The 42,787-nt window shown below is 66.5% G+C and carries 38 protein-coding genes, 1 tRNA gene and 1 pseudogene (1 of these 40 running past the window's edge); 18 read left to right on the plus strand and 22 right to left on the minus strand.

Annotation, left to right across the window (positions count from 1 at the left end; translation table 11 throughout):
- Nucleotides 1-43: the beginning of an AAC(3)-I family aminoglycoside N-acetyltransferase gene (locus AB7P10_RS12660; RefSeq protein WP_428294212.1), read on the minus strand. 461 nt of this gene lie to the left of the window's left edge; 43 of the gene's 504 nt are visible here — the first part of the coding sequence; its start codon is at nucleotides 41-43; its stop codon lies beyond the left edge, outside the window.
- Nucleotides 44-139: 96 nt separating this feature from the next.
- Between AB7P10_RS12660 and AB7P10_RS12665 the strand changes: the two genes are divergently transcribed.
- Nucleotides 140-502 (plus strand): DUF2200 domain-containing protein, encoded by a 363-nt coding sequence (locus AB7P10_RS12665; protein WP_428294213.1) that lies wholly within the window; start codon nucleotides 140-142, stop codon nucleotides 500-502.
- Nucleotides 503-512: 10 nt separating this feature from the next.
- On the opposite strand, the gene AB7P10_RS12670 is transcribed toward AB7P10_RS12665, so the two are convergent.
- The 11 genes from AB7P10_RS12670 to AB7P10_RS12720 all read right to left on the minus strand — a co-directional run bounded on the left by AB7P10_RS12670 (nucleotide 513) and on the right by AB7P10_RS12720 (nucleotide 12,277).
- Complete coding sequence (locus AB7P10_RS12670) at nucleotides 513-1,379, minus strand: alpha/beta fold hydrolase (RefSeq protein ID WP_428294214.1); 867 nt, start codon at nucleotides 1,377-1,379, stop codon at nucleotides 513-515.
- Nucleotides 1,376-2,476: a branched-chain amino acid ABC transporter permease gene (locus AB7P10_RS12675; protein WP_428294215.1), complete on the minus strand. Its 1,101-nt coding sequence runs from the start codon at nucleotides 2,474-2,476 to the stop codon at nucleotides 1,376-1,378. The genes AB7P10_RS12670 and AB7P10_RS12675 overlap by 4 nt, the downstream gene beginning before the upstream one ends.
- 13 nt (nucleotides 2,477-2,489) lie before the next feature.
- The gene (locus AB7P10_RS12680) at nucleotides 2,490-3,476 is read right to left on the minus strand and encodes a branched-chain amino acid ABC transporter permease (RefSeq protein WP_428294216.1); all 987 of its coding nucleotides are present in this window, start codon (nucleotides 3,474-3,476) and stop codon (nucleotides 2,490-2,492) included.
- Nucleotides 3,473-4,207: an ABC transporter ATP-binding protein gene (locus tag AB7P10_RS12685; RefSeq protein ID WP_428294217.1), complete on the minus strand. Its 735-nt coding sequence runs from the start codon at nucleotides 4,205-4,207 to the stop codon at nucleotides 3,473-3,475. Before AB7P10_RS12685 ends, AB7P10_RS12680 begins: the two co-directional genes overlap by 4 nt.
- Nucleotides 4,204-4,965: an ABC transporter ATP-binding protein gene (locus AB7P10_RS12690; RefSeq protein WP_428294218.1), complete on the minus strand. Its 762-nt coding sequence runs from the start codon at nucleotides 4,963-4,965 to the stop codon at nucleotides 4,204-4,206. Before AB7P10_RS12690 ends, AB7P10_RS12685 begins: the two co-directional genes overlap by 4 nt.
- Before the next feature lie 149 nt (nucleotides 4,966-5,114).
- Nucleotides 5,115-6,305 carry a substrate-binding domain-containing protein gene (locus AB7P10_RS12695; RefSeq protein WP_428294219.1) on the minus strand — a complete coding sequence of 397 codons (1,191 nt, stop codon included), beginning with the start codon at nucleotides 6,303-6,305 and terminating at the stop codon, nucleotides 5,115-5,117.
- Nucleotides 6,306-6,469: 164 nt separating this feature from the next.
- Nucleotides 6,470-7,957, minus strand: a complete 1,488-nt coding sequence (locus AB7P10_RS12700; RefSeq protein ID WP_428294220.1) for a sigma-54 interaction domain-containing protein — start codon at nucleotides 7,955-7,957, stop codon at nucleotides 6,470-6,472.
- 28 nt (nucleotides 7,958-7,985) lie between these two features.
- The gene (locus AB7P10_RS12705; RefSeq protein ID WP_428294221.1) at nucleotides 7,986-9,479 is read right to left on the minus strand and encodes a tripartite tricarboxylate transporter permease; all 1,494 of its coding nucleotides are present in this window, start codon (nucleotides 9,477-9,479) and stop codon (nucleotides 7,986-7,988) included.
- Nucleotide 9,480: 1 nt separating this feature from the next.
- Entirely contained in the window at nucleotides 9,481-10,005 is a 525-nt protein-coding gene (locus AB7P10_RS12710; RefSeq protein ID WP_428294222.1) for a tripartite tricarboxylate transporter TctB family protein, read from the minus strand.
- 179 nt (nucleotides 10,006-10,184) lie between these two features.
- The gene (locus AB7P10_RS12715; RefSeq protein ID WP_428294223.1) at nucleotides 10,185-11,144 is read right to left on the minus strand and encodes a Bug family tripartite tricarboxylate transporter substrate binding protein; all 960 of its coding nucleotides are present in this window, start codon (nucleotides 11,142-11,144) and stop codon (nucleotides 10,185-10,187) included.
- A 110-nt stretch (nucleotides 11,145-11,254) separates the two neighbouring features.
- The gene (locus tag AB7P10_RS12720) at nucleotides 11,255-12,277 is read right to left on the minus strand and encodes a porin (RefSeq protein ID WP_428294224.1); all 1,023 of its coding nucleotides are present in this window, start codon (nucleotides 12,275-12,277) and stop codon (nucleotides 11,255-11,257) included.
- Nucleotides 12,278-12,413: 136 nt separating this feature from the next.
- On the opposite strand from AB7P10_RS12720, the gene AB7P10_RS12725 reads away from it, so the two are divergent.
- The 3 genes from AB7P10_RS12725 to AB7P10_RS12735 are packed head-to-tail and all read left to right on the plus strand — an operon-like array spanning nucleotide 12,414 to nucleotide 14,967.
- Nucleotides 12,414-13,088, plus strand: coding sequence for a response regulator transcription factor (locus tag AB7P10_RS12725; RefSeq protein ID WP_428294225.1), 675 nt, complete (start codon nucleotides 12,414-12,416; stop codon nucleotides 13,086-13,088).
- A complete protein-coding gene (locus AB7P10_RS12730) occupies nucleotides 13,085-14,512 on the plus strand; it encodes a sensor histidine kinase (RefSeq protein WP_428294226.1) in 1,428 nt (475 codons plus the stop codon). Before AB7P10_RS12725 ends, AB7P10_RS12730 begins: the two co-directional genes overlap by 4 nt.
- Complete coding sequence (locus AB7P10_RS12735; protein ID WP_428294227.1) at nucleotides 14,509-14,967, plus strand: RNA-binding S4 domain-containing protein; 459 nt, start codon at nucleotides 14,509-14,511, stop codon at nucleotides 14,965-14,967. Before AB7P10_RS12730 ends, AB7P10_RS12735 begins: the two co-directional genes overlap by 4 nt.
- 32 nt (nucleotides 14,968-14,999) lie before the next feature.
- On the opposite strand, the gene AB7P10_RS12740 is transcribed toward AB7P10_RS12735, so the two are convergent.
- From AB7P10_RS12740 to cysS, 8 genes are all read right to left on the minus strand, one after another.
- Nucleotides 15,000-15,908, minus strand: a complete 909-nt coding sequence (locus AB7P10_RS12740; RefSeq protein WP_428294228.1) for a DMT family transporter — start codon at nucleotides 15,906-15,908, stop codon at nucleotides 15,000-15,002.
- Nucleotides 15,909-15,911: 3 nt separating this feature from the next.
- Nucleotides 15,912-17,666 (minus strand): tetratricopeptide repeat protein, encoded by a 1,755-nt coding sequence (locus tag AB7P10_RS12745; RefSeq protein WP_428294229.1) that lies wholly within the window; start codon nucleotides 17,664-17,666, stop codon nucleotides 15,912-15,914.
- A gap of 131 nt (nucleotides 17,667-17,797) precedes the next feature.
- Nucleotides 17,798-17,890: transfer RNA gene (locus AB7P10_RS12750), tRNA-Ser, on the minus strand.
- Between the two features lie 54 nt (nucleotides 17,891-17,944).
- Nucleotides 17,945-19,225: an aspartate kinase gene (locus AB7P10_RS12755; protein ID WP_428294230.1), complete on the minus strand. Its 1,281-nt coding sequence runs from the start codon at nucleotides 19,223-19,225 to the stop codon at nucleotides 17,945-17,947.
- A gap of 89 nt (nucleotides 19,226-19,314) precedes the next feature.
- On the minus strand, nucleotides 19,315-20,292 hold the full coding sequence (gene tilS, locus AB7P10_RS12760) for a tRNA lysidine(34) synthetase TilS (RefSeq protein ID WP_428294231.1): 978 nt from the start codon (nucleotides 20,290-20,292) through the stop codon (nucleotides 19,315-19,317).
- A 1-nt stretch (nucleotide 20,293) separates the two neighbouring features.
- A complete protein-coding gene (locus AB7P10_RS12765; protein WP_428294232.1) occupies nucleotides 20,294-21,280 on the minus strand; it encodes an acetyl-CoA carboxylase carboxyltransferase subunit alpha in 987 nt (328 codons plus the stop codon).
- A 53-nt stretch (nucleotides 21,281-21,333) separates the two neighbouring features.
- The gene (locus tag AB7P10_RS12770) at nucleotides 21,334-21,990 is read right to left on the minus strand and encodes a DNA-3-methyladenine glycosylase family protein (RefSeq protein ID WP_428294233.1); all 657 of its coding nucleotides are present in this window, start codon (nucleotides 21,988-21,990) and stop codon (nucleotides 21,334-21,336) included.
- The gene (gene cysS, locus AB7P10_RS12775) at nucleotides 21,990-23,366 is read right to left on the minus strand and encodes a cysteine--tRNA ligase (protein ID WP_428294234.1); all 1,377 of its coding nucleotides are present in this window, start codon (nucleotides 23,364-23,366) and stop codon (nucleotides 21,990-21,992) included. The genes AB7P10_RS12770 and cysS overlap by 1 nt, the downstream gene beginning before the upstream one ends.
- A gap of 322 nt (nucleotides 23,367-23,688) precedes the next feature.
- On the opposite strand from cysS, the gene AB7P10_RS12780 reads away from it, so the two are divergent.
- The 6 genes from AB7P10_RS12780 to AB7P10_RS12805 all read left to right on the plus strand — a co-directional run bounded on the left by AB7P10_RS12780 (nucleotide 23,689) and on the right by AB7P10_RS12805 (nucleotide 29,081).
- Nucleotides 23,689-24,654 carry a L,D-transpeptidase Cds6 family protein gene (locus AB7P10_RS12780; protein WP_428294254.1) on the plus strand — a complete coding sequence of 322 codons (966 nt, stop codon included), beginning with the start codon at nucleotides 23,689-23,691 and terminating at the stop codon, nucleotides 24,652-24,654.
- A 113-nt stretch (nucleotides 24,655-24,767) separates the two neighbouring features.
- Nucleotides 24,768-26,135 carry a L,D-transpeptidase family protein gene (locus tag AB7P10_RS12785; protein ID WP_428294235.1) on the plus strand — a complete coding sequence of 456 codons (1,368 nt, stop codon included), beginning with the start codon at nucleotides 24,768-24,770 and terminating at the stop codon, nucleotides 26,133-26,135.
- Nucleotides 26,135-26,839: a peptidylprolyl isomerase gene (locus AB7P10_RS12790; protein ID WP_428294236.1), complete on the plus strand. Its 705-nt coding sequence runs from the start codon at nucleotides 26,135-26,137 to the stop codon at nucleotides 26,837-26,839. The genes AB7P10_RS12785 and AB7P10_RS12790 overlap by 1 nt, the downstream gene beginning before the upstream one ends.
- 2 nt (nucleotides 26,840-26,841) lie before the next feature.
- Nucleotides 26,842-27,348, plus strand: a complete 507-nt coding sequence (locus tag AB7P10_RS12795) for a peptidylprolyl isomerase (RefSeq protein WP_428294237.1) — start codon at nucleotides 26,842-26,844, stop codon at nucleotides 27,346-27,348.
- Between the two features lie 25 nt (nucleotides 27,349-27,373).
- Nucleotides 27,374-28,195, plus strand: a complete 822-nt coding sequence (locus AB7P10_RS12800) for a UDP-2,3-diacylglucosamine diphosphatase (protein ID WP_428294238.1) — start codon at nucleotides 27,374-27,376, stop codon at nucleotides 28,193-28,195.
- 28 nt (nucleotides 28,196-28,223) lie between these two features.
- Entirely contained in the window at nucleotides 28,224-29,081 is an 858-nt protein-coding gene (locus tag AB7P10_RS12805) for a zinc-dependent peptidase (RefSeq protein ID WP_428294239.1), read from the plus strand.
- 15 nt (nucleotides 29,082-29,096) lie between these two features.
- Here AB7P10_RS12805 and AB7P10_RS12810 read toward each other — a convergent pair whose 3' ends face one another.
- Nucleotides 29,097-31,784, minus strand: coding sequence for a DUF349 domain-containing protein (locus AB7P10_RS12810; protein WP_428294240.1), 2,688 nt, complete (start codon nucleotides 31,782-31,784; stop codon nucleotides 29,097-29,099).
- Nucleotides 31,785-31,896: 112 nt separating this feature from the next.
- A complete protein-coding gene (locus AB7P10_RS12815) occupies nucleotides 31,897-35,580 on the minus strand; it encodes a DUF748 domain-containing protein (RefSeq protein WP_428294241.1) in 3,684 nt (1,227 codons plus the stop codon).
- Between the two features lie 736 nt (nucleotides 35,581-36,316).
- Between AB7P10_RS12815 and AB7P10_RS12820 the strand changes: the two genes are divergently transcribed.
- The 8 genes and pseudogenes from AB7P10_RS12820 to AB7P10_RS12855 form a co-directional block, all read left to right on the plus strand.
- Nucleotides 36,317-37,207: a transglycosylase SLT domain-containing protein gene (locus tag AB7P10_RS12820; RefSeq protein ID WP_428294242.1), complete on the plus strand. Its 891-nt coding sequence runs from the start codon at nucleotides 36,317-36,319 to the stop codon at nucleotides 37,205-37,207.
- A gap of 226 nt (nucleotides 37,208-37,433) precedes the next feature.
- A complete protein-coding gene (gene glyA, locus AB7P10_RS12825; protein WP_428294243.1) occupies nucleotides 37,434-38,678 on the plus strand; it encodes a serine hydroxymethyltransferase in 1,245 nt (414 codons plus the stop codon).
- Nucleotides 38,679-38,700: 22 nt separating this feature from the next.
- A complete protein-coding gene (nrdR, locus tag AB7P10_RS12830; RefSeq protein WP_428294244.1) occupies nucleotides 38,701-39,150 on the plus strand; it encodes a transcriptional regulator NrdR in 450 nt (149 codons plus the stop codon).
- Nucleotides 39,151-39,259: 109 nt separating this feature from the next.
- Nucleotides 39,260-39,820, plus strand: a complete 561-nt coding sequence (locus AB7P10_RS12835) for a GspH/FimT family pseudopilin (RefSeq protein WP_428294245.1) — start codon at nucleotides 39,260-39,262, stop codon at nucleotides 39,818-39,820.
- A gap of 8 nt (nucleotides 39,821-39,828) precedes the next feature.
- Nucleotides 39,829-40,425, plus strand: coding sequence for a type IV pilus modification protein PilV (gene pilV, locus AB7P10_RS12840; RefSeq protein ID WP_428294246.1), 597 nt, complete (start codon nucleotides 39,829-39,831; stop codon nucleotides 40,423-40,425).
- Entirely contained in the window at nucleotides 40,410-41,483 is a 1,074-nt protein-coding gene (locus tag AB7P10_RS12845) for a PilW family protein (RefSeq protein ID WP_428294247.1), read from the plus strand. The genes pilV and AB7P10_RS12845 overlap by 16 nt, the downstream gene beginning before the upstream one ends.
- Before the next feature lie 7 nt (nucleotides 41,484-41,490).
- Nucleotides 41,491-42,201 carry a pilus assembly PilX family protein gene (locus tag AB7P10_RS12850; protein WP_428294248.1) on the plus strand — a complete coding sequence of 237 codons (711 nt, stop codon included), beginning with the start codon at nucleotides 41,491-41,493 and terminating at the stop codon, nucleotides 42,199-42,201.
- 24 nt (nucleotides 42,202-42,225) lie between these two features.
- A pseudogene (locus AB7P10_RS12855) lies at nucleotides 42,226-42,787 on the plus strand (hypothetical protein); the annotation flags it as partial.

The raw sequence follows: 42,787 nt of genomic DNA on the forward strand, positions 1-42,787 counted from the left end.
CGACGTCGTGCTGCGTCAGCACTGCAACATGGTGCTTCTTCATGGGGTACTCCGCCTATCAGAATGGGCCATTGTGCCGATGCGCAAGGATCACGCATGATGTGGTCGCGGGCACCGCCTGCAGGAGTGATACCCCACCATGAACACCACCACGACCACCCACCGCGTCTTCAGGATGGCCTTCGCCAAGGTCTATCCCCTGTATGTCCAGAAGGCGCAGCGCAAGGGCCGGACGAAAGAAGAAGTCGATGAAATCATCCGCTGGCTCACCGGCTATGACCAGGCCGGTCTGGAGCGGCAGATCGAACAAGGCCACGACCTTGAAACCTTCTTCGCCCAGGCCCCGGCCATGAACCCGAACACTGCGCTGATCACGGGCGTGGTCTGCAGCGTGCGCGTGGAAGCGGTGGAGGACCCGCTGATGCGCAAGATCCGCTACCTGGACAAGCTGGTGGATGAGCTGGCGAAGGGCAGGAAGATGGAAAAAATCTTGCGGGTGTAGGGACGCCCGCTCAATGCCCCGCCAGAAACCGCTGCACGAGCTCCAGTTGATCCGGCACGTTCAGCGCCGGCGCGTGTCCGCAACCGGCGATGGTCACCACCAGCGCGCGCGGTCCGCGGTCGCGCATGGCTTCTGCGGTGTCGGCCAGCAGCAGGTCGGAGTCCGCGCCGCGCAGGCAGAGCACCGGGATGTCGATGCGGTCGTAGGCCGGCCAGAGGTCGTAGTCTGCCGGGTGGTGGATGAACTGCTGCACCATGGCCGGGTCGTAGTGCGGCGTCACGCGGCCGTCGGGCAGGCGGCGGGTGGAGCTTTCGGTGAACAGGCGCCACTGCGCGTCGCTCAGATAGCCGTAGGGCTTGTAGACGGTGCGGAAGTACTGCTCCAGCTCGCCCACGGTGGCGAAGGCCGGCGGGCTGCCGGCGTAGCTGCGGATGCGTTGCACGGCTGCGTCGGCCAGCTTGGGTCCGATGTCGTTGAGCACCAGGCGCTCGATGCGCCCGTGCAACGGGCCGGCGGCGCACGCCATGCCGATCGCGCCGCCCATGGAAGTGCCGACCCAGTGGAAGCGCTTGAGCGCGAGCTGGTCCACGAGCGATGCGGCGATGCGGCTGTAGAAGTCCAGGCAGTACTCCGCCTCGGGCGCCGGGCTCCACTGGCTCAGGCCGCGGCCGATGGTGTCGGGACAGATCACGCGCCAGCCCAGGGCGCACAGGTGCGCGGCCAGCGGGTCCATGTCGCGGCCGGTGCGCGCCAGGCCGTGCCAGGCCACCACCACGGGCCCGGCAGGCGTCTCGGGCTCCCAGTCCATGAAGTGGATTTCCCGGCCCTCGCAGGCGAGGTAGCGCGAACGGGGTTCGGGCCGCGTGGTCGGATTCATGGGCGACCCCTCAGGCGGGCAAGCACCGCGCGTTCCCGCAGCTTGCCCACGATGCCGGTGGGAAAGTAGTAGACCGAGAGCACGAACAGCAGGCCCAGCCAGAGCAGCCAGCGGTCGGGCGTGAGCAGCGCGGGCAGCAGCGGAATGCCTTCGGCCGCACCGCCCGCCAGGCGCAGCAGGTCCTGCAGGTAGCTCTGCGCGAGCACGAAGATCACGCTGCCGATGAGCGCGCCGTACAGCGTGCCCATGCCGCCGATGACGACGATCAACAGGATGTCGAGCATGATCTCGAACGACAGCGAGGTGTCGGGTCCCTGGTAGCGCAGCCAGAGCGCGAGCAGGCAGCCCGCGAGCGTGGCGAACGCGGCCGAGAGCACGTTGGAGAGCGTGCGGTACACCACCGTGCGGTAGCCCAGGGCCTCGGCGCGGAAGTCGTTCTCGCGGATCGCCTGCAGCACCCGGCCGAAAGGCGAGTTCACGATGCGCAGGATGGTCAGGAAGATCGCCGTGACCGCGACGAAGAGCAGGTAGTAGGTGATGAAGCGGCCGTCCAGGTCCACGTCGCCCAGCGGTGTGACCAGCGGCTCATCGCGCAGGCTGAAGGCGGGTGAGAGCAGTTCGGGCACGGAGAAGCTCAGGCCGTCCTCGCCGCCAGTGAAGTCCGACAGCTGCGACGCCAGCGTGAGGAAGGCCGAGGCCACGGCCAGCGTGATCATGGCGAAGAAGATGGCTTTGACGCGCAGCGAGAACAGACCGATCAGCAGCGAGAGCACGAGCGAGATGGCCAGCGCACAGACCACGCCCAGCGCGATCGCCGACCAGGACGGTTCGTCCACCGCATTGAGCGCGATCGCCACGCCATAGGCGCCGATGCCGAAGAACATGGTGTGCGCGAAGCTCACGATGCCGGTGTAGCCCAGCAGCAGGTCGAAGCTGGCCACCAGTGCCACGAAGATCAGCACCTTGGCCGCGACGTTGAGTGCCTTCACCCCGGGGAACAGGAAGGGCGCGAACGCCAGGCCGAGGAACAGCACGATCAGCACGGCGGCGAGCCAGCGGCTGCGCGGCAGGTCGTTGGAGAGAATGCGGGACATCATGCGGCGCTCCTGTTCAACGGTTGGTCACGGGATAGACGCCCTGGGGCCGCCACAGCAGGATGGCGACCATGAGCGCGATGTTGGAGAACAGCGCGACCTTGGGCACCAGGAAGCCGGTGTAGTTCGCCATCAGCCCCACCAGCAGCGCGCCGATGAGCGCGCCCGTGGTGGAACCCAGGCCGCCGATGATGATGACGATGAAGATCAGCACGTTGACCTGCGCACCCATTTGCGGAATGACCGACTGCTGGTACAGCGCCCACATCACGCCGCCCAGGCCGGCCAGCGCGCTGCCGACCACGAACACCCCGATGAAGAGCTGGCGGATGCGGTAGCCGAGCGACTCGACCATCTCACGGTCCTGTACGCCCGCGCGCACGAGCAGGCCGACCTTGGTGCGGTTGAGCGTCCAGACCATGGCCGCGAACACCGCCGTGCCAACCAGCACCGCCAGCAGGCGGTACTTCTCCACCGCCGCGTCGCCGAAGATGAAGGAGCCGCGCAGCGCCTCGGGCAACGGCAGCGGAATCTGCTCCGGCCCCCACACCACCTTGATCAGCTCCTCGCCGATGATCATGCCGCCCATGGTGATGAGGATCTGCTTGAGATGCATGCCGTACACAGGGCGGATGATCAGGCGCTCGAACACCCAGCCCAGCGCGCCGGCCACCGCCATGGCCACCAGCATGGCCGGCAGCAGTGTCACCAGGTTGAGCCACAGGCTGTCGGCCGTGGTGTAGCTGTTCATGCTGCCCAGCACGGTCGTGGCCACGAAGGCACCGAGCGCGATGAACACGCCGTGGCCGAAGTTGAGCACGTCCATGAGCCCGAACACCAGCGTGAGGCCCGAGGCGATGATGAAGATGATCATGCCCATGGCCAGACCCGCCACGGTGAGCGTGAGCCAGGTGGATGCGCTGCCGGTGAGCGGCAGCGCGATCAGCGCGAGCACGGGCACCAGAGCGAGCGGCTTCCAGTCGAAGTCCTTGAGGGCAATCATTGGTGCGCTCCGAGAGAGAGTCCGAGCAGCTTCGACTGCAGGGTTTCGTTGCTCGCCAGTTCGGCCATCGAACCGCTGTGCACCACGCGCCCGTCGTCCATCACGGCCACGGTGTCGCCGAGCTGGCGCGCGAAGTTGAAGTTCTGCTCGACCAGCAGGATGGTGGTCTTCGCGGCCTTGAGTTCCTTGAAGGCCGCGATCATGTTCTGGATGATCGCGGGCGCCAGGCCCTTGCTGGGCTCGTCGATCAGCAGCAGCTTGCGCGGCTCCACGATCGCGCGCGAGACCGCGAGCATCTGCTTCTGCCCGCCGCTGAGCTTGCCGGCCGGGTGCAGCCAGAACTTCTTCATGGCCGGGAACAGGCCGAAGATCCATTCGAGCCGCGTGGTGTCGATGTCGTCGAGCGTGCGTGCGCCGCGCGCGGCCAGCAGCAGGTTCTCGCGCACCGACAGGTCCGAGAAGATGCCCATGCTCTCGGGCACGTAGGCCACGCCGCTGTGCGCGATGTCGGGCGTGGGGCGCTGCGTGATGTCCGTGCCATCGAGCGTCACCGTGCCCTGGCTGGCGTGCCACAGTCCCATGATGGTGCGCAGCGTGGTCGTCTTGCCCGCGCCGTTGCGGCCCAGCAGCATGGTGAGCTGGCCCTCGGGCACCTGCAGGTCCACGCCATGGAGGATGTGGTACGCGCCGATGTGCGTGTGCACGCCGCTCAAGGTCAGGAGGTCGCTCATGCGCTCACCTCTTCTTCCGGGTTGATGCCCAGGTAGGCCTGCTGCACCACGGGCGAAGCGATCACGGTGGCGGGCTCGCCGTCGGCCACCAGCTCGCCGTTGTGCAGCACGATGATGCGGTCCGAGAGTTCGCGCACCACGTCCATCTTGTGTTCGACCAGCAGGATGGTCTTGCTCTTGTCGTTCTTCAGTTGCCGGATCAGGTTCAGGATCACCGGCACCTCGTCCACGCTCATGCCGGCCGTGGGCTCGTCGAACATGAACACCTGAGGCTCCAGCGCCATCAGGATGGCCACCTCCAGCTTGCGCTGGTCACCGTGCGGCAGGCTCGACGTCAGCGCGTCGCGCTTGTCCGCCAGCGCCACCGTCTCCAGCACGGCGTCGGCGCGCTCCAGCAGGTCGCGCCGGTCGCTCCAGATGCGCCAGAGGTTCAGCCCCGCGCCGGCCCTCGCCTGCACCGCCAGGCGCACGTTCTCCTGCACCGTGAGATTGGGGAACAGGTTGGTGAGCTGAAAGGCCCGGCCCAGCCCGGCCTGTGCACGTGCCGGGGCACCCAGGCCCGAGAGGTCCTGCCCGTTGAGCCGCACGCGCCCTGCGCTGGCCTTGATCTGTCCCGAGATCAGGTTGAAGTAAGTTGTCTTGCCCGCACCGTTGGGGCCGACGATGGCGGTGAGCGTGCCCGGCGCGAACGCGCACGAGACGGCACTCACCGCCACGTGCCCGCCAAAGCGGACCGTGAGATCCTGGGTTTCAAGCATTGAAGAACTCCCCGCCAGAAGCAGCGGTGCATCCGTGAGCCGCAAGTGCGGCGAACTTCCAGAAACGCCGCGGAACCGGCTCCGCCGGGCCGCAGGCGTTGTCCCCCTTTCAGGGGGAAGCCGCATCAGCGGCGCAGGGGGTCAAGCGCTCAGCGCTTGTTGCGAACAGGAACGTCCATCTCTTCCGGCTTGATCTCACGCACCAGCTCCGGCACGCCCCAGGCGAAGGCCGGGTCCACCTTGATCTTGAAGTGGTACATGCTCTGCATGGCCTGGTGGTCTTCCTTGCGGAAGGTCATGGTGCCCTTGGGCGTCTCGAAGCTCATGCCTTCCATGGTCTGGATGAGCTTGTTGGTGTTGGTGTCGCCACCGGTTTTCTTCAGCGCCGTCACCACCGCCATGGCGGCCGAGAAACCGCCGGCGGTGAAGAAGTCCGGCGGCGTCTTGAACTGCGAGTAGTGCTGCGCCACCAGGGCGTCGTTCACCTTGTTCTTCGGGATGCCGAAGTAGTAGTAGGTGGCGCCTTCCATGCCGGGGAAGTTCTTGTAGGCGGCCATGGCGGGCAGGATGTTGCCACCGGTGGCGATCTCGATGCCATAGCGCTTGAGGTCGAGGTCGGCGATCTTGAACGGGTTGCCCGCGCCGGCCCAGATGATCCAGATCACCTTGCGGCCCGGCAGGTCCTTGAGCTTGTCGATCAGGCGCTGCGCACCGGCGGTGAAATCGGTCGTGCTGGTCGGCAGGTACTCCTCGTGCACGATCTTCGCGGTCTTGATCGATTCCTTGAACGCCTTCACACCGTCGCGGCCGAATGCGTAGTCCTGCGCCAGCGTGGCGATGTTCACGCCGGCCTTGTCCAGTGCCACGGCATTGGAGATCGCGTCCTGCGAGCTGTTGCGGCCGGTGCGGAAGATGTACCTGTTCCACTTGTCGCCGGTGATGGAGTCGGCCACGGCGGGCTCGACGAGCAGGATCTTCTTGTACTCGGCCGCCACCGGCAGCATGGCCAGCGCCACGCCCGAGCCCGTCGGGCCGATGGCGATGTCGGCCTTGTCGTCGGCGTAGGCGGCGGCCAGCTGCGCGCGTCCCACGTCGGGCTTGAACTGGCTGTCCTTCTCGATCACCACCAGCTTCTTGCCATTGACCATCATGGTGCCGCCGGTGGCGTAGTCCAGGCCCATCATCAGGCCGGTGTGGGTCTGCTTGGCATAGGCCTCCAGCGGGCCGGTCTTGTCGTACACGTGGGCAATGCGAATTTCGCCCTTGTTCGACTGGGCCATGGCCAGCGGAGCGGCGCAGGCGAGCGCGAGGACCGCGAAGCGGCGGGTGAAGTGGGTCATGTCTTGTCTCCTGGTTGGAACGGTCACAGCGCCATGCGCCGTGGCCTTGCTTTGCAGGCTTCATGCCAGCACTGGAGACCTTTGATATTCAACAGATTTTTCGGCTTCCCGCCATCGAACCGTCCGGATTTCAGACAGTCCGGGCCCAGTCATATGTCCAAAAATCAGACAATCGTCTGAATGTCAGACACATCGCCCCACTGCGCGAGCCGGTCGTACAGGCTGGCGCGCGAGATGCCGAGCAGCCGGGCCGCGGCGGTGCGATTGCCGCCGGTGTGCGCCAGCGCCTCGCGAATGGCCCGCTGCTCCAGCTCGGCAATCTGTTCGGGCAGTGGGCGCAGCCCGTGCGCGCCATCCGGGGTGGGCGAGCGCGGCTGCGCCAGCGGCGCCACGGGCGCCAACGCGCCCAGGCCAGCGGCCTGCAGCACCGCCATCACCTGCGCGGCGGTGATGTGGTGGGAGTCGCTGCGCAGGGCCAGCTGCTCCAGCACGTTGCGCAGTTCGCGGATGTTGCCCCGCCAGCTCTGCGCGGCCAGCAGCGCCTGTGCTTCGGCCGTCAGTTCCAGCTGCGCTCCGCCACCGCGCGCGGCGATGTCCTCGCACAGGGCCTCGATCAGCAGCGCGATGTCGTCGCGCCGCTCGCGCAGGGGCGGCACGCGGATCGGCAACACGTTGAGCCGGTAGTACAGGTCTTCGCGAAAGCTGCCGTCGGCCACCATCTGTTGCAGGTCGCGCGAGGTGGCGGCGACCACGCGCACGTCGAAACGCAGCAGCCGGTTCGAGCCCAGCGGTTCGATTTCGCCTTCCTGCAGGGCGCGCAACAGCTTGACCTGCATCGGCATCGGCATGTCGCCCAGCTCGTCGAGGAACAGCGTGCCGCCATCCGCCAGTTTGAACTTGCCGTCGCGGCCCTTTTTGTCGGCGCCTGTGTAGGCGCCGGGCGCGACGCCGAAGAACTCGGCCTCCAGCAAGGTGTCGGGCACGGCCGCCATGTTCACGCTCACGAAGGCGCGGCCGGCGCGCGGCGAGGCGGCGTGGATGGCGTGCGCCAGCAGCTCCTTGCCGGTCCCGGTTTCGCCCAGCAGCAGCACCGGGCTGGCCGACTGCGCGGCGCGGCGCGCCTGGCGCTTGACCTCCAGCGCCGCGGCGCTGCTGCCGACAAAGCTGGCGAAGGTGTACTTGGTGCGGCGCTGGCTGGCCAGTTCGCGCCGCGCCTCGTTCAAGTCCTGCTCCAGCCGCGCAAACTTGCTGATGAGGGGTTGCAGCGTGGTCTCGGGGTGGTCGAACAGCACGATCCCCAGGACGCCAATGACCTCGCCCGCGCCGTCGCGCAGCGGAATGCGGCTGACCACGAAAGTGCCGGCGCGGTTGGTGAGCAGGTCGATCAGGATCGGCTTGCCCGTGGCCAGCACCTGGTGCATCTGCGTGTTCTGCACCACCCGCGAGACCGGGTGACCGACGAAGTCTTCCTCGCGCTCGAAGCCGAGCGCCGGCAGAAAACGGCGGTACTGGTCGTTGATCCAGACCACGCGCGCGTCGCGGTCGACCAGCATCATGCCTTCGCTGGCGTTGGCGAACAGCTCGAACATCGAGCGCGCGGCCAGTTCGAGGATGCTTTGCGCGTCGCGCGGCAGGCGGCTGTCCCGGGTCATGCCGGGATGGTACCCCCTGCCGGTATCCTCAATCCAGGCGAGTCCGCCTCGCCAGCAGCCTCGGCAGCACCAGCACCGCCAGTACCACGACCAGCAACGCAGCCGACATCGGGCGCTGCAGGAAGACCATGAAGCTGCCCTCGCCGATGGACAGCGCGTTGCGCATCTGCGCCTCGGCCATGGGCCCGAGGATCAGGCCGACGATCACCGGCGCGGTGGGGAAGTCGTAGCGGCGCATCACCACGCCGAGCAGACCCAGACCGTACATCAGGAACAGGTCGAACGCGCTCTGGCGCATGCCGTACACGCCCACGGTGGCGAAGATCAGGATGCCGGCGTAGAGCTGCGGGCGCGGGATCTTCAGCAGCTTGACCCACAGGCCCACCATGGGCAGGTTGAGCACCAGCAGCATCACATTGCCGATGTAGAGCGAGGCGATCAGCGCCCACACCAGGGCGGACGAAGTCTGGAACAGCTGCGGCCCGGCATTGATGCCGTAGTTCTGCAGCGCGCTCAGCAGGATGGCCGCCGTCACCGAGGTGGGAATGCCCAGCGTGAGCAGCGGCACCAGCGTGCCGGTGACCGCCGCGTTGTTGGCCGCCTCGGGACCGGCCACGCCTTCGATGGCGCCGGTGGTACCGAACTCTTTCTTCTCTTCGGGCCCTGCGAGCTTGCGCTCGGTGGCGTAGCTCAGGAAGGTCGGGATCTCGCTGCCACCGGCCGGAATGGTGCCGAAGGGAAAACCAATGGCGGTGCCGCGCAACCAGGCGGGCCAGGAACGGCGCCATTCGCGGCCGGTCATGTGCACCTTGTTCATCCTGTTCATGCTGGTTTCGCTGCGCCCTTCGTACAGCGCGTTGTAGAGCGCCTCGGCCACGGCAAACAGGCCCACGGCGACCAGCACCACCTCGATGCCGTCCATGAACTCCAGCACGCCGGCGGTGTAGCGCACCTGCGCCGTGATCTGGTCGATGCCGATCAGGCCCAGCGCCAGGCCGAAGAACAGCGCGGTGAGGCCGCGCAGCGTGCTCTGGCCGAGCACGGCGCTCACAGTGGTGAAGGCCAGCAGCATCAGGCAGAAGTACTCGGGCGGGCCGAGCTGCACCGCGAATTCCGCGAGGATGGGCGCGAAGAGCGTGACCAGGATGGTGGCGATGCTGCCGGCCACGAAAGAGCCGATGGCCGATGTGGCCAGCGCCGCACCCGCGCGCCCGCTCTTGGCCATCTTGAAGCCCTCGAGCGCGGTCACCATGGTGCCGGTTTCGCCCGGCGTGTTGAGCAGGATGGAGGTGGTCGATCCGCCGTACATCGCACCGTAGTAGATGCCCGCGAAAAAGATCATCGAGGCCGTGGGTTCGACCTGTCCGGTGATGGGCAGCAGCATGGCCACGGTGACGGCCGGGCCCAGGCCGGGCAGCACGCCGATGGCGGTGCCCAGCGCGCAGCCGGCGAAGGCCCAGAGCAGGTTGATCGGAGTGCCGGCGGTGGCGAAGCCGGCGAGCAGCTGGTTGAGGACGTCCATGTCAGATCCAGCCCGTGGCGGTGATGCCGGGCAGGTTCACGGCCAGCAACTGGGTGAAGAGCCAGTACACGGGCGCGGCGATGACGATACCGGTGACCGCGTCCTTCACCGTCTGCCGCAGATCGCCGATGGGCTTGCCTTCGCTGGCGCGCAGGCCCCGCACGGCGAGCACGAAGCACAACGAACAACTCAGGATGAAGCCGATGGTGGTGATCAGCGCGGCATTGAGCAGCACGCCGGCCGAGACCCAGGCCAGCGCGCGCCAGTCGCCGCGCGCCGCGCCCGACGGCTCTTCCATCTGCCGGTAGCCGCCCGTGATCACCTCACGGATCAGCATCACGCCACAGGCGGCCAGCGCCGCGCTCACCACCCAGGGCAGGAAGTTGGGGCCGACACCGGCATAGCCCGCGTCCGAAGGGATGTCCAACGCGCCGACCGCGAGCACGGCGGCCACGATCAACGCGCCGACGCCCATGGCCAGCTGGCCGGGACGGTGATTGGGTGAGGAGGGGGTGTCGTTGTTCATGTCGATGGTCCAGAGCCCAAAGCCAATTCGTCGGTGAGCGCCAGGCAGCGCCAGAGGCAGCGCAAATCAGGGGGCATCAAGGGTCCGGCTCCGCCGGCCCGAGATGCCGTCCCCCTCCCAGCGCCGCAGGCGCGCCAGAGAGGGGGAAGCCGCACAGCGGCGCAGGGGGTGATTCGAGCTCACACCATGCCCGCGCGCACCATGGTCGCGCGCAGCGAGGAGAAGTCCTTGTCCACGAACTCGTCGAACGCCTTGCCGGTCAGCAGCGCAGGCGTCCAGTTGTTCTTGACCAGCGCTTCCTGCCAGGCCTTGCTCTGCGTGGCCTTGACGATGCGTTGCGTCAATTCGTCGCGCTGGGCCTGCGTGATGCCGGCCGCGCCGAACACACCGCGCCAGTTACCGATTTCCACGTCGATGCCCTGCTCCTTCAGCGTCGGCACGTCGATGCCTTTGACGCGCTGACCGGAAGTGACGGCGATGGCGCGCATCTTGCCGCTCTCGATGTATTGCTGGAATTCGCTGTAGCCGCTGCCGCCCACGCTGACGTTGCCGCCCAGGATGGCCGCCGTGGCCTCGCCGCCGCCCCGGAAGGGCACGTAATTGATCTTCGAGGCCGGCACGCCGACGGACTGCGCGATCTGCGCGGCGGCGATGTGCTCGGTGGAGCCGCGCGAGCCGCCGCCCCACTTGACACTGCCCGGATCCTTCTTGAGCTGCTCGACCACATCCTTCATGGTCTTGAAGGGCGAGTCGGCCGGCAGCACGAACACGTTGTATTCGGTGGTCAGGCGAGCGATCGGTGTGAGCTGCGTGATCGACACCGGCGGCTTGCCGGTGATGATGCCGCCCAGCATGACCGCGCCCATGACCATGAGCGCATTCGGGTCGCCCTTGCTGGCGTTGTAGAACTGCGCCAGGCCGATGGCGCCGGCCGCGCCACCCTTGTTCTCGAAGGTGACCGACGAGGCCGTGCCGGCTTCGCGCAGGGCCTCGCCGAGCGCACGGCCGGTGCCGTCCCAGCCACCGCCCGGGTTGGCCGGGATCATCATCTTGATGCTGACGTTGGCCCAGGCGGCGTTGGGCAGGGCACCGGCCGCGGCGAGGGCGGCCAGGGATTTGAGAAAGGTGTCGCGGCGCATGGCTTGTCTCCTTGATATGGGGTGAACCGACTGGCGTATCTTCTGCCCGCTCGCTGTCAGTTCGCTGTCCACTTTCTCGGTGAAAACCCTAGGCCGGCACCCCCTGCCACTCAGAAGCGGTGGCGCAGCCCCACCTGGATGCCGTTGGAACTGCCCCCGGCCACCGGGCCGTTGAACCCGAGCGCGGCCGCGCCGTCGTTCGATACCGCGGTGAGGTGGCTGTAGACCGCCGTGCGCTTGGACAGGCTGTGGCTGGCCTGCAGGGTGAAGATCTTCGCGTCGTCCAGCGCCGCCGAACCGGTCACGTTCTTCGCCTGTGCCGCGCCCACCGACACCGTGGTCTCGCCGAACTTGAACGCGGCGGCCAGGCCGTACACCTTGAGCTTCTCGGCGGCCCTGTCTTCCACGTCGTAATAGGCCGAGAGCTTGAAGCCGCCGAAGTCGTACGCGCCCACGAGCAGCAGCGCGTCCCTGCCCTGCTGGCCGGCCAGCGCGCCATCGGCGTCCTTCACCTGCATCAGCGACAGGCCGGCGGTCAGCGGCCCTTGCGCGTACAGCGCATGCGCGCTCACCTGCTTGCCGAAGTCCGGGCTCGGGTTGGTGCTGGCGCGCTCCTCACCCAGGCTGTACTGCAGCTGGAAGACGGTGTGGGCGACCGTGGGAGAGACGTAGGTGATCGCGTTGTCCACGCGGTTGTAGTCGCCGTTGCCGATGATGGGCACCACGCTCAGCACGTCGTAGGTCTTGGTGCCGATCACCCCGGCGATGTCGTCCATGGGCGAGTACTGGCGGCCCAGGCGCAGCGCACCCCAGCCACCGGCCAGCCCCACGTAGCCCTGGCGCCCGAACAGGCGACCGCCCTGCCCCAGCGTGCCCGCGTCGGCATTGAAGCCGGACTCCAGCAGGAACACGGCCTTGAGGCCGCCGCCCAGGTCTTCCGTGCCGCGCAGGCCCCAGCGCGAACCTTGCTGCTGGCCGGAGGACACGCGGGTGAGCGAGGTCGCACCCTTGATGCGTTCGACGGCAACATCGACCACACCGTAGAGGGTGACGGAGGACTGCGCGCTGGCCAGGCCGCTGGCCAGCCCGAAAGCCGCGAGGGCCATGGCACTTCTTTTCAGTTTGAGTTTCATGTTCACTTTCATGGTGGGTGGAGGGAGTGGCCATGCTCTGTGCAGGGGCTGTCAGTTGGCTGTCCGCGCGATCCGGACAAACCCTGACCCCCGGCCCACACCACCCCGGGCGCGCCGCGTGCCGATAATCGGGCCCATGAAGTTGCTGCTGATCGAAGACAACGCCGCGATGCAGACCACCTTGCGGCGCAGTTTCGAGCGGCGCGGCATGCAGGTGCTGGGTTGTGAGGACGGCGCGCGCGCACTGGCGCTGTGGCAGGCCAGCCTGCCCGACGCGGTGCTGCTCGACCTCAGCCTGCCGGGCGTGGACGGGCTCGACGTGCTGAGCCAGGCGCGCGCGGCCGGCCTGACCACGCCGGTCATCGTGCTCACCGCGCGCGGCACCGTGGGCGATCGCATCCTGGGCCTGAACACCGGCGCCGACGACTACATGCCCAAGCCTTTCGACCTGGACGAGCTCGAGGCACGCGTGCGCGCGCTGGTGCGCCGCTCGGGCCAGGCCGACCCGGGCGCGCGCGCGCCCACGTGGTGCGGCATGCACGTGGAAAGGGACAGCGGCGCGGTCTACTTTGGCGGTGCACCGATGGAACTCGCGCCACGCGAGCTCGCGCTGCTGCAAGCCCTGCTGGGCAAACCAGGCCACGCCATCGCCAAGGAGCGCCTGTTCGAGCTGGTGTTTCCCGGCGAGAGCCAGGTGCAGCCCGAGGCCATCGAGGTCGTGGCCTACCGCCTGCGCAAGAAGATCGCCCACACCGGCGCGCAGCTGGTCACCCTGCGCGGCCTGGGCTATCTGCTCAAGGCCTCCCCATGAAGCGACCCGTCTCGCTGCGCCGCACCCTGCTGCTGGGCATCCTGCTGCCGGTGTTCGGTTTTGTCCTCGTCAACACCGTGGTGCTGTACCGCCAGGCGCTTGCGGCGGCCGACACCGCCTACGACCGCACCCTGCTGGCCACCGCGAAGTCCCTGGGCGAACAACTGCGCGTGACCGGCTCGGGTGACGACCTGCGCATCGAGTCCACGCTGCTGTATTCGGCGCTGGAGGCGTTCGAGGCCGACAACCGCAGCCGCATCTTCTACCGCGTCAGTGGGCTCAAGGGCGAGATGGTTTCGGGCTTCGACGACATGCCCGCTTCGCGCCGCGACATCCCTCAGAAAAACCTCTACGCCGCGCTGGTCAATTTCTACGACGACGAGTACCGCGGCGTGCCGGTTCGCATGGCGGTGCTGCTGCAACCGGTCTCGGGCGTCTATGAACAAGGGATGGCCACGATCCAGGTGGCCGAAACGCTCGAGCTGCGCCAGACGCTGGCACGGCAGATCCTCACCGACACGCTGCTGCGACAGGCCGCGCTGGTGATCGTCATCGCACTGGTGGTGGTGTTCGTGGTGCAACGCGCCACGCGACCGGTGCGGGCGCTGAGCCACGCGCTGAGCCAGCGCAGCGAGAACGACCTGTCGCCGCTGCCCACCGAGGGCGCACCACGCGAGTTGCTGCCCTTGCTCGACGCCACCAACCAGCACATGCAGCGCCTGTCGCACCTGCTGGAACACCAGAAGCGCTTCGTGCGCGACACCTCGCACCAGCTGCGCACGCCGCTGGCGGTGCTCAAGACGCAAGTGCAGTCGGCGCGGCGCGGGGACGCGCCGCCCGCGCAAGCGCTGGAGGAGATCGGCCACACCGTGGATCGCGCCACCGAACTCGCCAACCAGATGCTGGCCCTGGCCAAGGTGGAACAGTTGCGGCAGGACCGTGGCGCGCCTGTGCTCGACTGGTCCGACGTGGTGCGCGCGGTCGCGCTCGACCTCTCGGCCCTCATGGCCGCGCGCTCGCTGGATTTCTCCATCGATACCCAGCGCGCACCGGTGCAGGCGCACGAATGGGCGCTGCGCGAACTCAGCCGCAACCTGCTGCACAACGCGATCAAGCACACGCCAGAGGGCTCAGCGCTCTCCGTGGTGCTGGTGGCGGACCGCGACACAGCGGCGCTCACCATCCGCGACGAAGGCCCCGGCATCTCCGCCGCGCTGCGCGAGCGCCTGTTCCAGCCCTTTGCCACCGAACCGGGCCAGGCGCCCGGCATCTCCGGGTCAGGCCTGGGACTGGCGATCTGTCACGAGATCGTGCAATCGCTACAGGGCAACATCGACCTCGACAACCGCGTCGAACACGGCCAGGTGCGGGGGCTGTACGCCACCGTGCGGCTGCCACTGGCCACGCCTTTCACCGCTCCATGAAAAACACACCCGTCCCCCAGGGCAACGACAAGGTCCGCCTCGACAAGTGGCTCTGGGCCGCGCGCTTCTACAAAACCCGCGGCCTGAGCACGGAGGCCATCGACAAGGGCCACGTGCGCCTCAACGGCCTGCCGGTGAAGCCCGCGCGCGAGGTGAAGCCGGGCGACACGCTGGAACTGCGCATGGCGCAGCAGCCTCCGCGCACCGTGGTCGTGCGGGCCTTGAGCGGCGTGCGCGGCCCCGCGCAGGTTGCCGCCCTGCTGTACGAGGAAACCGAAGCCTCGCTGAAGCAGCGGCGCGAAGCCACCGAACAGCGTCGTCTGGCACCGGAGCCCGCGCACAGCCAGCCCATGGGCCGCCCGACCAAGCGGGACCGCCGCCACATCGAAGATTTGCGCAACACGGCACCGCGAGGCGACTGGAACGACCGCTGGAGCGCTTCACTCGACGAGTAAGCTCGTCACGCTGGCTCCTCACGTACCGTTGTTCAGCCCTTGCGCAGCCCCAGCCACATCACCGTGGCCACCACGACCAGGCCACCAGCCACCTGCACCGGTGCAATGGTCTGACCGAGGATCGCCCAGGCCAGCACCAGCGCAAAGATCGGCTCGATGTTCATGATGGCCGAATTGCCCACCACGCCCAGCTTGGGCAGCACGGTGAACATGATGGTGAAGGCCGTGCCGTAGAGAAAGGTCAGACCCAGCAGGCCCCACCAGCCGATGGGTGCGGTGGGCATGGCCAGCCCACCCTGCGCGGCCGCCCCGGCCAGGGCCATCACGCAGACGATGGCCATGGTGGTCGCGGTGCGCAGCCGGCCGTCGAGTTCGCCCGTTTCATGCTGGGTCAGCACCAGGGCCAGGCCGAACGTGGCCGCCGCCGCCAGCGCGAATGCCACCCCCACGCCGATCTTTGCCCAGTGGCCCGACGCCCCCAGTCCCGATGCGGCACCGAACACATCCAGTGCGAGCGCCAGGCCGAGCAACATCACCGGCATGGCACGCAGCACGCGCGGCTGCGGGCGCTGCGCGTACACAATGCGCGCCCACAGCGCTGTCCACAGGGGATAGGTGTTGAAAGCCAGCAGCGCCAGCGCCACCGGCAGGCGCGCAACAGACGCATACAGACACAAACTCTGAATGCCTACCAGCAAGCCGATGGCGGGCAATGCCTTGCGGTGCCGCGCCTGCAGCGCCACCGGAACGCGGTAGACAATCAGGATGCCCGCGACCACCAGCGCCGTGACGCCACTGCGAAAGGCGACCGCAGTGGCCACGCTCACCCCATGGTCGAACGCCAGACGCGCCGCCACGTGGTTGGCCCCCATCATGAAGGCGATCAGCAGCAGGGTGGCGAACGCGGCGCGACTGATGCCCGCAGCAGATGTGGATGTCATGCCTCAGCGCAACTGCTGGCCGAACAAGTAGGTCATGTTGACCCGCCGGGCTTCGTAGCGGTCCACGAAACGGATGGTATCGGTCTCGTGGAACAGGGCCGAGTTGAACAACACGGCGCGATTGCAACGGTGCGGGACGGTCACGCAACCGGCGTCATGGCGCTTGAGGAAGTCGTATATCAACGTGCTGTCCGCGTTGTACTGCTCGAAGCTCCAGTCGACAGGCGCGGGAACGTCGTACACCTTGAGCCCACCGCTCTCGGGGTCCAGATTGTGTTCGTTCGGCGCGATCCAGAAGTTCAGGTTCACCTTGGCGAAGTCCGCGTGTACGTTGATGCCGCGCGTCACGGCCGGCTCGTACTTGAAACCCCAGAGCTGCGTGAGCACGTAGTCCTTGAACACATGCGGCATGCGCTGCTTGAGTTCGCGCGCGAGTTGCAGATGAACAGGGCTGTTGAAGCCGCGGTTGGCAAATGCCCCAAGGTAGCTATTGGCGTACTCGCCGTGCCACACGCGCGAGGCATGCGCAAAAGTCTGGAAGGCCTGCAGCGCAGACTCGGTCAGGAAATTGTCGATCGTCAGAATCTCCGGCGTACCGGCCAGGTACTCGGCTTCCAGTGCAACCCAGTCGTTGTCCGGATTGAGCACGTTCGACAACGATGACGGCATGGCGTGGATCCAGGGCGTGCAGAGGAACTCCTGCATGCAAGCCAGCTCGGCGGGTGACGCACGAACCACGCCGGCTGCGGCCTGGCTCGACACCTGCAGCAGCAATGCAGCAGCGGTCTCAAGAAAGGTCCGCAGTCCGGGCACGTCGTGGTCATTCTGCTGCAGCCAGGCCGCCTGCTGCACATCGTGCTTGAGTCTGAAGGCGCTCAATGACAGGCCGGTTCGCCGCAGCGCGGGTGTCTGGAAGGTGGCACGCAGGTAGGCGGCCAGACTGTTGCGTCCGGCATCGATCACGCGCGGCGTATCGGCCACTCGGTCGCTGAGCAGGGTGGCCGCGAGGTTGGTGTGTGCCGACACGAGGCCAGGGTCAAGGTCAAGGGCCTTTTCGAAACTCGCAACGGCCAAAGCAGTGCGGTCCAGCATCTTGAGTGCACTGCCATGCTCCACCCAGGCTTGGGCGTGTCGCGGGTGGATCTGCGTCGCACGCTCGGCGCGGGCCAGCGCCTCGTCATACCGTCCCAGTTCATTGAGCGCACTGGCGAGGTTGCTCAGCACCACGGGGTTGTCGGGCGCTCCAGCCAATGCCTGCTCGTAGCTGGCCACTGCATCGCCCTGCCTCCCCATCTTCTGCAACACACTGCCCCTGTTGCTGAGCAGGGCGGTGTGCCTGGGATGGCTTTTCAGGGCCCGTTCAAGACAGTCCAGTGCCTGGGGCCATTGCATAAGCTTCTTGTGCAACAGCCCCAGGTTGACCGCGACATCGGGGTCGTCAGGCTGCAACATCAGAGCCTGACCATAGGCGGACAGCGCTTCTTCGTCGCGACCCAGCTGCTGCAGGGTGAACGCCAGGTTGTTGTATGCGTCTGCACTTTGCGGATTGGCCTGCGCGGCCCCACCAAAATGTGCGGCGGCACGATCGATATGGCCTGCCTGCGACTCCAGCAGCCCAAGGTGATAGAGCACCGCGAAGTCTCCCGGCAACTGCCGCAACACGCTTTCATACAAAGTGCGAGCGTTGTCCAGCAGGCCTTGCGAGTGGAAATGCACCGCCAATTGCATCTGGTCGGCGGGCGCGAGAGAAGCATTCATCGCAACAGTCCTTGACGGTCGTAGCAGCGCCGGACGGCCTCGTTCACGGGCACGAAAAAGCCCCACGGCCAAAGGCGATGGGGCTGGAATTCCGCAAGCCCGCGCAGGGCGCCTTGCAATCACAATCAATCTGGCGGAGCGAGAGGGATTCGAACCCTCGATGAGGCTCTACACCCCATACTCCCTTAGCAGGGGAGCACCTTCGGCCACTCGGTCATCGCTCCGGAAGCTGCTTATTATGCCTCAACTCACCCGGCTCTTCGCCTCTGGAGACCGGCTCAGCGGGTGAGCGTGTCGGCGGTCTGGTCGAGGTCGAATTCGCGGTGCAGCGCGCGCACCGCGAGTTCCATGTACTTCTCGTCGATCACCACCGAGGTCTTGATCTCGGACGTGGAAATCATCTGGATGTTGATGCCCTCGACGCTCAGGCACTTGAACATGCGGCTGGCCACACCGACGTGGCTGCGCATGCCGATACCCACGATGCTGACCTTGCAGATGCGGGTATCGCCCACCACTTCAGCCGCACCCAGCGCGGGCACGACCTTGGCCTTGAGCAGGTCCAGCGTCTTCTGGTAGTCGTTGCGGTGAACCGTGAAGCTGAAGTCGGTCAACCCGCCCTTGCTCAGGTTCTGGATGATCACGTCGACCTCGATGTTGGCGTCGGCCACCGCACCCAGGATCTGGTATGCGATACCGGGAGTGTCGGGGACGCCGAGCACCGAGATCTTGGCCTCGTCGCGGTTGAAGGCAATGCCGGAAACGACGGCTTGTTCCATGTCTTCGTCTTCCTCAAAAGTGATCAGGGTGCCGGAAGCGGCTTCTTCAGTCAGGTCGATGTCCCAGGGCGTGAAGCTGGAGAGCACGCGCAAGGGCACCTTGTACTTGCCGGCGAATTCCACCGAACGGATCTGCAGCACCTTGCTGCCCATGCTGGCCATCTCGAGCATTTCCTCGAAGCTCACGCGCTCCAGGCGGCGCGCCTCAGGCACCACGCGCGGGTCGGTGGTGTAGACGCCGTCCACATCGGTGTAGATCAGGCACTCAGCGGCCTTGAGCGCGGCGGCCACGGCCACGGCCGATGTATCGCTGCCACCACGACCGAGCGTGGTGATGTGGCCATCGGGATCGATGCCCTGAAAACCGGTGACGATGACCACCTTGCCAGCGGCGAGTTCGGCCCGCACGCGCACGTCATCGATCGACTCGATGCGGGCCTTGGTGAAGGCGCTGTTGGTCTTGATCGGCACCTGCCAGCCGGCAAAGCTCACCGAGCCGATGCCCTCTGCCTGCAGCGCAATCGCCAGCAGCGCCGACGAGGCCTGTTCGCCGGTGGCGGCCAGCATGTCGAGTTCGCGGTTGTAGGCGTTGTCGGTCTTGCCCGGCGCCAGCTCTTTGGCCAGGCCGAGCAGGCGGTTGGTCTCACCGCTCATGGCGCTGGGCACCACCACGAGCTGGTGGCCAGCCCGGTGCCACTTGGCCACACGCTTGGCCACGTTGCGGATGCGCTCGGTCGACCCCATGGAGGTGCCGCCGTACTTGTGAACTATCAAAGCCATCGGGAGGGTCAGGATTGGGTTGGTTGCCACCGCGCGAAGGATTCGCGGTGCATGCCCAGGATGATGGTCACCCGCAGGGCAACCTGAGATTATATCGACGCCTCATAGCACAAATGATCGCCTTCGCGGGTGACAAGCCCCGCGGCCACCTTGATGCGGATGCGATGGCCGCGCGTGGTGCAGGCCGCGACCTGGTCAAGCAATTCATCCAGTTGCGCGGCACTCGCCGCCACCCCTTCACCGTGGCGAAGCCAGTGGCGCAGGGCATTGGCCTGCCGATCGCGCGCGAGCCGTTGCAGCGACGCGATGGCTGGCGGCATGCCGGTATCGGCCAGGTCCATCAGCGCCAGATCATCGAGAAGTCGATGCGCCTGGGCCGCGTGTTCGGCGCTGCGGGCCAGCATGTTTCTGAAACCCGGAAAACAGGCCTCCCACGCGGGCATCAGCTGCGCGCGTATGCGGTTGCGAGTGAAGCGCTGGTCGATATTGCTCGGGTCGTCCACGAAACCATGGCCTTGCGACAGCAGCCACGCGCGCAGATCACCAGCAGGCAGCGCCAGCAGCGGCCGCGCGAACGCCATGCTGTGGCGCTCGAAACGCGCCGCCATCGCGCTCAGCCCCGGCAGGCCCGCGCCGCGGCTGAGCGCGAGCAGCAAGGTCTCGGCCTGATCGTCGGCGTGTTGCCCCAGCAGCACGACGGCCGCGCCGACCGCGGTGGCCATGCGCGCCAGCGACGCATAACGCGCCTGGCGCGCCGCGTCTTCGGGGCTCTGTCCCGAGGCATGGCCTGCCTGCACGCGCTCCACCTGCAATGCGATGCCATGCGCGGCACAGAAGGCGCGGGCGTGGGATTCAAAGATGTTGGCTGCCGCCTGCAAACCGTGGTGCACGTGCAGCGCGACCACCTGGCCCGACCAGCGGCGGTGCGCGGCAAGCAGCAAGGCAGTGGAATCGGCGCCCGCGCTGTAAGCCACCGCCACGGTGGTGGCGTCGTCAAATCCGGCGGTCGCACACCACGCCGCCAACGCCTGATCACAGGGGTTGGCCGGCGCGTCGGAGGCGTTCACCTCAGCGCTTGTCCTTGCTGTCGGCCTTGGTATCGGTGAAGCGGCCGTAGCTGTTGAGGCGCGCGTAGCGGCGGTCCACCAATTCCTTGACTTTGAGGTCCGCCACCTGGCGCCAGGCGTCATTGAGGGCGCGCTTGAGGAAGGCCGCCATCTGCTTGTGATCGCGGTGCGCACCACCCACCGGCTCGTTGACGATCTTGTCGACCAGGCCCAGGGCCTTGAGGCGGTGGGCGGTGATGCCCAGGGCATCGGCTGCCTCGCTCGCGCGGTCGCTGGTTTTCCAGAGGATGGAGGCGCACCCTTCCGGGCTGATCACCGAATACACCGAGTACTGCAGCATCAGCACCTGGTCAGCCACGGCAATGGCCAGCGCGCCACCCGAACCGCCCTCGCCAATGATGGTGGAAATGATGGGAACTTCAAGCTGCGCCATCTCGAAGATGTTGCGGCCGATGGCTTCGGACTGGCCGCGCTCCTCCGCGTCGATACCGGGGTAAGCCCCGGGCGTGTCGACGAAGGTGAACACCGGCAGCCTGAACTTCTCGGCCAGCTTCATGAGACGCAGGGCCTTGCGGTAACCCTCAGGCTTGGTCATGCCGAAATTGCGCAGGCCTCGCTCCTTCGTGTCACGGCCCTTCTGCTGCCCCAGCACCATGCAGGGCTGGCCATTGAAGCGCGCCAGACCACCCACGATGCTCAGGTCGTCGGCGAAATGGCGATCACCATGCAGTTCGACGAAGTGCGTGAAGATCTCGCGCACGTAGTCCAGCGTATAGGGGCGATCCGCGTGGCGTGCGATCTTGGTGATCTGCCAGGGCGTGAGGCTGCTGTAGATGTCCTTGGTCAGTTGCAGGCTCTTGCCGGCCAGCTGTTCGATCTCTTCGGAGATGTCGACCGCGGATTCCGTCTGCACATAACGCAGTTCTTCGATCTTGGTTTCGAGCTCGGCAATCGGTTGCTCGAAATCGAGAAAGTTCTTTTTGGCCAAGGTGTGCTCCTTTGGTCTTGTTTGCACGACGTCCCGGTGAAAAACCGGTGCGCTCAGTAACTCACCGGCAGCGGGTCGAGCGACCGCCAAATATACCAAGTCGCCACGCTGCAGAAGGGTGCCCAGGTGGTCGCCACTTCGCGGATTTCGCTGCGACTGACGGGCTCACCTGAAAAGTAGGCCTGGCTGATGCCGTTCTGTAAACCAATGTCGTCCAGCGGTAGTACGTTGGGCCGCATGAGGTGGAAGATCAGGAACATCTCGGCCGTCCAGCGGCCGATGCCGCGAATGGCAACCAGCTCGGCAATGATGGCTTCGTCGTCCATGCCGGGCCAGTCATTGACACGGATGCGCCGATCGGCGAAATGCAGGGCCAGGTCCACCAGGTACTCGACCTTGCGCGCCGACAGGCCCGCTGCGCGCATGTCGTCGACCTTGAGCTTGAGCACCTGTGCCGGCACCATCTTTTTTGGCAACTGCTCGAAACGGTCCCACACCGACTGCGCGGCCTTCACCGAGATCTGCTGCCCGACGATGCTGCGCGCCAGCGTGACGAAGGCATCCCCGCGCGACTGCAGGCAACCGGCCCCGTACTGCGGGATGAGCTTCTTCATCACGCGGTCGCGCTTCATGAGGTGGCGACAGGCCTCGACCCAGTACTCGGGCGGCACGGGCGTGGGTGCAGGCTGCGCTGAGGATGTGGGGGCCATCAGCTGCGCTCCCAGGTGGTGCCCGTCGGGCTGTCCTTGAGGACAATGCCCTGTTCCTGCAATGCCTTGCGGATGCGGTCGGCTTCCGCGAAGTCTTTGGCCTGCTTGGCGGCGGTGCGCGCCGCGATCAACGTGGTGATCCTGAATTCATCGCTCTCGGAGCCTCCTTGCAGGAAACGCTGCGGATCGTCCTGCAGCAATCCCAAGGTCCCACCCAGTGCTTTCAACAACCCGGCAACGGCAGGCTCCCTGCCACGATTGACTTCACCGGCCAGTTCAAACAACACCGCCACTGCCTCGGGCGTCCCGAAATCCTCGTCCATGGCTGCACGAAAGCGCTGAGCGTGCGGCTGGTCCCAGTCGATCGAGGTCATGGGCGCGGGTGCTACCACCGACAGCGCGGTGTACAGGCGCTTGAGCGCGCCGCGCGCATCATCCAGATGCACGTCGCTGTAATTCAGCGGGCTGCGGTAGTGCGCGCGCAGGATGAAGAAGCGCACCGTCTCAGGGTCGTACTTGGCCAGCACCTCGCGGATGGTGAAGAAGTTGCCCAGGCTCTTGGACATCTTCTCGTTGTCCACCCGCACGAAGCCGTTGTGCACCCAGAAGCGCGCCAGCGGTTTGCCAGTGGCGCCTTCGCTCTGCGCGATTTCGTTTTCGTGGTGCGGGAACTGCAGGTCTGCGCCGCCGCCGTGGATGTCGAAGGTTTCGCCCAGCGTGCTGCAGCTCATGGCCGAGCACTCGATGTGCCAGCCCGGGCGGCCCGCCCCGTAGGCGCTGTCCCATTTCGCCTCGGCCGGTTCCTCCGGTTTGGCGGACTTCCACAGCACGAAGTCCAGCGGGTCATTCTTGTCGCTCGCTACGGCCACGCGCTCACCCGCGCGCAGGTCATCAAGTGATTTGCCCGAGAGCTTGCCGTAGCCGGAGAACTTGCGCACCGCGTAGTTCACGTCGCCGTTGTCGGCCTGGTAGGCCAGGCCTTTGCGGTGCAGGGCCTCAATCAGCGAGAGCATCTGCGGCACGTATTCGGTCGCTCGCGGCTCCAGGGTCGGGGGTTCGATGCGCAGTGCGCCGATGTCCTCGTGCATGGCGGCCGTCATCTCGTCGGTCAGCGCGCGCAGCGTGATGCCGCGTTCCAGCGCGCGCTTGATGATCTTGTCGTCGATGTCGGTGATGTTGCGCACATAGGTGACGCGATAGCCGCTGACCTTGAGCCATCGTTGCACGATGTCGAAGGCCATCATCATGCGCGCGTGGCCGATGTGGCACAGGTCGTAAATCGTCATGCCGCAGACGTACATGCGCACATGACCGGGCTCCAGGGGCTGGAACTCCTCCAGCCGGCGCGATAGCGTGTTGTAGATTTTCAGGGTCATGAAACAGCGGACACGAGGTTCAAGGCGGTTATCTGGGGCGGAAAACCGGTCTCGTCAGGCCGTGCATGACACCCTTCACACAGCAGGTCCTGCGGGTGTTCCATGCGGTCTGGCGCGGCCATCGGAACGGGACCCCTCAGATACAATCCGCCAGTATATCCAGCCCGGCGGCGCGCCCCAGCACGCCTTCGGTCATTCGATCAACGCACCACTGGCCCCATCCCCGTAGGATGCCCAGGCTCGCTTCCGAGGTCCCATGTCCCACCCCGTGAACCCACAGCCCGGCCACCAAGGCCTGCCGATTCCATCCTCGCGTCTGTCCATGCGCATGCGCCAGCTTGCGCTTGCAACCCTGGTCGCGCTCGGTCTGGGCACTTCTGCGGCCTGGGCGCAGGCGGACGATTACAGCGAAGTCAACCGGCTGGTGCGCGCGGGGCAACTCAACGAAGCCATGTACAAGGCCGACCAGTACCTGGCCGGCAAGCCACGCGACCCGCAGATGCGTTTCCTCAAGGGTGTGATCCAGACCGAGAGCGGCAAGACCGCGGACGCGATTGCCACCTTTGCCAAACTGACCGAGGACTACCCCGAGCTGCCTGAGCCCTACAACAACTTGGCCGTGCTGTACGCCGTTCAGAGTCAGTTCGACAAAGCGCGCGCCGCCCTCGAAATGGCCATCCGCACCAATCCGAGCTACGCGACCGCGCACGAAAACCTGGGCGATGTCTACGCGAAGCTGGCCAGTCAGGCCTACAGCAAGGCGCTGCAGCTCGACGCCGGCAATGCCGGCGTGGCCCCCAAGCTCAGCCTGATCCGCAACCTGTTTGCCGTCGGTGCACCCGCCGCGAACGGCGCCAGCACTGCGGCAGCGGCCACCACCCAGGCCGCCAGCGCGCCCCGTCCCGCCCCGGCGTCAGCTCCAGTTCCAGCCCCCTCCGCGAGCGGCGATGCGCAGCGCGAGGTTGAGGCGGCGATCATGGCGTGGGCCAATGCGTGGTCGTCCAGGAACATGGCCAGCTACCTGGGCGCCTATGGACCGGATTTCGCTCCACCGGGCGGACAGGCCCGCGGCGCCTGGGAGGCCGAGCGCCGCGCGCGCATCGAGCCACGCTCGCGCATCGGCGTCGAGGTCAGCGACCTCAGCATCACGGTCAACGCCGACCGCGCTACCGCGCGCTTCCGCCAGGACTACACCTCAGACAACCTGGACGTCACCAGCCGCAAGACACTGGAAATGGTGAAGAGCGGCAACCGCTGGCTCATCGTGCGGGAATCCACGGGCTCCTGATGCTCAATCGGCGGTTTTCGCAGCGAGGCCATGCCAGCCTCTCAACCGAGCTGCCGGGTGCAACACCCGGCGGAAGCTGGCAAACGCTTAGGACGCGTGGCGCGCTCGTGGCCATGGCCGCCGCAGGCGCGCTGTGGCTGGTGGTCGCCGTTGTTCGCGCGCCCATTGCGTCGAACCCGTCGGCGGATCCATCGGTTCAAACCGGTGGCTCCCTGCCCTCCCTGATCGACAGCGCGCTGGCCAAGGCCCATGACCGCGCGCCTGGATCGGCCGACGTGACGACCTCGGGCCTCAAGGCGGTGAGCCTGACCGACGAATATCTGAAGCAGACCGCGCCCCGGATCGGCCAAGCCGAGGCCCGCCTGATCGGCATCTACCAGCTCATCAGCCAGGCACGCCACCGGGAGGCGCTGGCGCAGACCGAACAGCTGGTGCGCGATCATCCGAACTTCCAGTTGGCCCATCTGGTGCACGGTGACCTGCTCAGTCTGCAAGCCCACCCGGTGCGCCAGCTCGGCGACGTGCCCGACACCAAGGCCCTTGCTGCGTCGGCGCAGCTCACGGCCTTGCGCGAGGAATCGCGTCGGCGGCTGCGAGCCCTGACCGAACGCCCCCCGGAAGGGAGCGTGCCCACGCAGTTCCTCACACTGTCGCCGCAGAGCCGCCACGCGATCGCCATCGACGCCTCACGCTCGCGGCTGTACCTGTTCGAGAACCTGAATGCGGCGGGTGGAGCCGGCGACGCCGACCGGGTGCCCCGACTCAAGCTGCTGGGGGATTTCTACATCTCGGTGGGGCTGCAGGGCATCGAGAAGAACGTCGAGGGCGACAAGCGCACGCCGCTGGGGGTTTACTACATCACCAGCAACCTCAACCCCGCCGATCTGCCCGATCTTTACGGGGTGGGCGCACTGCCCATCAACTACCCGAACCCGCTTGATGTGCAGCGAGGCAAGACCGGCGGCGGCATCTGGCTGCACGGCACGCCCAGCGACCAGTTCGTGCGCGCGCCGCAGGCCTCGGACGGCTGCGTGGTGCTGGCCAATCCGGACCTCGAACGCCTGCTGGCGACGGTGCGCATCCGCACCACCCCGGTGGTCATTGCACCATCGCTGCAATGGGTGCAACCCGGTGCACTGGCACGCGAACGGGAGCAGTTCGAAGCGGTGCTTGATGCCTGGCGCCGCGCGCGCGGCGATGGCAACCTGGCCGAACTCAAGGGCTTCTACTCCGAGCGCTTCACCAGCCAGGGCCGCGATCTGGCGCAGTGGTGGCCACGTGTCGAAGGTGAACTGCGCAACAGCAAGGCGCGTGAATTGCAGCTCAAGGACCTGTCCGTGCTGCATTGGCGCGACCGGGAAGACACCATGGTCGTCACCTTCGGCGAGGTGCCTGCGGGCCGCAACCGCGGTGTGACCAAGCGCCAGTATTGGGTGCGAGAGCAAGATCGCTGGTCCATATTTTTTGAAGGAACCATCTGATGGCCTCTGCGCAACTTCTCACGACGCGCCGCCGGGTGTCGGCCGCCTTCGCCGCACTGCTGTCGGCTGCCGCGCTGTTGCCCCACGTGGCTGGCGCGCAGAGCGCACATCCCCGCGTGAAGCTCGCCACATCGATGGGCGACATCGTGATCGAGCTCTACCCCGACAAGGCGCCGAAAACGGTGGAAAACTTCCTCCAGTACGTGCGCGACAAACACTACGACGGCACCGTGTTCCACCGCGTGATCAGCAACTTCATGGTCCAGGGTGGCGGCTTCGACGGAAGCTACAAGCAAAAGGCCACACGCCCACCCGTGGCCCACGAAGGCCAGGCCGCCATCGCGCTCGGTGGCCCGCGCAACGTGGTAGGCACCGTGGCGATGGCGCGCACCAACGACCCCCACTCGGCTTCGTCCCAGTTCTTCATCAACGTCAAGGACAACGCCTTCCTCGACCCCACGCCCATCCCGCCGGGTGACCCGGTGCCCCAGTTCGAATACAAGGGCAAGGTCTACAAGGACGTGCCGCGTGCCAGCCTGCTCAATGCCGGCGAGCTCTATGGCTATACCGTCTTCGGCAAGGTGGTCGCCGGCATGGACGTGGTCAACAAGATCAAGGACACGCCGACCGGCGCCGGCGGCCCGTTCCCGACCGACGTGCCGAAAACCCCCATCACCATCCTCAAAGCCACCCTGGAGAAATGAACATGGCCAACCCGAAAGTGGAACTGCACATCGCCGGTCACGGCGTGATCACGCTGGAGCTCGACGCCGAGAAAGCACCGCTGTCCACCACCAACTTCCTCGCCTACGTCAGCAAAGGCCATTACGACAACACCGTGTTCCACCGCGTCATTCCCGGCTTCATGGTCCAGGGCGGTGGATTCGAGCCCGGCATGACGCAGAAACCCACCGACGCGCCCATTGCCAACGAAGCCAACAACGGCCTGAAGAATGACACATACACAGTGGCCATGGCGCGCACCAGCGACCCGCACTCGGCCACCGCGCAGTTCTTCATCAATGTGGCAAACAACGGCTTCCTCAACCACACCGCGCCCAGCGCACAGGGCTGGGGCTATGCGGTCTTTGGCAAAGTGGTCTCGGGTGCCGAAATTGTCAAGAAGATCGAAGGCCTGCCCACCGGCCGCAAGGGCTTTCACGACGACGTTCCCAAGGACGACGTCGTGATTGAAAAAGCCGTCGCGCTCTGAGTGCCGGGCCGCGCGCCCTGCCCCGATGTCTGCCCACCCAGTCGACCGCTTCGCCGAATGCATCGCCCCCGCGAGCTGGCAAGCGGTCGATGTCATTTCCGACCTGCACCTGCAGGCCAGCGAGCCTGACACCTTCGAAGCCTGGGCGCGTTACCTGCGGGAACCGGCGCCCCGCGCGGCCGATGCCCTGATCATCCTGGGCGACCTGTTCGAAGTCTGGGTGGGCGATGACGTGCTCAACCCCACTGGGGTAAGGCCCTCCGCTGAGCACGCGTTCTGGCGCACCTGCGCCGACTTGCTGCACGCCTTCAGCGAGCACACGCCGGTGTACTTCCTGCACGGCAACCGCGATTTCCTGCTCGGCGCCGCCGCCCTGCGGGCCTGCGGCATGCACGGGCTGAGCGACCCGACGGTTCTGGTCTTCCAGGGCGAGCGCTGGTTGCTCAGCCACGGCGACGAGCTGTGCCTGGCCGACGTCGACTACCTGCGCTTTCGTGCGCAAGTGCGCTCATCGGCGTGGCAGCGAGACTTCCTTGCTCAACCGCTGGCCCGGCGCGAAGCCATTGCGCGCGAGCTGCGTGCGCAAAGCGAGGCGCGCAAGCGCAGCGCGGGCCCCGACCCCAGCCTCTGGGCCGACGTGGATGCCGAGGCCGCGCGCAACTGGCTGCGGCGCGCAGATGCACGCACATTGATCCATGGTCACACGCACCGTCCGACCGAGCATCCCCTTGGCGACGGGCTGCGGCGTGTGGTGCTGAGTGACTGGGATGTGGGCGCAACGCCACCGCGAGCCGAGGTGCTGAGGCTGGACGCGCAGGGCGCGCACCGCGTGCCGCTCTGCCCCTGACGCCGCCCGTGCGGCCCCGCCCTGCTCCATGTTCGACCTGATCCAGCGCTGGCTTCCCCGCCCCCTGCGTCGGCCCACCCCCATCCCGGACGCGCTCTGGCAGCGCACGCTGGCGGGCCACCCTTTTCTGGCTGCCCTCGCGGATGTCGAGCAGCAGCGTCTGCGGCTGCTGTGCGCGCACTTCCTGCTGGATAAGGAGTTCCACGGCGCCAACGGGCTGACGGTCACGGACGACATGGCACTCGCCATCGCCGCACAGGCCTGTCTGCCCTTGCTGCACATGCGCGCAGCGTCGGGCGAACCGGTGCGCGACCCACTCAGGCTGCTGGACTGGTACGGCGATTTCGTCGGCATCGTGGTGCATCCCGGTGCGGTGGTGGCGCGGCGCAAGACCACCGACGGCGCGGGCGTGGTGCACCACTATGACGAAGTGCTGGCAGGGGAAGCCATGGACCGTGGCCCACTCATGCTCAGCTGGGAAGACGTCGCCAACGCGGGAGAGCGCGCGCAGCGTGGTCACAACGTGGTGATCCACGAGTTCGTGCACAAGCTCGACATGCACGGCAGGTCGATCGGCGATGCACCCGCCGGCGCGCCACCACTGCCGCGCGATTTCATGGGCGTGGGCGATGCAGGCGAAGCCCGCGCAGTGTGGCGCAAGACCATGCAGGCGAGCTACGACCGCTTTTGCGAGGCGGTCGCCATGGCCGAGCGCTTTGGTGGCGAAGTGCCCTGGCTCGACGACTACGCCACCAAGGACGCGGCCGAGTTCTTCGCCGTGACCTGCGAGGCTTATTTCGTCAACCGCGGGCGGTTCGCTTCCGAGTTCCCGGAATTGATGCCGCTGTACGACGGCTTCTTTGATCCGGATTGCGCGCGGCACTAAGGCCACCGCGTCAGCTCAGCGCTTGAGCAGCACCTTCAGCACGTTCTGCAGGCGGCGTTCGGCCGCCGCGTCGTGGCCGGAAGCCAGCACGGCGGCGACATCCTCCACCCAGGTCTCGGCCGGGGCAGCGGCGTGGCGGCGCGTGAGCAACTGCAGTTGCAACATGCGGCGCTCGCTCAGGTGCTCGGCCGGCGTGGGCACGTCGGCCGCCATTTCGAGCCGCAACAGGGTCTCAGCCGACAAGGGTGCGGCGGCGCGGGACAGGGCCGTCGACCACGCCGCGCGGTTGCCCGCATTCACACGCGATCCCAGCGCCTGGGCGCTCGGCAACTGCCCGGCATCGCGCTGTTGCCATGCGGTCATCAGTTGCGTGATCACCTCGCCGTGCGCCTGCGCCGCCAGCTTGCGCAGGCTGGCCTGCGCGGCTTCGATGGCCTGGCGTTGCGCGCGAAACGCGGCGTCAGCCAGCCGGGGACCGCGCGGTTCGCGCTCCTCGCGCCAGGGTGCGGCGCCCGGGCTGCGGGCATCGCGTCCACCGCGCACGCCCCCCCCGGCGTCGCGCCGGCCCTCCGGGCGATCACCCCGACGGCCATCGCGGCCCGCGGGCTCGGCCTTCTTCATGCCGGGGCGGTCGTCGCCCCGAACGGCCACCACTTTCTTGGGCGCCGCAGTGGGCGGCGTGGGCCTGACCGGCGCGGTCGTGTCGTTGCCCTCATCCCCGGCGGGCGCGCCGGTTGTGGCCGACCCGGATGCCGATGCCGCCGAATCGCCAGAGGGCGCAGCGGCCTGCGCCTGACCGGCCAAAGCCTGCTCGAGTTCATTCATGGCCGTTCGGATGCGCTGCGCGTCACCGCTGGCGCTGGCCGATTCCAGCGCGCGCGATGCGTCGAGCACACGCTGGTCATGCGCACTCAATGCGCTGGCCGCCTTCTCACGCTCGGAGCTCTTGCGCGCAAAGGCCTCATCGATGGGCTGGCGGAATGCCTCCCACAACCTCTGCTCGTGCTTGCGCTCCAGCGGCACCGCGTGCGCCTCGGCCTGCCAGCGCTGCTGCAGCGCCTTGACCGCGTCGATGCGCAGCGTGGGAGCCGTACCCAGCGCCGCGGCCTCTTCTATCAATGCCTTGCGCCGCGCGGTGCTCTCGGCCTGCGCCTGTTCGAGCCGCTCGTGCGCCTTGTGCATCGCCTCCTTCCAGACCGGCTGGATCTCGGCAAAGGCCTTTTCGCTCAGGTGCCCGGCTTCGCGCCAGCGCTCCGAGAACGCATGCAATTCGCGCACCTGTGCCTTCCAGTCGGTGCTCTCGGCATGGGCCTGTGTCCAGGCCCTGAGTTCTTCGATGATCGCTGCGCGCTGCGCCTTGTGCGCCTCGCTCTGCTGGCGCACCTGCACCAGCCAGACCTCGACCACCTTGTGGGCTTCGGTGCACGCCTCGTCAAAGCGCTTCCACAGCGCGTGGTTGGGTTGCCCGCCCTGGTCGGTGGTTTTCCATTGGTCGCGCAGGCTGCGCAAGGTCTCCTGCATCTTGCGCCCGCCCAGGCGTTGCCCCTCGGGCGCCTGCAGCAGGGCTTCCGCCTTGGCCACGAGTTCCTCGCGCAACTGGTCGGCGCGCCAGCGCTGCCAGCCCTCGAGCTCACCGGCCTGCCCCAGCGCAGCCTGGGCGCGCGCGTCGAGGGCCGGAGGAACCAGGCGGCCATGGCTCTTGAGCAGCGCGCGCACGTCGGCCGCGGCCTTGGGCGTGGCCTTTCCATGTCCTTCGGTCAATTCGCGTTCCAGGACCCCCAGGGCCTGCTCGAGTTCAGTGGCCACCCGGACACGCTTTTCCTGCTGTGCCTTGGCGTCCTGCGGCGTTTTCTCGGCGGGAGCCGCCACATCCATGCCGCGCGCGGCACGCAGCTCGTCGGCCCACACCGGCACGGCGGGCAGTGGCGCCTGCGGGCTGGCATCGGCCGCGACCGCCTGGGCCAGCGCGGCTTCAAATGCCTCCCACACGAGCTGCAGTTGCTGGCGCGAGGCGTCCAGCATCGGCGGAAACTTCGCGTCCACGCTCGGCCACTGCAGATCCTTTGGCAAGGCGTGGGCTTGCTGCTGCCACTGGTCCACGTCCGCACGCAGCGTATCGGCCATTTGCTGCGCATCGCGCCAGGGTTTGGTGGACAGCACCTCGATGCGCTGCGCGATCAGCACAGCCGCCTCGCGCTCGACCTGCACGCGGTGCTGAAGATCTTCAATGGCCTTGACGCGTTCGGCCAGCGACTGGCGCAATGCCGTCAGCGGTTCGCGCGACAGCGGCGCGCCGGCCCGGGCCGCGTCGCGTTGCCATGCCAGTGCGTCGGCCAGATTCAAGCGCGGCTGCTCGATCAGTGCCTGCGCCTTTTGCGCCCATTCCGCCGACATCTGCTCCTGCGACTTCTGGCGCTTGAGTTCGTCGAGTTTCTCCTTCAGCGGCTTGGCCGCGCCGCGGTCGCGGTGCGAGAGCTCCTTGAACACCTCGTTCATCTGCTCCAGCGCGGGCCCGGACGCCAGCCAGTCGCGAATGCGGGCGGCACGTTCGCCGGAGGTGGGGGCGGAAAACGCGCCACCCGTCAGGGCGTCCAGTGGGTGGGCGGCGTTCGGGCCGGCCGGCTTCGGGGAAGTGGGCGTGTTCACGGCGGGTTCGGAGACGTTGGACGCAAGTGGGGCTTTGCGCGGGGAAAACAGCGACATGGAGGAGATGGTTTGATCGGATCAGCGGCCGGCACCACGCTGGCGCGACCAGCGCCTATTGTCACCGCAGTTGCAAACCAACTGCGCGGCATGGGGCTGCCACGCGAGGCACTCAGCGTGGCGCGAGCTTGAGTTCGGCGTGCGGCCGCCACTTCTCGCCCTGGCCAGCCGTCAGGGGTGCGCCAAGGAACATGCGGTCTTCAGGCAGCTGGCGGCTGGCGAGGTAATCCTTGACGGCAACCCCGCGCGCCACCGCGAGTTCGCGCATGGCGTCGGGCGTGACCGGGATCGAGGCCAGCAGCAATGCCTCCATCTCGGCCTGGGGAATGTCCTTGGCGATGCCGATGAAGTTGCGCGGCTTGGGAATGTCCGCGCGGCGGTACACCTCTTTCAGCAGCCCCGGGTATTCCTCCGCGGACACCATCAACGCACCGCCAATGGCCACGCCCTCGCGCGCCAGCGCGCGGCGCTTTTCGGCCAGCACGCGCTCGTCGAGCCGGGCGCGCTGGTATCCGGCGCGCTCGGTCTCGAGGTCGCTGTGACCCACCACCGTGATTTGCAGTGCGGGCCGATCGGCCAGTGCCTTGGCCACCGTGTCCAGGCGCTGACGGCCGGCGTCGTCCAGCCGCTGGCTGCCCGGGCTGAACACCACCCGGCTCATTTCCTCGCCGCCCCCGCCAAAAGCGCTCGCGATCAGCGAGAACGGCGCGGTGATGGCCTTGCCGATGAGGTTGAAGATGAGGCGGAAGATCAGTGGCCCGAGCCGGAACTGCGGATCGTTGAGCGAACCGCTGACGGGCAGGTCGATGTCGATCACGCCATTGCGGTCGGCCAGCAGGGCCACCGCCAGCTTGACCGGCAGATTCGGCGCGTCGCTGCCGGCCACGCGCTCGCCAAAGCCCAACTGGTTCAGGATGATCTGGTTGCTTGCCGTGAGCTGACCACTGGGCTCGACCTTGTAGGCCACGTCCACGCTGAGCTTGCCGCGCTCGATGCCGTAGCCGGCGTATTTGACGCTATAGGGTGAAAGCGGCGGCAGTTCGAGATTGCGCACGCGCCCCCGGATGTCGAGCGCCAGCGGCTGTGCCAGCGGATTGAGCCGGCCGTCAATCTCGAGCGCGGCTGTGCCTTCGGCGCGCCCTCGCAGCGTGAGATCGGCCAGTTGCGCCGTGGTGCCCGCCGCAGCACTGGAGAACGCGCTGAGGCTGCCAGTGACCTCGCTCAGGTTGGCCGAGTAATTGGGTTGGATGAAACGATCGGAGAACAGCACACGCCCGTTGACCAGGCTGATGGGACCAGAGCGGATATCGGGATCTGGTGCCGCGGTGGCGACCGCAGGAGCCGGCGCGGCCGGCGCGGCGGGTGCCGGTGCACCGACCGCTGCGGAAGGATCATCCTGCGGCTTTACCAGGCCCTGCAGGTTGAAGCGACCCGTTTCATCGAGGATCAGCCGCGCAAAGTAGTCGCTGAGCACGGTCTCGTCCACCGACACACGGGTGATCTGCCCGGGTGCCAGGTCAAGCTGCAATCCCCGCACCTGCAACGACTTCCAGGCCAGCAGGTCCTCGGCGGGCGACAAGGTGCTGGCCTGGAGATCGTCCAGCGTGACGCTGCCGGCAAGCAGCAGCCGCAGACCGGCCGGTGGCAGCGCGGCCTCGACCTTGCCTCGGTAGCTGGCGTCCGCGCGCAGCAGTTCCAGGTTCAGCCGGTCGCCGAAATAAGGCTCCAGCGCGTGCAGGGGTAAGCGCTCGGCCTGCACCTGCAGCCGGGTGCGCAGGCCGACAGCGTCCTGCGACGCCGGTGCCGGGAGGCGCAATGTGCCATCCAGCGACAGCCGTCCCGGCTCCAGGCGATTGGCGAGCGCCGAGGCGAGGCGCAGTTGCAAGGACACCGGCATGTCCGGCTGCTTGTGTGCCAGGGGTTGCAGGTTCTTGACCCGCAGCCGGATCTGGCTGAGTTCGAGCCGGACCGGCCGCGCCGACGCCTGGTCGTCCAGCGCGATGCTGCCCGCATCCAGTTGCACATCGGACAGCGTCACTTGCCAGCCCGCAGGCGCCGCAGGGGCTGGATCCGCAGCCTGACCGGCCCCGGCGGGCGCTCTCTTCAGCAAGCGCTCGAACATCCAGCGCCCGTCCCCGTCCCGCTGCGCGCGCACCTGGGGCCGGGTGAGCACGATCTGGCCGACCGTTGCGACCTGGGCCGTGAGGTCCAGTTGCGCGTCCTGAACCAGAAGCCTGCGCAGACTCGCCAGAGGCTGCCGGCCCGAACCCAGGCGCCCGTCGTTGAACTCGATCCGCTGCGCATTCAGCGTCAACCCCATGGGTTGGTCGTCCTGTCCTGCGCGCCAGTCGAACCGCAGATCGGCCGCGAGGCGCCCGTGCAACTCTGGCTCGAGCACGCTGGCGACATACGGCGACAGCAGGGTCAGAGGCAGTTCGCCCAGCGCCATTTGCGCCTGAGCCTCCCGGTCGGTCACATGCCCCTTGAGCGTCAGCGGCGTCGCCCCCAGGCGTGCGGACACATCGAAGGCCGCTGGCGCCTGCATCGGCCATTGCCAGGCCCCCACCTGAATCCGCAGGTCATCCAGCGCGATCTGCGCAGCAGGTTGCACGGCGGCGTCGCTCCATTGCAGCTTGCCGTCCTTGAGATCCGTGCTCGCCACACTGATCCGCCAGTCAGCCCCTCCGTGTGAAGATGAGGCCGCAGAGGGAGGTTCGGCGGGCTTCGGGGTTCCGGTGGGCGTGGCCAGGGCAGCAAAGGCTTCGGCCACACGCTGGAGGTTCAGTCGCCCGGCCGCGTCGCGCGCGAACGCCACGCTCGGCGCGCGAAGCTCGATGGATGCCAGATCGACGTGCCGCGCCAATGGCTCCACCCGGTTCAGGGTCACGCCAAGGCTCTCCCAAGCCAGCAGCGCCGCGCTGCCCGATGCCCCCACGCGCTCGACCACCCTCAATCCCGAGAGCGCCGCCGTTCCCGCGATCAACAGGCGCGGCGTGTCTTGCTGCTCGAAAGTCAGTTTGAGGGCGAGCTGCAACACCCCCGCTTCCGGCCGCACCGGCCATTCGGCGGGCCAGTACGGCAGGTACGGCGCCAGATCCAGCGCAGGGATGTCCACGCTCGCGTCGGTCTCCCGCGTCTGGGCAAAGGGTGTGGTGCTGGCGCGCGAATCGAAAGCACTGCCATTGAGGATGAAGGCCAGGCGCGGCTCCGTCACGACGTCGTGGCGCGATGGCAGGTTGCTCAGGAAGGGCACACCGATGTCGAGTTCGCTCAGGCGGTGCGTGGCGCCCACGCTGTCGTCCACAAACACCAACTCACCACCAGAGAGGGTGATGTTGAACAGGGCGAAATGCGCCGGATCGGATGGTGGCGCGTCGGCTCTGGGGCTCAACCGTTGCAGCACATCGTCCACGTCGTAGCGCCCGCCCCCGAGGTGCCGCACGCTCAGCCGCGGCCGTTCAAACGCCACGGCGTGGGCCACCGGGGCCAGCCGGAACAATGACTGCAGCTCGACATCGGCGTAAAAACGGCCCAACGAGAACTGCTCGGCATCACCCGCCGCATTGGCCACATGCAGGCCTTCGATGGCCAGTTCCAGCGACCAGGGCTGGAACGCGACCCGCTCCACCGTGACCTCCCGGCCCAGGGCCGCAGAAGCCTGTTTTTGCAGTTGCCACTTCAACAGGGGCGGCATGCCCAGCCAGGTCAACAGCCACAGCAGCAACAGGCCCGCCAGGGCGTACCCCAAGCGGCGCGTCCAACGGCTTCGCGTCAGGCTGTCGAGGTAGGCGTTCATCGTGCGTAGTATTGCGGGCCCATGCCGCGAGTGTCGTCGAACTCCCGACTCCACCGGGGCCCCGGGGCCACACGCCTGTCTAAAAGCCCGGCAACGGCAAGGCACACCCCAAAAACAAGAAACCCCGGCAAACGGGGTCTGCCGGGGTTGACGGCGGGCCAAATGCTCTTGCCGTCGGTTTTGGCGGAGGGAGTTTGATGTCTCTCCAGCCTGGAAGCAACAGATTGCTCCCGTTGGGGGCTGACGTGCGGATCACCGCGTTGCCAGCTTGTGTCTGCTTCTGAAAACAGACGGGTGCAGGTTACTCCCCGGCAGCCCCTCGATCAATAGCGGCACGTCGGGAGCCCATGGAGATTATTTATCGCGTGGCCTGAAGCCATTCGAGCCCTCCGGAATCCCGTTCCGGCACGTGAAAGGTAGCGTGTAACCGACAGGCGGTCTTTGCCATGCTCTCGGGCTGCATGCCTTGACGGCGCTGGTGACGCCGCTAGCAAAGCCCGTTTGCTTACGTTTTCTCACACTTGTTAATAGCAAAAAGTAATTTTGATCAATGTTAAAAACATTGACTTGATATTAATAAGCCCATAGGATGCGCCAGCTTTTCCCGATAAAGGGTTAACCCGAACCGCAGCCCCGGACCCGCTCGACCGCTCACGCACCCCACTGAGCATTGAACGAGGCCTGACCCAGCCAGCCCCTGCCACCCATTGGGACTGGCTTAGCAAGGAGCGACACCATGACCGCGAACATCGCGACGCCACCCAAGAGCACTTCAAGTGCCGTGGCTTCCCTCAAGACCGCCATCGGCGATGCCTATCAAGGCTTTTTCGACATAGCTCATAACGGCTTGGCCCTGCTGGGCACATTGCTGGCCGTGGGCCTGATCATCCTCAGCGCCCGTGCCGACCTTCGTGCCAACGCGGAGGAACAGCTTCTGGGCTGGCTGCTGGAGCGTCAGGAAGCGGCCAACGCGGACGCCATGTACATTGCGGAGCCAACCGCCGCCGACCGCGTGACAGCAGCGCAACCTGACAACCTGCCCAAGCAGCAGGCCAATGTCACCTTCTGGCTCAGCCGCAAGTACCGCGTGGCACCGGAGCCCTTGAGCGTGCTGGTGGCTGAGGCGTTCCAGATCGGCGAAAAAGCCAAGCTCGATCCCACCCTGATCCTGGCCGTCATGGCCGTGGAGTCCCGCTTCAACCCCTTCGCGCAGAGCCCAGTGGGCGCGCAGGGGCTGATGCAGGTTCTGACACGCGTGCACACCGAAAAATACGACGATTTCGGCGGACAACTGGCGGCCTTTGATCCGGTGTCGAATCTGCGCGTGGGTGCCAGGGTCCTGCAGGATGCCGTCAAGCGCGCCGGCTCGGTCGAGGGCGGCCTGAGGCTTTACGTCGGAGCGGTCACCACGGACGGCAGTTGGTACATCAATCGGGTCATGGCCGAACACCTGCGCATCCAGAGCGTGGCGCTGGGCAAACCCATGCAGCGGTATGTACCGCAGCCGCGTGTCACGCCCGTAGTGGCCCCTTCCGCGCCGGTGCCCGCTGCAGCACCAGGCGGCGACATCGAGGCTGGCGGCTCGGTTCCGCCCCTGGCCCACGCCGCACCCCTCACCCGGTCCTGAGCCAGCCTCGGCTAAACTAGCCGGGTACGCAACTGGCGATAGGCGCGCACCCCGGCAGGCTCCTGCCGACGGCAGCCGCTGACGTGGCCCCCCTGCGCGATCCAGGATCGACCTCAGGGACAACCACTGGGAAGCGTACCGCCCGAACGGCAATGGTTCGGGTGTTCAGCCGTTCGCCTGGGCAGCCCTTGTCACCGCGCAAGGTTCCACGTCTTGAAGGACTGCCATGTACGACCGCAACATTCTCATTGAGCAAACCGACCCTGAACTGTTTGCCGCCATCCGGGCTGAAAACGCGCGCCAGGAACACCACATCGAGCTGATCGCCAGCGAGAACTACGCCTCGCCAGCCGTGATGGCTGCCCAGGGCACGCAGCTCACCAACAAGTACGCAGAAGGCTACCCTGGCAAGCGCTACTACGGCGGCTGCGAGTTCGTGGACGTGGCCGAACAACTGGCCATCGACCGGGTCAAACAGATCTTTGGCGCTGAAGCCGCCAACGTGCAGGCGCACTGCGGCGCCTCGGCCAACGAAGCCGTGTTCCTGGCCTTTCTCAAGCCGGGCGACACCATCATGGGCATGAGTCTGGCCGAAGGCGGCCACCTCACCCATGGCATGGCGCTCAACATGAGCGGCAAGTGGTTCAACGTCGTGTCCTACGGCCTCAATGACAAGGAAGAGATCGACTACGACGCCATGGAGCGCAAGGCCCACGAAACCCGACCCAAGCTCATCATCGCGGGCGCGTCGGCCTACAGCCTGCGCATCGACTTCGAGCGCTTTGCGAAGGTCGCGAAGGACGTCGGCGCCATCTTCATGGTCGACATGGCCCATTACGCCGGCCTGATCGCGGCCGGCATCTACCCCAACCCCGTGCCGCATGCGGACGTGGTCACATCCACCACCCACAAGAGCCTGCGCGGCCCGCGAGGCGGCATCATCCTGATGAAGGCTCAACACGAGAAGGCCATCAACAGTGCCATCTTTCCCGGCCTGCAGGGTGGCCCTCTGATGCACGTGATCGCGGCCAAGGCGGTGGCCTTCAAGGAGGCCTTGGCGCCCGAATTCAAGGCATACCAGCAACAAGTGCTGAAAAATGCACGCATCGTCGCGGAAACTCTGGTTTCTCGTGGTCTGCGCATCGTCAGTGGCCGCACCGAGAGCCACGTCATGCTGGTCGACCTGCGCGCCAAGGGCATCACGGGCAAGGAAGCCGAGGCCGTGCTGGGCAGCGCCCACATGACGATCAACAAGAACGCGATTCCCAACGATCCCGAGAAGCCCATGGTCACCAGCGGCGTGCGCATCGGCACGCCCGCCATGACCACGCGCGGCTTCAAGGACGAGGAGGCCCGGCTCACGGCCAACCTGATCGCCGACGTGCTGGACAACCCGCGCGACGCGGCCAACGTCGACGCCGTGCGCGCCAAGGTCAATGCCCTGACTTCGCGCTTCCCGGTCTACAAGTGACGCTATCAGGCGGCATCGTGCAATGAAATGCCCATTCTGCGGCCATCTGGAAACCCAGGTCGTGGAGACGCGCGTCTCGGAAGACGCCGATTTCATCCGCCGGCGCCGCCAATGCGGCCACTGTGAAAAGCGCTTCACCACCTATGAGCGGCCAGAGGTAAGCTTCCCAGCGGTGGTCAAGAAGGACGGCCGCCGGGTGGACTATGTACCGGGCAAACTGCGTGCGTCCTTCGCGCTCGCGCTGCGCAAGCGTCCGGTGAGCACCGAGCAGGTGGACGCAGCCATTGAACGCATCGAGGAAAAGCTGCTCAACCTCGGCGCGCGCGAGGTGCCCGCCAATCGCATCGGCGAGATGGTGATGCGCGAACTCAAGAAGCTGGACAAGGTGGCCTACGTTCGCTTTGCCAGCGTGTACCGCAGTTTCGAGGACATCGACGAATTTCGGGCTCTGGTGGACGAAGTGCGGCGCTGAACGTGCCCGATTCCACGCGGATCGGATACCCCCACCCGCTTGTCGCAAGCCACCCCGCATTCATCGGCTTGCGGCGGTCGTTAGCAGCTGTAACAGGCAGACTGGCACGATGGTCAAACTCCATCCATGTGCCTATCAAAGGCCCCGCCCGCAGCAGTCTGGCTTCACCATCATCGAACTGATGGTGGTCATGGTGCTGGTGGCCGTCATGGCCATGCTGGCCACGCCCAGCTGGCGGACGCTTCAGGCCCGCAACGCCATCCGCGCGTTGGCCAACGACTACACACTTTCGGTTTACTTTGCACGCTCGGAAGCGGTTCGCCAGAATGCCCCCGTCACCATCTGCCCCAGCAGCGATGGCGCCACTTGCACCGACAGTGCGCTGGAAAACGGTTGGGTGGTTTTTCAGGGCCTCAGCGATGCGGCCGCGCCGGTGATCCTGCAGGACACACTTCCCCGCACGGGTGTTCGTACCGCGTTCAGCACCAACGCCGTGGCCAACCGCGCACTCACGTTCCTGCCCAACGGACAACCTGCGGCGAACTTTGCCGGCAACACGCTGCGTGTGTGCCCAGCGGATGCCGCCTTCGACAACCTGTCGCGTGACGTCGTGATGAACCGCACGGCGCGACTGACCGTTGTCTCACCCGGCGTCTGCAACATCCCATGATCAGAACCATGTCCCTGCATCACCAAAAAGGCTCTTCCCTGATTGAGGTGCTCATCACGATGTTGGTGGTGGCCGTGGGCCTGCTCGGCGCGGCCGGCCTACAACTTGCGTCAACGCGCTATCAGCAGACTTCCACCTTGCGGTCGCAGGCGCTGCTCCATGCGGATTTCATCATCGAGAAGATGCGGGTTAACAATGCCAACCTGCGCTTCACCAATCTGGTGACCGCCCAGGCCAATCCGGAGACCGCCTACCTGGCCGCCGATGAATACGACGATGCAGATGACCTGCCGGACGATCCCGCCTGCGGACTTGATGGTCAACCCGTCTGCACGGCCGCAGAGGCGGCACAACGCGACTTGCGCGAGTGGCGCCTGGCGCTCGCACAGGATTTACCCGGCGGTCGGGGAGCCATCTACCCCGTCACCAACGCTGGGGGGGTGACCGAGCCCAATGCGCGTCGCGTGGTTGTGATGTGGCGGGAGAAGAGCGAGGCAGCCACGGACAACGTGGCCAACCAGGCCGCCGCCGAAGCGACCGACGCCACCTGCCCAGGCGTGGCGGTGGCCGGCATCCGCTGTCTCAACCTGTGGGTGACGCCATGAAACACCGGATCCTCCGTCGGCGCCGTCAGCGCGGCCTCTCTCTCATCGAACTGCTGGTCAGCCTGACCATCGGCCTGGTCATCCTGACCGCCATTGGTACGGCCTACGTGAATACCACCAACACAACCAGACAACGCGAGGACCAGGCGCAACTGAACGACCCCGCGCGGGATGTGATGCGCATTCTCAAGCAGAACCTCACGCAGGCCGGCTATGTGGATATCTTCGACCTGGATGCCACCAACCGCGCCCAGGCTGCGTCGCTGTTCGTGCCGGGCGACCCGGTCCGAGCCAACATGTTCATCCGGGTACCCGGTGCTGCCGCCCTTCAAGCGCCCATTGGACAGTTCTTCCCTGGCCTGACACCGGTGTTCGGATGCGACGGGGCGATGGCGAGCGATCCCAATGCCATCCTCTCGTCACCTCCGCCAGCTGTCCCAGCTTGTGGTGTGGCGAACGCCACCCGACATACGTTGCAGATCGCCTACCAGGGCGTCCCCAACAATGCGGCGAACGCCACCAACAGCTTGCTCCCCGCCGACGCCACCACTGGCGACGGTCTGGACTGCCTGCAGCGCACGCCGCCCGCAGGGGAGGTCATGGTCATCAACCGCTTCTCGGCACCGGCACCCGCACCTGGCGCTGTGTCACAACTGAACTGCGAAGGTTCCGGTGCGGCAGGCGCGCAATCACTCGCTGCAGGTGTAGAGGAATTTGTGCTGCGCTACCAGATGTCGGCGCCAGGCACCGCCGCCAACCCTATCGCCGCCGGTAGTGGCCAACAGCGTTACATCAGCGCCGCCGACGTGACAGCCAGCGCCCAGGGCTGGGCCGGTGTGACCGCGGTGGAGATCTGCATCGTATCGGCGACCCCCACCACCAGCGGTCCCGCAGCCCCCGGCACGGCTGCGCTGCAGCCCGCGCGGCCCACTTGCACGCGCGACGCCAATGGCGCCTTCGACGCCGACATCGCGCGCGCCGCGGGCGACAACCGCCTGTGGAAGCGCTACACCTCGGTGGTGTCGGTGCGCAACGCGATATTCGCCACCCCTTTGTGAGCCAGGCATGACAAGGCAACACTCTCAAGGTTTCGTGCTGGTCACCAGCCTGATCTTCCTGATCGTGCTTTCGCTGCTCGGCGTCATGGCCATGCGCGGCTCGCTGTTCGAGGAGCGCATGGCGGCCAATGACCGGGAGCACGCCATGGCACGCGAGTTCGCCGAGCTGGCCTTGCGCGACGCAGAGCGCGACATCCTTGGCCTTCACTTCGATGGCACCACGTACTGCGCCAGCGCGGGCGCGGGCGTGTGTGCGCTGCGCCGCCCGGCCGGGTCCCGGCCTGCCAACGCCGCAGACGCGGGCAATTTCTGGATCGCGGCCAACCCGGCCATCGACGACATCGGCCAGGACAACGGCGGGCTGGGCGGCGCAGCGAACATTCAGGGCATCTACTCCGCAGGCGCGGCCACAGCCTGCGGCATGCCGGTCTGGAGTGGCGCCGCATGGGAAGCCGTTTCGCCTGCATGCGCCGGGACCATTGGCGCGGCCGTTCCCACGGTGCAGTACGGCACCTTCACCGACGCTCCCTTCAATGCGCCGGCCGGTACCGTCCCACCCCGCTACATCATCGAGCTTTTCAGGGCCGACGATCTGGCCATCACGCCCACGTCCAACAAACTCTTCTTCCGCATTACCGCCGTAGGATTTGGTCGCACCACGGGCACTGGTGGTGCGCGCACGTCCGTGACCTTGCAGTCGGTCTTCTCGCCGCTTTGACGCATCTTGCTCAGGGAACATGACATGAAAACGCCGTCTCAACGCCAATTCGCCGCAGGCCTGCTCCTGTCACTGGCTGCAGCCTCCTCGTGGAGCTTCGTGCCCAGCACGCAGCCACCGGAGAGCACCGCTGTGCCTGGCAACGTGATGCTGGCGCTGTCGGTGGAATTCCCGACCGGTCTGCAGGTGTCTTACGACACCACGAACTACAACAACCTGCTGAAATACGAAGGCTATTTCGACAACCGCAAGTGCTACACCTACGACACGACCAACGAGGTGTTCAACCCCACCAGCGCGATCACCGCCACCGACACCTGCGAGAACGCCGAGTGGAACGGCAATCTGCTGAACTGGCTGACCATGACCAACCTGGACCAGTTCCGCTCGGTCATGACCGGAGGCACGCGCGACAACTTCTCCAGCAAGAACGCCAGCCACCCCGGAGACACGACCGCCCGCACGGTGCTGATCCGATCGTTCAGCGACCGCAACAGCTACAACCCGATCAAGCGCATCCGCACCACCGAACCCATCCCCAGCACCTTGCGAAGCGCAACGGCCAAGTACGTGCGCTCGGGTGGCT

Origin of the sequence: Hydrogenophaga sp. (assembly GCF_050182545.1) — a bacterium.
Taxonomy (GTDB): domain Bacteria; phylum Pseudomonadota; class Gammaproteobacteria; order Burkholderiales; family Burkholderiaceae_C; genus Hydrogenophaga.

Bases quoted from the DNA above. Each gene is read 5' to 3' on its own strand.
- AB7P10_RS12665 (WP_428294213.1), top strand. From the start codon at position 140: ATGAACACCACCACGACCACCCACCGCGTCTTCAGGATGGCCTTCGCC.
- AB7P10_RS12670 (WP_428294214.1), bottom strand. From the start codon at position 1,379: ATGAATCCGACCACGCGGCCCGAACCCCGTTCGCGCTACCTCGCCTGC.
- AB7P10_RS12675 (WP_428294215.1), bottom strand. From the start codon at position 2,476: ATGATGTCCCGCATTCTCTCCAACGACCTGCCGCGCAGCCGCTGGCTC.
- AB7P10_RS12680 (WP_428294216.1), bottom strand. From the start codon at position 3,476: ATGATTGCCCTCAAGGACTTCGACTGGAAGCCGCTCGCTCTGGTGCCC.
- AB7P10_RS12685 (WP_428294217.1), bottom strand. From the start codon at position 4,207: ATGAGCGACCTCCTGACCTTGAGCGGCGTGCACACGCACATCGGCGCG.
- AB7P10_RS12690 (WP_428294218.1), bottom strand. From the start codon at position 4,965: ATGCTTGAAACCCAGGATCTCACGGTCCGCTTTGGCGGGCACGTGGCG.
- AB7P10_RS12695 (WP_428294219.1), bottom strand. From the start codon at position 6,305: ATGACCCACTTCACCCGCCGCTTCGCGGTCCTCGCGCTCGCCTGCGCC.
- AB7P10_RS12700 (WP_428294220.1), bottom strand. From the start codon at position 7,957: ATGACCCGGGACAGCCGCCTGCCGCGCGACGCGCAAAGCATCCTCGAA.
- AB7P10_RS12705 (WP_428294221.1), bottom strand. From the start codon at position 9,479: ATGGACGTCCTCAACCAGCTGCTCGCCGGCTTCGCCACCGCCGGCACT.
- AB7P10_RS12710 (WP_428294222.1), bottom strand. From the start codon at position 10,005: ATGAACAACGACACCCCCTCCTCACCCAATCACCGTCCCGGCCAGCTG.
- AB7P10_RS12715 (WP_428294223.1), bottom strand. From the start codon at position 11,144: ATGCGCCGCGACACCTTTCTCAAATCCCTGGCCGCCCTCGCCGCGGCC.
- AB7P10_RS12720 (WP_428294224.1), bottom strand. From the start codon at position 12,277: ATGAAACTCAAACTGAAAAGAAGTGCCATGGCCCTCGCGGCTTTCGGG.
- AB7P10_RS12725 (WP_428294225.1), top strand. From the start codon at position 12,414: ATGAAGTTGCTGCTGATCGAAGACAACGCCGCGATGCAGACCACCTTG.
- AB7P10_RS12730 (WP_428294226.1), top strand. From the start codon at position 13,085: ATGAAGCGACCCGTCTCGCTGCGCCGCACCCTGCTGCTGGGCATCCTG.
- AB7P10_RS12735 (WP_428294227.1), top strand. From the start codon at position 14,509: ATGAAAAACACACCCGTCCCCCAGGGCAACGACAAGGTCCGCCTCGAC.
- AB7P10_RS12740 (WP_428294228.1), bottom strand. From the start codon at position 15,908: ATGACATCCACATCTGCTGCGGGCATCAGTCGCGCCGCGTTCGCCACC.
- AB7P10_RS12745 (WP_428294229.1), bottom strand. From the start codon at position 17,666: ATGAATGCTTCTCTCGCGCCCGCCGACCAGATGCAATTGGCGGTGCAT.
- AB7P10_RS12755 (WP_428294230.1), bottom strand. From the start codon at position 19,225: ATGGCTTTGATAGTTCACAAGTACGGCGGCACCTCCATGGGGTCGACC.
- AB7P10_RS12770 (WP_428294233.1), bottom strand. From the start codon at position 21,990: ATGGCCCCCACATCCTCAGCGCAGCCTGCACCCACGCCCGTGCCGCCC.
- cysS (WP_428294234.1), bottom strand. From the start codon at position 23,366: ATGACCCTGAAAATCTACAACACGCTATCGCGCCGGCTGGAGGAGTTC.
- AB7P10_RS12780 (WP_428294254.1), top strand. From the start codon at position 23,689: ATGCGCATGCGCCAGCTTGCGCTTGCAACCCTGGTCGCGCTCGGTCTG.
- AB7P10_RS12785 (WP_428294235.1), top strand. From the start codon at position 24,768: ATGGCCGCCGCAGGCGCGCTGTGGCTGGTGGTCGCCGTTGTTCGCGCG.
- AB7P10_RS12790 (WP_428294236.1), top strand. From the start codon at position 26,135: ATGGCCTCTGCGCAACTTCTCACGACGCGCCGCCGGGTGTCGGCCGCC.
- AB7P10_RS12795 (WP_428294237.1), top strand. From the start codon at position 26,842: ATGGCCAACCCGAAAGTGGAACTGCACATCGCCGGTCACGGCGTGATC.
- AB7P10_RS12800 (WP_428294238.1), top strand. From the start codon at position 27,374: ATGTCTGCCCACCCAGTCGACCGCTTCGCCGAATGCATCGCCCCCGCG.
- AB7P10_RS12805 (WP_428294239.1), top strand. From the start codon at position 28,224: ATGTTCGACCTGATCCAGCGCTGGCTTCCCCGCCCCCTGCGTCGGCCC.
- AB7P10_RS12810 (WP_428294240.1), bottom strand. From the start codon at position 31,784: ATGTCGCTGTTTTCCCCGCGCAAAGCCCCACTTGCGTCCAACGTCTCC.
- AB7P10_RS12815 (WP_428294241.1), bottom strand. From the start codon at position 35,580: ATGAACGCCTACCTCGACAGCCTGACGCGAAGCCGTTGGACGCGCCGC.
- AB7P10_RS12820 (WP_428294242.1), top strand. From the start codon at position 36,317: ATGACCGCGAACATCGCGACGCCACCCAAGAGCACTTCAAGTGCCGTG.
- glyA (WP_428294243.1), top strand. From the start codon at position 37,434: ATGTACGACCGCAACATTCTCATTGAGCAAACCGACCCTGAACTGTTT.
- nrdR (WP_428294244.1), top strand. From the start codon at position 38,701: ATGAAATGCCCATTCTGCGGCCATCTGGAAACCCAGGTCGTGGAGACG.
- AB7P10_RS12835 (WP_428294245.1), top strand. From the start codon at position 39,260: ATGGTCAAACTCCATCCATGTGCCTATCAAAGGCCCCGCCCGCAGCAG.
- pilV (WP_428294246.1), top strand. From the start codon at position 39,829: ATGTCCCTGCATCACCAAAAAGGCTCTTCCCTGATTGAGGTGCTCATC.
- AB7P10_RS12850 (WP_428294248.1), top strand. From the start codon at position 41,491: ATGACAAGGCAACACTCTCAAGGTTTCGTGCTGGTCACCAGCCTGATC.